The organism is Streptomyces collinus (genome assembly GCF_031348265.1).
In the GTDB taxonomy this organism is placed as follows: Bacteria; Actinomycetota; Actinomycetes; order Streptomycetales; family Streptomycetaceae; genus Streptomyces; species Streptomyces collinus.
The window spans coordinates 6,672,559-6,730,229 of sequence record NZ_CP133771.1 but is presented as its reverse complement, the minus strand read 5'-3'; the positions used below and the strand labels follow the sequence as shown (position 1 = coordinate 6,730,229).

Annotated in this window: 34 protein-coding genes and 1 pseudogene (1 of these 35 running past the window's edge); 11 read left to right on the top strand and 24 right to left on the bottom strand. The window is 73.2% G+C overall.

The window, feature by feature from the left end:
* Together argF and RFN52_RS30585 are read right to left on the bottom strand one after the other, a co-directional pair.
* Nucleotides 1-326, bottom strand: the 5' portion of a protein-coding gene (argF, locus tag RFN52_RS30590; RefSeq protein ID WP_184850955.1) for an ornithine carbamoyltransferase. 682 nt of this gene lie to the left of the window's left edge; only the first 326 of its 1,008 coding nucleotides appear in the window; the start codon lies at nucleotides 324-326; its stop codon lies beyond the left edge, outside the window.
* Between the two features lie 140 nt (nucleotides 327-466).
* A complete protein-coding gene (locus RFN52_RS30585) occupies nucleotides 467-1,693 on the bottom strand; it encodes an arginine deiminase (RefSeq protein ID WP_184850953.1) in 1,227 nt (408 codons plus the stop codon).
* A gap of 122 nt (nucleotides 1,694-1,815) precedes the next feature.
* On the opposite strand from RFN52_RS30585, the gene RFN52_RS30580 reads away from it, so the two are divergent.
* Both RFN52_RS30580 and RFN52_RS30575 read left to right on the top strand, forming a co-directional pair.
* Entirely contained in the window at nucleotides 1,816-2,820 is a 1,005-nt protein-coding gene (locus tag RFN52_RS30580; RefSeq protein WP_184850951.1) for an SPFH domain-containing protein, read from the top strand.
* Nucleotides 2,817-3,707, top strand: coding sequence for an NAD(+)/NADH kinase (locus tag RFN52_RS30575; protein ID WP_184850949.1), 891 nt, complete (start codon nucleotides 2,817-2,819; stop codon nucleotides 3,705-3,707). The genes RFN52_RS30580 and RFN52_RS30575 overlap by 4 nt, the downstream gene beginning before the upstream one ends.
* 50 nt (nucleotides 3,708-3,757) lie before the next feature.
* Here the strand turns inward: RFN52_RS30575 and RFN52_RS30570 are convergent, their stop codons facing one another.
* From RFN52_RS30570 to RFN52_RS30560, 3 genes are all read right to left on the bottom strand, one after another.
* Complete coding sequence (locus RFN52_RS30570; RefSeq protein ID WP_184850947.1) at nucleotides 3,758-6,298, bottom strand: polynucleotide kinase-phosphatase; 2,541 nt, start codon at nucleotides 6,296-6,298, stop codon at nucleotides 3,758-3,760.
* Nucleotides 6,295-7,758, bottom strand: a complete 1,464-nt coding sequence (locus tag RFN52_RS30565) for a 3' terminal RNA ribose 2'-O-methyltransferase Hen1 (protein WP_184854086.1) — start codon at nucleotides 7,756-7,758, stop codon at nucleotides 6,295-6,297. Before RFN52_RS30565 ends, RFN52_RS30570 begins: the two co-directional genes overlap by 4 nt.
* A gap of 155 nt (nucleotides 7,759-7,913) precedes the next feature.
* Nucleotides 7,914-8,837 carry an LLM class F420-dependent oxidoreductase gene (locus RFN52_RS30560; RefSeq protein WP_184850945.1) on the bottom strand — a complete coding sequence of 308 codons (924 nt, stop codon included), beginning with the start codon at nucleotides 8,835-8,837 and terminating at the stop codon, nucleotides 7,914-7,916.
* A gap of 239 nt (nucleotides 8,838-9,076) precedes the next feature.
* Between RFN52_RS30560 and RFN52_RS30555 the strand changes: the two genes are divergently transcribed.
* Nucleotides 9,077-9,250, top strand: a complete 174-nt coding sequence (locus tag RFN52_RS30555; protein ID WP_184850943.1) for a hypothetical protein — start codon at nucleotides 9,077-9,079, stop codon at nucleotides 9,248-9,250.
* Between the two features lie 40 nt (nucleotides 9,251-9,290).
* Here RFN52_RS30555 and RFN52_RS30550 read toward each other — a convergent pair whose 3' ends face one another.
* The 4 genes from RFN52_RS30550 to RFN52_RS30535 form a co-directional block, all read right to left on the bottom strand.
* The gene (locus RFN52_RS30550; protein ID WP_184850941.1) at nucleotides 9,291-9,761 is read right to left on the bottom strand and encodes a DUF6099 family protein; all 471 of its coding nucleotides are present in this window, start codon (nucleotides 9,759-9,761) and stop codon (nucleotides 9,291-9,293) included.
* A gap of 198 nt (nucleotides 9,762-9,959) precedes the next feature.
* Entirely contained in the window at nucleotides 9,960-10,283 is a 324-nt protein-coding gene (locus RFN52_RS30545; protein ID WP_184850939.1) for a nucleotide pyrophosphohydrolase, read from the bottom strand.
* Nucleotides 10,276-11,412, bottom strand: a complete 1,137-nt coding sequence (locus RFN52_RS30540) for an AAA family ATPase (protein ID WP_184850937.1) — start codon at nucleotides 11,410-11,412, stop codon at nucleotides 10,276-10,278. The genes RFN52_RS30545 and RFN52_RS30540 overlap by 8 nt, the downstream gene beginning before the upstream one ends.
* A 96-nt stretch (nucleotides 11,413-11,508) precedes the next feature.
* On the bottom strand, nucleotides 11,509-11,904 hold the full coding sequence (locus RFN52_RS30535; protein ID WP_031134653.1) for a cell division protein SepF: 396 nt from the start codon (nucleotides 11,902-11,904) through the stop codon (nucleotides 11,509-11,511).
* 194 nt (nucleotides 11,905-12,098) lie between these two features.
* Between RFN52_RS30535 and RFN52_RS30530 the strand changes: the two genes are divergently transcribed.
* Nucleotides 12,099-16,124, top strand: a complete 4,026-nt coding sequence (locus RFN52_RS30530) for a bifunctional nitrate reductase/sulfite reductase flavoprotein subunit alpha (RefSeq protein WP_184850934.1) — start codon at nucleotides 12,099-12,101, stop codon at nucleotides 16,122-16,124.
* A 301-nt stretch (nucleotides 16,125-16,425) separates the two neighbouring features.
* Entirely contained in the window at nucleotides 16,426-18,105 is a 1,680-nt protein-coding gene (locus tag RFN52_RS30525) for a hypothetical protein (RefSeq protein ID WP_373308452.1), read from the top strand.
* An 8-nt stretch (nucleotides 18,106-18,113) separates the two neighbouring features.
* On the opposite strand, the gene RFN52_RS30520 is transcribed toward RFN52_RS30525, so the two are convergent.
* The gene (locus RFN52_RS30520) at nucleotides 18,114-18,629 is read right to left on the bottom strand and encodes a YceI family protein (protein WP_184850932.1); all 516 of its coding nucleotides are present in this window, start codon (nucleotides 18,627-18,629) and stop codon (nucleotides 18,114-18,116) included.
* Nucleotides 18,630-18,744: 115 nt separating this feature from the next.
* On the opposite strand from RFN52_RS30520, the gene RFN52_RS30515 reads away from it, so the two are divergent.
* The 5 genes from RFN52_RS30515 to RFN52_RS30495 all read left to right on the top strand — a co-directional run bounded on the left by RFN52_RS30515 (nucleotide 18,745) and on the right by RFN52_RS30495 (nucleotide 22,803).
* The gene (locus RFN52_RS30515) at nucleotides 18,745-19,248 is read left to right on the top strand and encodes a MarR family winged helix-turn-helix transcriptional regulator (RefSeq protein ID WP_184850930.1); all 504 of its coding nucleotides are present in this window, start codon (nucleotides 18,745-18,747) and stop codon (nucleotides 19,246-19,248) included.
* 189 nt (nucleotides 19,249-19,437) lie between these two features.
* Entirely contained in the window at nucleotides 19,438-20,781 is a 1,344-nt protein-coding gene (locus tag RFN52_RS30510; protein WP_184850928.1) for a hemolysin family protein, read from the top strand.
* Entirely contained in the window at nucleotides 20,778-21,800 is a 1,023-nt protein-coding gene (locus tag RFN52_RS30505) for a hemolysin family protein (protein ID WP_184850926.1), read from the top strand. The genes RFN52_RS30510 and RFN52_RS30505 overlap by 4 nt, the downstream gene beginning before the upstream one ends.
* Before the next feature lie 388 nt (nucleotides 21,801-22,188).
* A complete protein-coding gene (locus tag RFN52_RS30500) occupies nucleotides 22,189-22,419 on the top strand; it encodes a hypothetical protein (protein WP_184850924.1) in 231 nt (76 codons plus the stop codon).
* 213 nt (nucleotides 22,420-22,632) lie between these two features.
* The gene (locus RFN52_RS30495; protein ID WP_184850922.1) at nucleotides 22,633-22,803 is read left to right on the top strand and encodes a hypothetical protein; all 171 of its coding nucleotides are present in this window, start codon (nucleotides 22,633-22,635) and stop codon (nucleotides 22,801-22,803) included.
* Here RFN52_RS30495 and RFN52_RS30490 read toward each other — a convergent pair whose 3' ends face one another.
* From RFN52_RS30490 to RFN52_RS30425, 14 genes and pseudogenes are all read right to left on the bottom strand, one after another.
* A complete protein-coding gene (locus RFN52_RS30490; RefSeq protein WP_184850920.1) occupies nucleotides 22,804-23,139 on the bottom strand; it encodes a DUF3140 domain-containing protein in 336 nt (111 codons plus the stop codon).
* Nucleotides 23,140-23,145: 6 nt separating this feature from the next.
* The gene (locus RFN52_RS30485; RefSeq protein ID WP_184850918.1) at nucleotides 23,146-23,376 is read right to left on the bottom strand and encodes a hypervirulence associated TUDOR domain-containing protein; all 231 of its coding nucleotides are present in this window, start codon (nucleotides 23,374-23,376) and stop codon (nucleotides 23,146-23,148) included.
* Nucleotides 23,377-23,431: 55 nt separating this feature from the next.
* Nucleotides 23,432-24,553 (bottom strand): acyltransferase family protein, encoded by a 1,122-nt coding sequence (locus RFN52_RS30480; RefSeq protein ID WP_184850916.1) that lies wholly within the window; start codon nucleotides 24,551-24,553, stop codon nucleotides 23,432-23,434.
* A 194-nt stretch (nucleotides 24,554-24,747) separates the two neighbouring features.
* On the bottom strand, nucleotides 24,748-25,809 hold the full coding sequence (locus RFN52_RS30475; RefSeq protein WP_184850914.1) for a peptidoglycan recognition protein family protein: 1,062 nt from the start codon (nucleotides 25,807-25,809) through the stop codon (nucleotides 24,748-24,750).
* 219 nt (nucleotides 25,810-26,028) lie between these two features.
* The gene (locus RFN52_RS30470) at nucleotides 26,029-26,691 is read right to left on the bottom strand and encodes a class I SAM-dependent methyltransferase (RefSeq protein ID WP_184850912.1); all 663 of its coding nucleotides are present in this window, start codon (nucleotides 26,689-26,691) and stop codon (nucleotides 26,029-26,031) included.
* 109 nt (nucleotides 26,692-26,800) lie between these two features.
* Complete coding sequence (locus RFN52_RS30465) at nucleotides 26,801-27,841, bottom strand: hypothetical protein (protein WP_184850910.1); 1,041 nt, start codon at nucleotides 27,839-27,841, stop codon at nucleotides 26,801-26,803.
* Entirely contained in the window at nucleotides 27,834-28,361 is a 528-nt protein-coding gene (locus tag RFN52_RS30460) for a hypothetical protein (protein ID WP_184850908.1), read from the bottom strand. Before RFN52_RS30460 ends, RFN52_RS30465 begins: the two co-directional genes overlap by 8 nt.
* A 96-nt stretch (nucleotides 28,362-28,457) precedes the next feature.
* A complete protein-coding gene (locus tag RFN52_RS30455) occupies nucleotides 28,458-28,955 on the bottom strand; it encodes a pyridoxamine 5'-phosphate oxidase family protein (protein WP_184850906.1) in 498 nt (165 codons plus the stop codon).
* Between the two features lie 122 nt (nucleotides 28,956-29,077).
* The gene (locus tag RFN52_RS30450; RefSeq protein WP_184850904.1) at nucleotides 29,078-35,590 is read right to left on the bottom strand and encodes a type I polyketide synthase; all 6,513 of its coding nucleotides are present in this window, start codon (nucleotides 35,588-35,590) and stop codon (nucleotides 29,078-29,080) included.
* A 65-nt stretch (nucleotides 35,591-35,655) separates the two neighbouring features.
* A pseudogene (locus RFN52_RS30445) lies at nucleotides 35,656-38,952 on the bottom strand (type I polyketide synthase); the annotation flags it as partial.
* Between the two features lie 98 nt (nucleotides 38,953-39,050).
* Nucleotides 39,051-52,763, bottom strand: a complete 13,713-nt coding sequence (locus RFN52_RS30440; protein ID WP_184850900.1) for a type I polyketide synthase — start codon at nucleotides 52,761-52,763, stop codon at nucleotides 39,051-39,053.
* A 225-nt stretch (nucleotides 52,764-52,988) separates the two neighbouring features.
* Entirely contained in the window at nucleotides 52,989-54,410 is a 1,422-nt protein-coding gene (locus tag RFN52_RS30435; protein ID WP_184850898.1) for a flavin monoamine oxidase family protein, read from the bottom strand.
* A 192-nt stretch (nucleotides 54,411-54,602) separates the two neighbouring features.
* Nucleotides 54,603-55,490, bottom strand: coding sequence for an NAD(P)-dependent oxidoreductase (locus RFN52_RS30430; protein WP_184850896.1), 888 nt, complete (start codon nucleotides 55,488-55,490; stop codon nucleotides 54,603-54,605).
* 86 nt (nucleotides 55,491-55,576) lie between these two features.
* Nucleotides 55,577-56,752: an acyl-CoA dehydrogenase family protein gene (locus RFN52_RS30425; RefSeq protein WP_184850894.1), complete on the bottom strand. Its 1,176-nt coding sequence runs from the start codon at nucleotides 56,750-56,752 to the stop codon at nucleotides 55,577-55,579.
* A 246-nt stretch (nucleotides 56,753-56,998) separates the two neighbouring features.
* Between RFN52_RS30425 and RFN52_RS30420 the strand changes: the two genes are divergently transcribed.
* Nucleotides 56,999-57,586, top strand: coding sequence for a maleylpyruvate isomerase N-terminal domain-containing protein (locus RFN52_RS30420; RefSeq protein WP_184850892.1), 588 nt, complete (start codon nucleotides 56,999-57,001; stop codon nucleotides 57,584-57,586).
* Nucleotides 57,587-57,671: the final 85 nt, after the last annotated feature.

The following is a 57,671-nucleotide window of genomic DNA, read 5'->3' as shown; positions in this document are numbered from 1 at the left end:
TCGATCGCGTCGTACATCCGGCCCAGCACCCGCGCGGTGTCCTTGACCGACTCCTTGTGCCCTATCTGCGAGCCGGAGGGGTCGAGGTACGTGGTCGAGGCGCCCTGGTCGGCGGCCGCGACCTCGAACGCGCAGCGGGTGCGGGTGGAGGTCTTCTCGAAGATCAGCGCGATGTTCCGGCCCCGCAGGTGCTGGGTCTCGGCCCCGGCCTTCTTGGCGGCCTTCAGCTCGGCGGCCAGCTCGACCAGACCGCGGAACTCGTCCTCGGTGAGGTCCAGCTCCTTGAGGAGGTGGCGGCCGGCGAGGGCGGTCGGGACAGTCGCCATGAGGGCGCTCCAGGGATACGGGGACACAGACTTTTGGAATACTATACGAAAGGCGGCATGCCTATACAGGTGTCGGCGGGGAACTCAGGCCCGGGGAACTCACGGCCGGGAACCTCAGGGCCCGGGGAGCCGCCAGGGCCCTACCGCACCGGATCCCGTTCGACCGGGCAGCTCATGCACCGCGGCCCGCCCCTCCCCCGGCCCAGCTCGCTGCCCGGGATCTCTATCACCTCGATGCCCTGCTTGCGCAGATGGGTGTTGGTGGTGGAGTTCCGCTCGTAGGCGACCACGACCCCGGGTTCGACGGCGAGGACGTTGCACCCGTCGTCCCACTGCTCGCGCTCCGCCGCGTGCACGTCCTGGGTGGCGGTCAGCACACGGATCTCGTTCAGGCCGAGGGCGGCCGCGATCGCCCGGTGCATGTGCTCCGGCGGATGGTCGGTGACCTTCAGCTCCTTCTCGCCGACGCCCGGTTCGATGGTGTACGAGCGGAGCATGCCGAGGCCCGCGTACTGGGTGAAGGTGTCGCCGTCGACCATCGTCATCACGGTGTCGAGGTGCATGAAGGCACGCCGCTTGGGCATGTCGAGGGCCACGATCGTCTCGGCGGACCCGGCGGCGAACAGCTTGTGCGCGAGCATCTCCACGGCCTGCGGGGTGGTGCGCTCGCTCATGCCGATGAGGACCGCCCCGTTGCCGATGACCAGCACGTCCCCGCCCTCGATGGTGGAGGGGTAGTCGGCCTGCCCCTTCGACCACTCGTGGAACGTCTCGTCGCAAAACAGCGGGTGGTGCCGGTAGATCGCCTCGAAGTGCACGGTCTCGCGCTGCCGGGCGGGCCAGCGCATGGCGTTGATGGAGACGCCGTCGTAGATCCAGGCGGAGGTGTCGCGGGTGAAGAGGTGGTTGGGCAGCGGGCCCAGCAGGAAGTCGTCCAGCTCCATGACGTGGAAGCGCACGGAGGTCGGCTCCGGGTGCACGTCGAGGAACTCGCGTTTCGTCATGCCGCCGACCAGGACCTCGGCCAGCTCCCGCGCGGGCAGGTTCTCGAAGGCGGCTCTGAGCGGGTCGGTGGCCAGCGGGCCGTACTCCTTCTCGTCGAAGACCCGCTCCAGGACGAGGGATCTGGCCGCCGGGACCTCCAGCGTCTCGGCCAGCAGGTCACCGAAGAGGTGGACGTCGACGCCGCGGTCTCGCAGCACGTCGGCGAACCCGTCGTGCTCGGCGCGGGCCCGGCGCACCCACAGCACGTCGTCGAAGAGCAGCGAGGTCTTGTTGCTGGGGGTGAGCCTCTTGAGCTCGAGATCGGGCCGGTGCAGGATGACGCGGCGCAGCCGCCCGGCCTCGGAGTGGACGTGGTATGCCATGCCTCCATCCTGACCAACGGGGCGCCTCTTGACCCCTCCGCTCGCCCGGCTTTCTATTCTCGTCCCCTTGACGACAATCCCGCCCTCCGATTATCGTCTAGCAGACGAAAAGAGGGGGTTCGATGGCCGACATCACCCGGCGCCTTGGCTGGCGCCATCTGCGCGGGGCGCCCACGGCGCACATCCGGCACCACCGCGGCGGCAAGCTGCTGCACGACGGTCCGGGGCTCAGCTTCTGGTTCCGCGCGCTGACGGCCGCGCTTTCCGAAGTCCCGGTGGACGACCGCGAGTTGGCCATGACCTTCCGTGCCCGTACGTCCGACTTCCAGGACGTGGCGGTGCAGGCGACCGTGACCTACCGGATCGGTGACCCGGCCCTCGCCGCCGCCCGCATGGACTTCTCGATCGACCCGGACACCGGGGTCTGGCGGGGCGCGCCCCTGGAGCAACTGGGCACGCTGCTCACCGAGACGGCCCAGCAGCACGCGCTCGACGTACTGGCCCGCACTCCCCTGTCCTCCGCCCTGGTCGACGGGGTGACGGCGGTGCGCGAGCGGGTCGCGGCGGGCCTGGACGCCGAGCCCCGGCTGCCGGCCACTGGCATCGAGGTGGTCGCCGTCCGCGTGATGGCACTGAGACCCGAACCGGAGGTGGAACGGGCCCTGCGCACCCCGGCCCGCGAACAGATCCAGCAGGAGGCCGACCGGGCGACCTACGAACGGCGGGCCGTCGCCGTGGAGCGCGAGCGGACCATCGCCGAGAACGAACTGGCCAGCCAGATCGAACTCGCCCGCCGCGAGGAGCAGTTGGTCGAGCAGCGGGGCACCAACGCCCGCCGGGAGGCGGAGGAGCACGCGGCCGCGGACGCGGTACGGGCCGAGGCGGAGGCGACACGTTCGGTACGGCTGGCCCGCGCGGAGGCCGAGGGAGTGCGCGCGGTCGGCGACGCGAAGGCGCAGGCCCAGGCCGCCTGGCTGAAGGTGCACGAGGACGTCGAGGTCGCCACGCTGCACGCCCTCACCGGAACCCGGCTCGCGGAGAACCTGCCGAACATCGACAGCCTGACGATCTCCCCGGACGTGCTGACGGGGCTCCTGGCCAAGCTGGGCGCACGGGAGCCGGAGTGAGTCTCGCGCCGCGGGCCGTTCTGGTCCATCGCATCACAGAGTACGAGGAGTTGGTGGCCCACCACGGCACCCACGGCCAGGCCGCCTTCTTCCTCGCCTCCCGGGGCCGGGACATCGGGGAGGTCGCCGAACGCCACGAGCGCACCCGCCGGGCGCTCGCCGAGGTGACCTCCGCGATTCCGCTGACCTGGCGTCAGGCCCGATTGGAGCGGGCCGACCTGGACCGTTTCCTGTTCGCTCCCGAGGACGTGGTGATCGTGGTCGGCCAGGACGGACTGGTGGCGAACGCGGCCAAGTACCTGTCCGGTCAACCGGTGCTGGGCATCGACACCGAGCCCGGCCGCAACCCCGGTGTCCTGGTACGGCACCGCCCGCGGGACACGGCGGAGCTGCTGGCGGTGGCCGGCGCGAGCGTCGACGAGCTGACGATGGTCGAGGCCGTCGCGGACGACACCCAGCGGCTGGTCGCCCTCAACGAGATCTACCTGGGCGCCGCGGGCCACCAGACGGCCAGATACCGCCTAGGCCTGGAGGGCGACGGGGGCGTCGTCGAGGCCCAGGCCTCCTCCGGGGTGCTGGTGGGGACGGGGACCGGGGCCACGGGCTGGCTCCGGTCCGTGTGGCAGGAGCGGGGCGGTGCCCTGCGGCTGCCGGCCCCGACGGAGAACCGCCTGCTCTGGTTCGTCCGCGAGGCCTGGCCCTCCCCGGCCACCGGCACCTCCCTGACCGCCGGCGAACTCCCCGCCCCCGCCCGCCTCCGTCTCACCGTCGAGTCCGAACGGCTGATCGCCTTCGGGGACGGGATGGAGAGCGACGCGGTGGAGCTGACGTGGGGGCAGACGGTGGAGGTGGGAGTCTGCCGGGAGCGGTTGCGGCTGGTGGGGTGAGGGGGTGACCGGTGGGTCACGCCCTCACTCCGCACGTCCGGGCCCAGGGCTCACAGCCTCGGGTCGACCGGCTCCGACTCCAGCGCCAGCACCCCGAACACCGCCTCGTGCACCCGCCACAGCGGCTCGCCCTCGGCCAGCCGGTCCAGGGCCTCCAGGCCCAGCGCGTACTCGCGGATGGCCAGGGAGCGCTTGTGGTTGAGGAACCGCGAGCGCAGGCGGGCGAGGTTCTCCGGGCGGGTGTACTCCGGGCCGTAGATGATCCGGAGGTACTCGCGGCCGCGGCACTTGATGCCGGGCTGCACCAGGCGGCCCTGGCCGTCGCGGACGACCGCACCGACCGGCTTGACGACCATGCCCTCGCCGCCGCGGCCGGTCATCTCCAGCCACCAGTCGACGCCGGCCCGCACCGACTCCGGGTCGGCGGTGTCGACGTAGAGGCGCCGGGTGGTCTGGAGCAGGCCGCTGCCGTCGTGCTCGACGAGCCGGTCGAGCAGGGCGAGCTGCTCGTCGTGCGGCAGGCCGGTGAGGCTGCGTCCCTGGACCGCGAGGATCTGGAACGGTGCCAGGCGCACGCCGTCGAGGCCGTCGGTGGTCCAGCAGTAGCGGCGGTACGCCTCGGTGAACGCGGCCGCGTCGGTGGCGCGTTCGCCGGTACGGGTCAGCAGGCCCGCCACGTCGACACCGCGCGCCGCCGCGCCCTGGAGGGCACTCAAGGCCTCCGGGAGCACCGCGCCGGACGCGGCGCCCACGGCCGCGTACTGCGACCGCAGGAGACCGGACGCCTTCAGCGACCAGGGCATCAACTCGGCGTCCAGCAGCAGCCAGTCCGTCTCCAGCTCGTCCCACAGGCCGGCCTCGCCGGCCGCCGTGCGCACCCGGTCGAGGATCTCCTCGGTGAGCGCGTCGTCGTCGAGGAAGGGACGTCCGGTGCGGGTGTAGAGGGACCCCGTGGCACCGTCCACACCGAAGCGCTTGCGGGCCGCCTCCGCGTCGCGGCACACCAGGGCCACCGCCCGCGAGCCCATGTGCTTCTCCTCGCACACGACCCGGGCGACCCCGTCGTCCTTGTACTGGGCGAAGGCCTCCTCCGGGTGCTCCAGGTAGCCCTCGACGTGACTCGTGGCCGTCGGGGCCATGGTCGGCGGGAGGTACGGCAGCAGCCGCGGGTCCACCGCGAAGCGGCTCATGACCTCCAGGGCGGCCGCCGCGTTCTCCTCGCGGATCGCGACGCGCCCCTGGTGCCGGGTCTCGACGACCCGGCGGCCCCGCACGTCCGCCAGGTCCAGCGGACGGCCGTCCTGCCCGCCGGGCGCCTCGCTGCGCAGCGGCTTCGTCGGCTCGTACCAGACCTGCTCCGCGGGGACGTCGGCCAGTTCGCGCTCCGGCCAGCGCAGCGCGGTGAGCTTGCCGCCGAAGACCGCGCCGGTGTCCAGGCAGATGGTGTTGTTGAGCCAGGTCGCCTCCGGGACCGGGGTGTGGCCGTAGACGACCGCGGCCCGGCCCCGGTAGTCCTCCGCCCACGGGTAGCGCACCGGCAGGCCGAACTCGTCGGTCTCCCCGGTGGTGTCGCCGTACAGGGCGTGGCTGCGGACCCGGCCGGAGGTGCGGCCGTGGTACTTCTCGGGCAGACCGGCGTGGCAGACGACCAGCCGGCCGCCGTCGAGGACGTAGTGGCTGACGAGGCCGTCGAGGAACTCCCGTACCTCGGCGAGGAACTCCTCGCTCTCGCCCGTCATCTGCTCGATGGTCTCGGCGAGGCCGTGGGTGTGCTGGACCTTGCGGCCGCGCAGGTAACGGCCGTACTTGTTCTCGTGGTTGCCGGGCACGCACAGGGCGTTGCCGGACTTCACCATCGCCATGACGCGGCGCAGCACGCCGGGGCTGTCCGGGCCGCGGTCGACCAGGTCGCCGACGAAGACGGCCGTGCGGCCCTCCGGGTGGACGCCGTCGACGTAGCCCAGCTTGCCCAGCAGGGCCTCCAGTTCTGCGGCGCAGCCGTGGATGTCGCCGATGATGTCGAACGGGCCGGTGAGGTGGGTGAGGTCGTTGAAGCGCTTCTCGGTGACGACCGTGGCGTGCTCGACCTCCTCCACGCCGCGCAGGATGTGCACCTTGCGGAAGCCCTCGCGCTCCAGGTGCCGGAGGGAGCGGCGCAGTTCGCGGGTGTGGCGGTGGATGACCCGGCGGGGCATGTCGGCGCGGTCGGTGCGGGCCGCGTTGCGCTCGGCGCACACCTCCTCGGGCACGTCGAGCACGATCGCGATCGGCAGCACGTCGTACTGCTTGGCCAGGTCGATCAGCTGGCGGCGGGCGTCGGACTGCACGCTGGTCGCGTCCACGACCGTGCGGCGGCCGGCGGCCAGGCGCTTGCCCGCGATGTAGTGCAGGACGTCGAAGGCGTCCTTGGTGGCGCCCTGGTCGTTCTCGTCGTCCGAGACGAGGCCGCGGCAGAAGTCGGAGGAGATGACCTCGGTGGGCTTGAAGTGCCTGCGGGCGAAGGTGGACTTGCCGGAGCCGGTGGCCCCGACCAGCACCACCAGGGACAGGTCGGTGACGGGCAGCACGCGCCCCTGCTGTGCGTCGGTCATGCCGCCTTCGCCTCCTTCGGTGCGGTCAGGGTGAATACGGCCATCTGGGTGGGCGGTCCCACCTCGGGGTCGTCGGGGCCGACGGGCTCGAACGCGACGCCGTAGCCGTGCCGTTCGGCCACCGCCTCGGCCCACGCGCGGAACTCCGCGCGGGTCCACTCGAAGCGGTGGTCGCCGTGCCGGACGTGGCCGGCGGGGAGGGACTCCCAGCGCACGTTGTACTCGACGTTCGGGGTGGTCACGAGGACCGTCCTCGGACGCGCCGAGCCGAACACCGCGTACTCCAGGGCGGGCAGCCGGGGCAGGTCGAGGTGTTCGATGACCTCGCTGAGCACGGCGGCGTCGTAGCCCTTGAGCCGGACGTCGGTGTACGCGAGCGAGCCCTGGAAGAGCTGGACGCGCGATGCCTGCCGCTCCCCCATGCGGTCCAGCTTCAGCCGCCGGGAGGCGATGGTGAGCGCGCGCATCGACACGTCGACACCGACGATCTCGGTGAACGCCGGGTCCTTGAGCAGCGTCTGCACCAACTGGCCCTGTCCGCAGCCGAGGTCGAGGACCCGGGCGGCTTTGGACTGCCGGAGAGCCGTGACGATCGCCTCGCGGCGCTGCACGGCCAGCGGGGTCGGCTTCTCCTCGGTCTCGGTCTCCGCCTCGACGGCGTTGTCGATCTCCTCGACCTCGCTGTCGTCGGTCTCGGCGAGCCGCACCAGTTCCAGGCGCTCGGTGGCCTGCCGGGTCAGCGACCAGCGGCGTGACAGGTAGCGGCTGATGATCAGCCGCTGTTCCGGGTGGCCGGGCAGCCAGCCCTCGCCGACGCGCAGCAGCTTGTCGACCTCGTCGGGGGCGACCCAGTAGTGCTTGGCGTCGTCGAGGACGGGGAGCAGGACGTAGAGGTGGCGCAGGGCCTCGGCGAGGGTGAGCGTGTCCGATTCCAGGACCAGGCGCACGTACCGGGAGTCGCCCCAGTCGGGGAACTCCGTGTCCAGCGGCACGGGTTCGACGGTGACGGTCCAGCCGAGCGGCTCGAAGAGCTTGCGCACCAGGTCGGGGCCGCCGCGGGCGGGCAGTGCGGGGACCTCGACGCGCAGCGGCCTGGCCTGGCCCGGCAGCTCCGGCCTGGCGTTGCAGACGCCCTTCATCGCGCTGGAGAAGACGCCGCTCAGCGCCACGGCGAGCAGGGAGGAGGCCGCGTAGGGGCGGTCGTTGACGTACTGCGCGAGTGCCGCGTCCGGGGCGCCGCCGCGGCCCTTGCCCTTGCCGCGCCTGACCAGTGCCACCGCGTCGACCTCCAGCAGCAGCGCCGCCGTGCAGCGCCCGGCTTCGGCCTCGGGGTAGAGGACGTGAGCCGTGCCGTAGGAGGTGGAGAACGCCTGCGCCTTGTCGGGATGCTTGTGCAGCAGGTAGCCGAGGTCGGTGGCGGGGCGTTCGGGAGTGCCGGTGGTGGTGATCGTCAGGAACATGCGGAGGGCCTCTCCGGCTGGGTGGACGTTTTCCGTGCCGTACATGCGGGAGCCCCCAGGAACGGTGATCCTGGGGGCTCGGCAGGACGACGCCCTCAGCTTCGCACACCCGTGCCCACCAGCGCCTTCGTTTATCGAGGGCGGCTCGGCGGGCCCTACGACAGCTGCGACTGCACCTGCGCGGAGATCAGCTCCAGGTGGTCGAGGTCGTCGAGGTCGAGGACCTGGAGGTAGATGCGGCTGGAGCCGGCCTCGGCGTAGCGGCCGATCTTGTCGACGACCTCGGACGGGGAGCCGGCCAGTCCGTTGAGCTTCAGCTCCTCCACCTCGCGGCCGATCGCGGCGGCCCGGCGGGCGACCTCCGCGTCGTCCCGGCCGACGCAGACGACGAGGGCGTTCGAGTACGTCAGCTCGTGGCCGTCGCGGCCCGCTTCCTCGGCTGCTGCGCGGACCCGGCCGAACTGGCGCTCGCTGTCCTCGACGGAGGCGAAGGGCATGTTGAACTCGTCGGCGTATTTGGCGGCCAGCCGCGGGGTGCGGGAGGGGCCGTGGCCGCCGACGAGCACGGGTATCTTCCGCTGCGCCGGCTTGGGCAGGGCGGGAGATTCCGTGAGGTCGTAGTAGGTGCCGTGGAAGTCGAAGGTCTTGCCGGGGTCCGTCGCCCACAGGCCGGTGACGATCTCCAGCTGCTCCTCGAGGCGGGCGAACTTCTCCTTGGGGAAGGGGATGCCGTAGGCCTTGTGCTCCTCCTCGAACCAGCCTGCGCCGAGGCCGAGTTCGACCCGGCCGCCGGACATCTGGTCGACCTGCGCGACCTGGATGGCGAGCACGCCGGGCAGCCGGAAGGTGCCGGCGGTCATCAGGGTGCCGAGCCGGATGCGCTTGGTCTCACGGGCGAGCCCGGCCAGGGTGATCCAGGCGTCGGTCGGGCCGGGCAGGCCGTCCACGGTGCCCATGCGGAGGTAGTGGTCGGAACGGAAAAAGGCGTCGAAGCCGAGGTCCTCGGTGGCCTTGGCGACGGCGAGCAGAGTGTCGTAGGTGGCCCCCTGCTGGGGCTCGGTGAAGATGCGAAGATCCATGCCTTCCATCCTGCACCGCCCCGGCGGACGATCACGAGATCGGTCCCCCGTCCACGCCGGTCCCCGGTCGGGTGAAATCACGTCAATACCGCAGCCGCCGCCCGACCCGGCCAGTGACCGGCCCCGATGGTGATCGTTGGCTCGGTCGGAGCCGGAGCCCCCGGCTTCCGCGCCGGGGGTGGACCGCCGGGGCGTCACCCGTGTCGGCCTCCCCGGGGGCCGGGGCCGAGGAGGCCGTCATGTCCGAAGAGACCGTGCCGCAGCAGGTCGGGAGCGGGCAGCCGAAAGGGCTGTTGCAGCAGATGGAGGAGCTGATGGCGGCGTTGAACGCGGACCTTTCGGCGTTGGACGCGGATCTTCAGGCCGCGGGGGATTCCGAGCGCAGGATCGTCGAGGAGAGGCAGGTGGGTTAGGGACTTTCCCGCCCCGCCTCACCCCGCCTCCCGCCCCGTCTCACCCCGCCTCCCGCTCCGGCAGCGTCTGTTCCCGGTCCGCGAGTCTGCGGAGCATCTCCAGGACGCGGTCGCGGGACTCGTCCGCCGCGTCGATGGCCTCCATGCACTGCCAGTACGCGCCCTCGTCGTCGGCGGAGCTGGCCAGGGCGACGAGGGCGATGCCGACGTCGCCGAGGAGGCCGCCGAGGTACATCAGGGTGTGGCGGGCGTCGCCCAACTCGGTGAGCTGGCCCGCCAGCAGCTCACCGGGGGCCAGTTCCGGCGGGTCCAGGACGCCGCAGCCCCGGCCCGCCAGCTCCGTCAACCCCAGTGCCTCGCCGCGCAGTTCGGGCGGTCCGGCGACCGCGAGGCGGCTGCCAATGGCTTGCGCGAGGGCCTGCGCCTGCCACACCTCGGCCAGGGTCTCCCGCGCGCCGCCGCCCGCCGCCAGGGACCGCCTGCTCGTCACGATGAGCCGCACCGCGTCCATGCGCTGCCCCCGTCTCGTCCGACGCGCTGCGCGCGTCCGTCTGCCCGCACTCCCTTGTTCACTACCCAGAGTGAAGGGGTGTGAGACGAAAAGCCAGAGGAAGGTGGAAAATTGCGGACAACGATTCGGATTCGAGCCGTGATTTGATTACGTAGCGTACAAACGGAGTTCTTCGTTCTGGGCGATGGGACGGTGTCGCTAGATCGGGAACCTCCGCTCGTTCCGGTCGATCTTCGCGTCCAGTGCCGCCAGCGGGTCGATGCCGAGCACCTCGCACAGCTGGAGCAGATACGCGAGCACGTCGGCGACCTCGTCGGTGACGCGGTGCGCGGTGTCCGGGTCGGCCATGACGCGGGCCGACTCCTCGGGCGTCAGCCACTGGAAGATCTCGACCAGTTCGGAGGCCTCGACGCTGAGCGCGGCGGCCAGGTTCTTGGGGGTGTGGTACTGCTGCCAGTTCCGCGCGGCCGCGAAATCGGCCAGGCGCCGTTGCAGTCCGGCCACGTCCAGGGGATCAGTCACGGTCCAGGTGTACCACCGTGGCTCCCTGCGTCCCGGCGGCCCAGGACCCGTCGCTGACCGCACCGACCAGCCGGATGTGCCCCCGCTCGCACATCCGGGCCGCCAGCCGCAGCAGTTCCAGCCGCTGCCGTCCGTCCAGGCCCCGGTCGAAGCCGTCGGCGAGGACCGTGAGCGTCTGGAGCGCGGCGGGCACCTCGCCGGCCGGGTCGACCTCCAGCACGGCCGGTCCGGTGAGCAGAACCAGCGCGAGTGCCACGTAGCGCAGTTCGCCGTCGCCGAGCCGTCGCAGGTCCGTGCGGACGCCGTCGCCCCGGTCGAGCGCGGCGCCGATCGTTCCCGTGGCCTCCTCCGCCCGGGCGAGCACATCCGCCACCGGCCCCGCGCACCCCGCCCGCACCGCAGCGACGAACTGCGCGTGCCGCCGCCCGCACTCGGCGCGGGTCCGCCACAGCACGTCGGCGAGGTTGGCGCAGCCGCCCAGCAGCCGGCCGGAGCCGGCGGTCACGGGGCCGCGCATGCGGGCGGGTTCGGGGTCGACGGCGAAGACGGAGCGCAGGGCGACGACCATCTGCTCGGCTGCCGCCAGCACCCTGCACTGGCCGGGTGTCGTGCCGGCCACGCGCAGCGGCAGCAGGGGGGTGCCGAGCCGGTCGTCCGGGAGCGGGCCGCGGGTCACCGGTGTCGGTCCGGCCGTGTGCCAGGCGGCCTGCACCGCGCGCTTGCCCGGGTCGCGCAGGGCGGTCTCCAGGAGGACCAACCCGTCGGACGTCAACCGCTCGCCCACGACCCGCAGTTCGGGCTCGGCCTGCACGGCCACGTCGAGGCGGACCGGGCCCTCGGGGCCGTCGGCCGTGCAGCCGATGCGGAAACCGCGGCGGCGCTGGGCGTCGGGCCGGGCCCGTTCCGGGACGCAGGCGGTGGGGTCGGGGAACGCCTCGCCGAGCCGGGCGCCGCCCCCGAGCCGGGCGAGGGCTTCGTACGCCCGCAGCGCGCTGGATTTTCCGCTGCCGCTGGGACCGGCGAGGAGGGTGAGGGGCCCGAGCGGGAACGCGGCGCGGCGGTGGGCGGTGAAGGCGGCCAGGCGCAGTTCGGTGACGCGGGGGCGGTCGGGCAGGGCAGGCTGGGTCATGTCCGGACGGTAGGGCTCCGCGGGCAGGACGAACCGTTCCGTCTCCGGGGGCTTCCTACGATCGAGCTACGGTCGCGCCTGCGGTCGTGCCTGCCGTCACACCCCGGGGAGGCCCGCTCCTTCCATCAGCCCGGTCACCTCGGTCCCCGCCGGGGTCAGCAGGAACACGTTGCGGTCCACCCGGTGCATCCCGCTCGCCAGGCCGAAGACGACGCCCGTGCTGAAGTCGAGGACCCGCTTGGCGACCTCCGTCTCCGCGCCGGTGAGGTCGAGGAGGACGGGGACGCCCGCCATCAGCCGCTCGGCGACGTCACGGGCGTCGGCGAAGACGTTCACCCGCAGGACGACGAAACGACGGCGGGTCTCCGTCTCTGCCTCGGGTATGGACCGGTGACCGACGGAGGACGGCCAGGCATCCCGGCCTCGCAGCGGCACGACCTGGGCGAGCCCCTCCCACTGTTCGTCGGTGACATCGTGGCTGTTCACCGGCATGCTCCGTCCTGGCTCGCGCTCGCTGTCTGCATCGGGCAATTCTTGCGCAGAGTCACCCGTTCGGCCCAACAGCGACACGCTCCGCGACCTCATTGCACCTCACAACGGCCAAAAGGCGGCTGTGTGACGGGCGTAACTGCTCGTGATCAAGTGATGTGACACCTGCGTAACGGGATGTTCGTACCGTCGACGGCATGACCACGACCCCCCGGCCGCAGCAGGAGACGCAGCGGGTACGCACCGTCTGCTCGTACTGCGGTGTGGGCTGCGGCCTCGTGCTGGATGTCGGGACGGGTCCGGACGGGCGGCGCACGGTGCTGAAGGCGTCGGGTGACAAGGCTCACCCCGCGAACGCGGGACGGCTGTGCACCAAGGGCGCGACCACCGCCGACATGCTCGCCGCGCCCGGGCGGCTGACCAGCGCGCTCGTGCGGGACGACCGGGGCGAGGAGGCGGTCCCGGCGCCCATGGCCGACGCGATCGCCGAGACCGCCGCGCGGCTGCGGGCGATCGTCGACGAGCACGGGCCGGACGCGGTCGCCTTCTACGTCTCCGGGCAGATGAGCCTGGAGGCGCAGTACCTGGCGAACAAGCTGGCCAAGGGGTTCGTCGGGACGAACCGGATAGAGTCGAACTCGCGGCTGTGCATGGCGAGCGCGGGCACCGGCTACAAGCTGTCGCTGGGTGCGGACGGGCCTCCCGGGTCGTACGACGACTTCGACCGGGCGGACGCCTTCCTCGTCATCGGGTCGAACATGGCCGACTGCCATCCGATCCTGTTCCTGCGGATGATGGAGCGGGTCAAGGCGGGCGCCAAGCTGATCGTCGTCGACCCGAGGCGGACCGCGACCGCCGCGAAGGCCGATCTGTTCCTCCAGGTCAGGCCGGGGACCGACCTGGCACTGCTGAACGGCCTGCTGCATCTGCTGTACGAGGGCGGGCACACCGATCCGGAGTTCGTCGCGGACCACACCGAGGGCTGGGAGGAGCTGCCCGGCTTTCTCGCCGACTACACCCCGGCCTCGGTCGCGGAGATCACCGGGATCGCGGAGGACGATCTGCGCACGGCCGCCCGGCTGATCGGCGAGGCGGGCAAGCGGTGGATGAGCTGCTGGACCATGGGGCTCAACCAGTCCACCCACGGCACCTGGAACACCAACGCCCTGGTCAATCTGCATCTGGCGACGGGAGCGATCTGCCGTCCGGGCGCCGGGCCGTTCTCCCTGACCGGGCAGCCCAACGCCATGGGCGGGCGCGAGATGGGTTACATGGGGCCGGGGCTGCCGGGGCAGCGGTCGGTGCTCGTCGCCGAGGAGCGGGCCTTCACCGAGGAGGTGTGGGAGCTGCCGCCCGGGACGCTGCGCGCCGACGGGGCCGGGCAGGGCACGGTGGAGATGTTCCGGCAGATGGCCGACGGGGAGATCAAGGCCTGCTGGATCATCTGCACCAACCCGGTCGCCTCGGTCGCCAACCGCCGCACCGTCATCGAGGGCCTGGAGGCCGCCGAGTTCGTCGTCACGCAGGACGTGTTCACGGACACCGAGACGAACGCGTACGCCGATGTCGTCCTGCCGGGCGCGATGTGGACCGAGGCCGAGGGCGTCTTCGTCAACAGCGAGCGCAACCTCACGCTGACCCGGCCGGCCGCGGACCCGCCCGGGGAGGCGATGGCCGACTGGCGGATCATCGCGGAGGTGGCGTGCGCGATGGGGTACGAGAAGGGGTTCTCGTACGACAGCGCCGAGCAGGTCTTCGAGGAGATCAAGCGCTTCTGGAACCCGAAGACCGGGTGGGACCTGCGCGGGGTGTCCTACGAGCGGCTGCGCGAGACGCCCGTGCAGTGGCCGGCCGCGCGGGAGGACGGGCCGGAGCGCAATCCGATCCGGTACGTGGACGACGAGGGGCTGCGCTTTCCGACGGCTTCCGGGCGGGCCGCCTTCTTCGCACGGCCGCACCTGCCCGCCGCCGAGATGCCGGACGACGACTATCCGTTCGTGCTCAACACCGGGCGGGTGCAGCACCAGTGGCACACGCTCACCAAGACCGGGAAGGTCGCCAAGCTCACCAAGCTGAACCCGGGGCCGTTCGTGGAGCTCCACCCAGCGGACGCCACGGCGCTCGGGGTCGCCGACGGCGATCTCGTGGAGGTCGCCTCGCGGCGCGGGCGGGCCGTGCTGCCTGCCGTGGTGACGGACCGGGTGCGGCAGGGCTGCTGCTTCGCGCCGTTCCACTGGAACGACCTGTTCGGCGAGTACCTGAGCATCAACGCGGTGACGAGCGACGCGGTGGACCCGCTGTCGTTCCAGCCGGAGTTCAAGGTGTGCGCGGTGTCGCTGGCGAAGGTGGCGTCCCCGGCCCCCGCCCCGGAGGCACCGGCCCTGACGCCCACGGCCGTGACGCCGGGCGGCGCGAACCCCTTCGGCCTCGAACCCTCCCCTCCCCCGGTGCTCTCCGCCCAGGAGCGCCGGTACCTCACCGGCTTCCTCGCCGGACTCGGCTCGGGTGCCCCCGGGGTGCCGGTGCTGCCTCCCGACGCGCCCTTCTCCCCCGAGCACGCGCTGTGGGTGAACGGCGTCCTCGCCGGCATGTACTCGCGGACCGGGGCCGCCGTGCCGCAGGAGCCGTCCGGGCGGGAGGTCGTCGTGCTCTGGGCCTCGCAGACCGGGAACGCGGAGGAGTTCGCCACCGCCACGGCCGAGCGGCTGACCTCGACGGGACACCGCACGACCCTCGTCGGCATGGACGACGCCGATGTCGGGACGCTCGCCCGCACCGCGGATCTGCTCTTCATCACCAGCACCTTCGGGGACGGCGACGCACCCGACAACGGCTCGGGCTTCTGGGACGCGCTCTCCGGCGAGCGGGCCCCTCGGCTGGACGGGGTGCGGTACGCCGTGCTGGCCTTCGGTGACTCCTCCTACGACGACTTCTGCGGGCACGGGCGGCGGCTGGACGCGCGGCTCGACGAGCTGGGCGGGGTGCGGCTGGCCCCGCGCACGGACTGCGAGCCGGACTTCGAGCCGTCCGCCGGGGAGTGGCTCGACCAGGTGCTGTCGGCGCTGGGCGAGAGGACTGCCGCGTCGGCCGGGAAGCCCAGGACGCGGTCCAAGCCCGTCACCACCGCCCGGCTGGTCGGCAACCGGCTGCTCAGCCGGGCGGGTGCGGGCAAGGAGGTCCGGCGGTTCACCTTCGACACGAGCGGGACGGACCTGGCGTACGAGGCCGGGGACGCGCTAGGGGTGCGGCCGGTCAACGCGCCTGCCCTGGTGGAGGAGTGGCTGGCGGTGACCGGAGTGGACGCCGGGTCGGCCGTGGCGGTCGACGGTGTCGGTGAGGTGCCGTTCGGCGAGGCCCTGCACCGGCATCTCGACATCACCAGGATCACCCCCGACCTGCTCCGCTTCGTCGCCGAACGCGCCCGGGACAAGCACGAGTTGCGCAGGCTGCTGCGGCCGGACAACAAGGACGGGCTGGCGCAGTGGAGCTGGGGGCGGCAGGCGGTGGACGTGCTCGCCGAGTACGCGGTGCGGGCGAGCGCCGAGGAGTGGGCCGGGGTGCTGCGCAGGCTCCAGCCGCGGCTGTACTCCATATCGTCCAGTCCGCTGGCCGACCCCCACCGGGTCTCGCTGACGGTGTCCGTGGTGCGGTACGAGAACCTGCACGGCCGGGCGCGCGGCGGGGTCTGCTCGCCGTACCTCGCGGACGCCGGACCGGACACGGAGGTGCCGGTGTTCGTGCAGCGCTCGCCGCACTTCCGGCCCCCGGCCGACGCCTCGACGCCGATGGTCATGATCGGCCCGGGCACCGGCGTGGCGCCCTTCGTCGGGTTCCTCCAGGAGCGGCGGGCGCTCGGCCACCGGGCCCCCAACTGGCTGTTCTTCGGAGAGCAGCACCGGGCGACGGACTTCTACTACGAGGACGAGCTGACGGCGCTGCGCGACGAGGGCGTCCTCACCCGGCTGGACACCGCCTTCTCCCGGGACCAGCGCAACAAGGTGTACGTGCAGGACCGGATGCGCGAGCACGGGCCGGAGCTGTGGCACTGGCTGCGCGACGGGGCCCGTCTCTACGTCTGCGGCGACGCCTCCCGGATGGCGAAGGACGTGGACCGGGCGCTGCGGGACATCGCGATGACGCACGGCGGACTGGGCGAGGCGGAGGCCACCGCGTATCTGAAGCAGCTCGCGGCGGACAAGCGGTACGTGCGGGACGTGTACTGAGCCGACGGGACCACGAGGGCCGCCGAGGGCACTCGCGGAGGACCGCCGAGGGCACTCGCGGAGGACCGCCGAGGGAACTCGCGGAGGACCGCCGAGGGAACTCGCGGGCGACAGCCCCGAGGGAACTCGCCGGGGGGCCGCCGAGTGGACCGCCGGGAGGGCTCGCCCGGGGGCCTTACCGGGATCACACCGGAATCTTCACCTCCCTCCGGGTCCCGCTCACCGGCGGCGATTAGCGTCCTGCGGCGTGTACTCGGCAGAAACGACGCTGGTGGTACCCGGTCCGCGCACCCGGTCGGCGGTGGCGCCGCCGGCTCCCCCGGCCCAGTGGCACCGCGTCCTGACCCTGCTCGCCGACATCGGTCTGCTGATCGGCACCCGGGCGGTGTGGACGTCGGCGGCCGGTCACCGGCCGGCCGTGGCCGCGGTGATCTCGCTGTGCTACGCCTCGATCCTGGCGTGCGGGGTGCTGGCCCTGGTCGTCCGCCGGGCCCGGTCGCTGGCCCGGGTGGACGGTTGCGTGCTGGTGACGGGCGTGACGCTCACCCTGTGCGCGTGGATCATGCTCCACAACGGTTCCGACGAGGCCCTGCTCACCACCCAGGCGGCGCGGGAACTGGCCGCGGGACACCCGGTCTACGGGCAGCCGTGGCCCTGGCTCTTCGGTCACGGCGTCGCCCTCACCCCTACGGTGACCGGCGGCTACGACCTGACGTACGGCTATCCGCCGCTGGCGCCGCTGCTGGCGGTGCCGCTGCTGTGGCTGGGGCACGGCGGCACTCCGGCGACGGCGGTGAGCACGGGCGCGCTGATCGCCGGGACGGTCGCGCTGTGGCGGATGCTGCCGGCGCCGTGGCGGTCGGCGGCGACCCTGGTGTGCCTGGGTTTCGGGATGCTGCCGTCGTACGGGCGGCTCGGCTACCCGGCGATCGTGGCGCTGGCGCTGCTGGTGCCGGTGGTGGTGCGCTGGACCCGGACGGGCGTGGGCGGACGGCTCGGGACTGCGGGTTGGGCGCGGGCCGCGTGTCTGGGGCTGGCGTGCGCCGCGCAGCAACTCCCGTGGTTCCTGGCGCCGTTCCTGCTGGCGGGGATCTACGCGGTGCGGCGCGGTGAGCTGGGCGGGCGGGCGGCGGCGCTGGTGGTGGCACGGTTCGCCGGGGTCGCGGCCGTCGGGTGGCTGCTGGTCAACGCGAATTTCGTGATGAGCGAGCCGGGGCGCTGGCTCACCGGGATCGCCCTGCCGCTCACGCAGGGGGCGGTGCTGCACGGCCAGGGCGTGGTCGGCGTCTCGCTGTACCTGACGGACGGCAGCGACCGGATCGACTGGTACTCCCGCGCGAGCCTGCTGCTGTTCGCCGGGCTGCTCGCGCTGTTCGTGCTGTTCGTCCGGCGGCTGGGACCGGCGGCGACCGTGCTGCCCTGGTGCGCCTTCTATCTGGCGACCCGGTCGCAGGACGGCTATTACCTGCTCATGACGCCGCTGTGGCTGGCGGCGGCGGTGACCGCTCCGGCGTCGTCGTTCGCCGGGGCGTGGCAGCCGCGCCCGGGCCTGTGGCCGGGGCCGCGCCGCCGCGCGGCGCGCATCGCCGCGACGGTCCTGCTGCTGGTGCCGGCGCCGGCCGCCGCGGCCGTGGCGGCGACGGGCACACCGCCCCTGCGGATGCGGGTCACGGCGGCCCGGCACCTCACCGCGGCGACCGTCTCGCGCCTCGCACTCCAGGTCACCAACACCGGTGACGCGGCCCTCAGCCCGCACTTCACCCTGACCACCGGGCAGGGCATGGACCCGTACTGGCGGGTGGTCCGGGGCCCGCGGACCCTGCCCGCGCACGGCACGGCCCGCTACGAACTCCGGCCGCCCGCGGGCCGCTTCACACTGCCCCGGCCGGGCATCCGGATCCGGCTGCGCGCCTTCACGGCGTCGCCGCAGACCCTGTCGAGCACGGATGTGCAGGAGGCCGTGCGCGGCAAGGCGGACTGACGGCGGCGTCAGGCCGTGGCCCGGGTGAAACGGAGGGTGGCGGCGACCGTGGCCCGGCCGCGGATCATGCCCAGCTGGTTCCAGCCCATGCCGAACTGCTCGCGGTCGACGGTGAACTCGGTGTCCAGGGTGAGGCCCCCGGCGTCCCGGTCCGTCACACGGGCGTCCAGGGACAGGGGCCTGCTGATGCCGCGCACGGTGAGCTGCCCGATGACGTGCACCCGGTTCCCGTCGCGGAGCTCGGCGCTGCGGGCCGCGAAGGTGATCTCGGGGTGGTGGCCGGCGTCGAAGAAGTGCTCCGACCTCAGGTGGGTGTCGCGCTTGGCGTGCCCGGTGTCCAGGGAGGCGACGTCGAAGGTCAGGGTGCCGACGGCGGACCCGTCGGGGCGGACCTCGCCGGTGCCGCTGACGGCGCCGAACGTGCCCTTCACGGTGACCAGGCCCCACATGGTCCTGTGCCGGATGCCGACGGTCGAGGCGGTCGCGTCGAGCTGCCACTGTCCGGTTTCCACGGCGACGGTCATGATCGGTCTCCCTGCTTTGTCGTTCAAATTTGGATTACTGACGGGCACGCTAGCTGCTAATCCAAAATTGAACAACCATCTGCTCCAAATTTGGACGACAGGTAGACTCGACCCCATGGCCGACGCCGAGGAGCACCCCACCGACCTGCCGGAATGCCCGTCCCTCGGCGGTGGCGGGCTGCTGCCCCCCGAACTGCGCGCCTGGATGCTGCTGCTGGCCGCGACGGGAGCGGTGGAGCAGCGGCTGCGCGCGGTCGTGAAGGAGAAGCTGGACGTCTCGCACGACGAGTTCCTGGTCCTGTGCCTGCTCGCGGAGCAGCCCGAGGGCGGTCTGCGCATGACACGTGTCGCGGAGCTCCTGGGCCGTCCGAAGACCCGCCTGACCTACCAGATCGCCTGCCTCCAGCACGCCGGGCTCGTCACCCGCAGGTCGGTCTGCGGCGACCGGCGGGGCGTCGAGGTCGCCCTCACGGACAAGGCGCGCGACCTGCTGAAAGAGGCCTCCGCCCCGCTCGCCGAGACGGTCACCGAGTCCCTGGCCCGCTTCATGGGCCCGGACCAGTGCGCGGCGATGCGGGGACTGGTGCCGGATCTCGCCGAGGAGTCCCGCCCGGAATGAGCCGAGCGGCTTGATCTACACGGTCGTAGAATCCGGGAACACCGGCGCGGTGACGCGCGTTGTGCCTGAGACACACGACACCTGAAGGAGCATGTTCTTGTCCGCCAGACCGACGGACCCTCCGGGGCACAGTCCCCGACCATCCCGCCACGGCACCAGTGATCGCGGCACACGGCGGGGTGGTGTTCGATGAGTGCCGCAGAGGCCCTGCTGGGCCTGCTCGCCGTGTTCGTGCTGACCGCCGGCACCGGCTACTTCGTCGCCCAGGAGTTCGCCTACGTCTCCGCCGACCGGCTCACCCTCGCGCGTGAGGCCGAGGCCGGGGACCGCAGGGCGGCCCGCGCCCTCACGGTGCTGGAGCGGCTGTCGTTCATGCTGTCCGGCGCGCAGCTCGGCATCACCGTCACCGGCCTGGTGGTCGGCTTCATCGCAGAACCGTCGGTGTCCGCCCTGCTCAGACCCGCCCTGTCGGGGCTCGGCCTGCCCGACGCGGCCGTCGGCGGCATCGCCGTCGTACTCGCCTTCACGCTGGCCACGGTCGTGCAGATGGTGCTGGGCGAACTCGCTCCGAAGAACCTCGCGATCGCCGTGCCCGAGCGGCTGGCGAAGGCGCTGGCACCCTCCACCCTCGCGTACCTGAAGGTCGTCGGACCCGTCGTACGGGTCTTCGACGGCGCGGCCGACCGGCTGCTGCGCAAGGCCGGGATCGAGCCCGTCGAGGAACTGCACCACGGCGCCACGCTGGAGGAGCTGGGCCATCTGATCGGCGAGTCCCACGAGCAGGGCGAGCTGCCCGAGGACACCGCCGCGCTGCTGGACCACGCGCTGGAGTTCTCCGAGCGCACCCTCGACGAGGTCATGGTGCCGCGCGCGGACGCCGTGTTCGTGCGCAAGGACGCCGGCACCGAGGAGGCGGTCGGCCTGATCGCCCGGCACGGCCACTCCAACTACCCGGTGCTCGGCGACCACCCGGACGACATCGTGGGCGTGCTGGGCGTGCGCGAGCTGATGGGGCTGCCCGCCGCCCGGATGGCCGGCGCGCGGGCCGGAGAGGTGGCCCGGCGGCCACTGCTGCTGCCGGACACCCTCGCGCTGCCCGACGCGGTGACGCGGATGCGTGAGCAGGACGACGAGTTCGCCGTCGTCCTCGACGAGCACGGCGGCGTGGCCGGCATCGTCACCTACGAGGACATCGCCGAGGAGCTGGTCGGGGACATCGCCGACGAGTCCGACAAGGTCACCCTGCTCGCCGTCGCCGACGGCGACGGCTGGCTGGTGGACGCCGGCCGCCGGGTGGACGAGGTGGCCGAGGCGACCGGTGTCCGGCTGCCGGAGGACGACGACTACGACACCGTGGCCGGCCTGGTCGTGGACCGGCTCGGCCGCTTCCCGACGGTCGGTGACCGCGTCACGGTCGGGCTGCCCGGCGGCGGCCGGGCCGTGATCGACGTCCGCACGCTGGACCGGCACGTGGCCGACCGGGTCCGGATCAGCCCGCTGGTGGAGGCCGTGGAAGCCGAGGAGATGGCGTGAGTTTCCCGATGGCGGTCTTCGTGACCGTGCTGCTGCTGATCGGCAGCGGCTTCTTCGTGGCGGCCGAGTTCGCTCTGGTCGCCGCCAAGCGGCACCGCATGGAGAAGGCGGCGGCCGACGGGCGGCGCGGCGCCGGCGCGGCCCTGGCCGGCATGCGCGAGCTGTCGCTGATGCTGGCCGGCGCCCAGCTGGGCATCACCGTGTGCACGCTGGGCCTGGGCTCGGTGTCCAAGCCGGCGATCTCACACGAACTCGACCCGCTGCTGCACACGCTGGGCCTGCCCGGTGCCGTCAGCTACGGCGTCGCCTTCGCCGTGGCGATGGTCGTGGTGGTGTTCCTGCACATGGTGGTCGGCGAGATGGCGCCCAAGTCCTGGGCCATCGCCCACCCGGAGCGTTCGGCGATGCTGCTGTCGCCGCCCTTCCGGGCCGTGGTGCGGACCGTGCGTCCGCTGATCCGCCTGCTCAACTCGGTGAGCAACGCCCTGGTGCGGCTGTGCCGGGTGGCCCCACGCGACGAGCTGGCCTCGGTGCACAACCGGGAGCAGCTGACGCACCTGGTGGAGGAGTCGGAGCGGCTGGGCCTGATCAGCGCGGCCGACTCGGAGCTGCTGACCCGCTCGCTGACCGAGCCGGAGACTCCGGTCGCCGCGCTGCGGATCCCGGCCGCGGAGATCACCTGGGTCGAGGGCGGCGCGGACGTCGAGGCGCTGCTGCGGTTCGCCGCCGAGCACGACCGCACCCGTCTGCTGGTCCGGGAGAACGGCAGCGTCCTCGGCTCGGTGCACGCCCGGGACGCCCTGGTGGCCCGGGCCCGGGGGCGGGCCACGACCGCGCGGGACCTCGCCCGGCCGGTGCCGGAGCTGGCGGAGACCGCCACGGTCGCCGACGCGATCGAGGTGCTGCGCCGCCGCCGGGCCTCCCTGGCCGTGGTGCGCGACGGCTCCGGCCGGCTCACCGGCCTGGTCACCCTGGACGACCTGCTGGCCCGTCTGATGCAGCCGGCCGCGGCGGCCTGACGGGGACGGGACCCGAACCTCCAGCACATCTGCACACCGCGGGCCGGGAGGCGGCGCGCCGCCCGGCCCGCCGGCGCATCCCGGTTCCGGCAGGGGGGCTTGGCGGTGAAGTGCCCGCTTCGGGAACCGGGACGCAACACTCCCGCACCCGGCCGCCGCGACGGACCCTGTGAAGGAGTGGGCGCATCCGGTGACCCCGCGCTCACAGTGGTGAAGGCGACCGCCGGAAGGAACCGCGCACCGCCGGAAGGCGGTTGGCTCTCCTCTGCGGGGAGTGTTTTGATCCTGCGCACGGCGGGAGCAGCCGGGACGGGAGCTGGTCCCCGGATTCCGGCGTCACTCGCGCTCACCGCCACTGCGAGACATTCACGCGAAGGGAAACACCCCCATGAACCTCACCTCTCGGGTCGCCACCGCCGAGCTCTCCGACGCCGACCTGGACACCGTCGCCGGTGGCAACGCGGGCGGCGTCGACGTCTCCGCGGGCCTCGTGGGCGGCCTCTCCGCCGGCCTGGTCGGCCCCCTGGCCGGCGAGGCCTGCGCCGCCCTGCAGGGGACCCTCTCGCCGGAGGGCGCGGCTGCGGGCGGGCACGCGGGCATCCAGACGACGTCGCTCTGACGACCTCCGCGCCGAAAGGGCCCCGGGAAGCGATTCCCGGGGCCCTTTCGGCTGGGTTGCGGCGTCGGCCCGGCACAGATCGCAAACGTGAGGAATTTGCGGAGTACGTGACGGAAATCTGGACTCCACGGGGGTGGGTAACGCGGTGAGGGGCCGTGACGCAGACTTACTCGGACCCCTCAGATCCCGGCTGCAAATCGATTGGAACCCGCTGTGACACTCGACTCGACCCGAACCGAAGAACTGCCGATCTACGCGAGCCTCATACGTGAACGGGGTGACGTCGTCGAGGAGGCCCGTGTCGTGGCCGAAGAGACCCAGCACCAGATGACCCAGGCGCTGAACGGTGTCGCCGTGACCCCGCACGAGACCGGCGCGCACTGATCACCCGTCGAGCGGGTCGTGGCCCCAGTTCATCAGGGAGTACCGCCACCGCGTGTCCCGGACGTCCCCGGAGGGCCGCTGGGCCTGGTGGCGGCGTACGTAGCCGACGACCTTGCGCATGTGCCGGTAGTCGTCGTCCGTGAGGCCGCCCTTGTCGGCCCGCAGGATCGCCACGATCCGGCGGCCGGAGGCGTGCCCGGTGGACTCACCCCCGTCCTGGTGCTGCCCGACGCTCTGTGAAGCGTCGGACTCCAGCCACTTCTCCAGGTCCGCCGGTGTCATGTTCACCAGCTCACGGAAGTCGTTCCAGGTCTCCTCGCGCTCCTCGTCGTCCACGCCGCCTCACTTCTTCTTCTTGAGCGCGGACGGCTTGTGCACCGCGGTCCTGCCGGACTTGTCGCTGCGCACCTCGTACTGCGGGTCGTCCGGTGAGGCGTCGACCGTGCGGCCCGATGCCTCGGTCCGTTCGGTGATCTCCTTCTCGACCTCGCCCTCGGTCCGGCTGCCGTGACTGCTCCAGGTGACCTTGTCGCCCTTCTTCGGCTTCCCGCCCTCGCTGCGGCCCTTCGCCATGCCGGTGCTCCCTCGCGGAGAGGTGTGCTGTCCCTCCAGCGTGCGGGCTGCGCGGTCAGGGCGCAGCCCGGCGGGAACCGGTCCGGGTGGCGACCGTGCCGCGGAAGGCCCACGCCATGCCGGGTTCCGTCACGGGGCGGAAGACCCGCCGTACGGACGGAGTGCACAGGGCGGTGACGGCCACGCCCGCGACCAGGGTGGCGGCGACCACGCCGGCGGGCCCGCGCACCCAGGCCGGCTCGTACCAGCCCCAGTGCTTCGCGGCCTGTGCGACGAAGCCGTGCAGCAGGTAGCCGCACAGGGTGCCGGCGCCCAGCACGGTGAACCACGTCCGGCGCCCGGGCACCCAGGCCAGGAAGCAGCCGACCAGGACGAGCGAGCAGCCGAAGGCGGCCAGGGTCATCACGGGCCCGTACCAGAGGGGGACGCCCAGCTCCGGGGCGCTGTCGGCGTGGAAGAACCAGGCGTAGTCCATCCTCGGGACCGCCCAGTACGCCACCGCCAGGGCGCAGGCGGCCACCGGCACGGCGAGGATCCGCACCGCACGCCGTCGTACCAGCCGGAAGTGCTCCGGGCGCAGCAGCAGACCGAACACGAAGTACGGCAGGAACTGCAGGGTGCGCTGCAGATCGAGGTCGTGGCCGATGGACGGTGCGGTCGTCGCCAGCATCGCGACGGCCAGGGCGAGCGGGAGCGGCCACCGCACCAGCCGCCACAGGGGCGTGGCCAGCCGCCAGACGAACAGCGCCGCCAGGAACCAGGTGAGGTACAGGGGGTCCAGCAGGCTGACCGGGCGGTCGGGGTCCTGGCTGGTCCAGCGAGTGAACAGGGTGTACGCCGTCTCGAACACCACGTACGGGACGACGAGGCCGGTGAGCAGGCGTTTGAGCCGGGCGGAGCTGCCGTCGAAGGTGCGGGAGAAGTAGCCGGAGACGATGATGAACGCCGGCATGTGGAAGGCGTAGACGAGCATGTACAGGGCGGTGACGGCCCTGCTGCCCTGGCGCAGAGGCTCCCAGGCGTGCCCCACGGCCACCAGCACGATCGCGAGGTATTTGGCGTTGTCGAAGAACGCGTCCCGCTGCCGGGCCGGGCGGGGCGCGGCGTCCTGCTCCCTCGTCCCCGTCGCCCGTGTCACCGCGGCCCCGGGACGGGCCGCGGTCACCGTGTCACTCACGGCACCTCCCGCAACGACAGGAGGCGTGGGTGCCTCTGGCGGCGGGGAGTAAAGGAGTGAGGTGCGCGCAGAACATCGCCCGCACCCTAATCACAGGGCCGTGCGTTCGTTCAACTCGTAACGGACGTGGCTCGCTTCGGTTCATGCCCGGGTATACGTGCGGAGGCGGGCGATCGTCTCCCGGACGGCGGTGCTCAGGTCTCCTTCCAGACCAGCGCGGTCAGTACGGCGCTCACGACGGTGACGGGGACGGCGGCCTGGTTCAGCAGCCGCACGCGCATGCTGCGCCCCGGGGCGAGCCGTTTGGTCACGGGGACGACCACGAAGCTGCCGCCGCCGGTCCCGGCGATCTCGTGGATCGGGTGGTCCGCCCGGAGCTCGTCGCCCTCGTACTCCGACATGCGCGCCTGCACGACCGCACCGGTCGGCAGTCCGTCGATGTGGAGGCTGACGGTGCCGCTGAAGCGGGCCGGGCCCCGGGCGAACACGCTGCCGCCGTCGGCGTGTTGGCCGGTCTCGTCGGTCCATTCCGCGGTGAACTCGACCGAGTCCCAGGCGCCGGGTGCGAGCTGGTAGTCCCCGGCGACACCGAGGTTGACGTACTGGGGCATGGGGTCCTCTCCTTCCCACCGGCCCGCCGGGAGGGCCAGGGCGTCGGCGACGTCTCGGCGGAAGCCCGCCATGTCGAATCCGCGCGGGTCGACCTTCCAGTCGCTCCATTCCAGGTGGCCGATGGCGCTCTTGTGGCCCCAGCCGTGCGCGCGGCAGATCGCGGCGGTGGCCTTGACCATCGCGAGGTACTGGGCGGGCGGCCACGGGTCCTTGCCGTCGCCCCTGTTCTCGCACTCCCAGCCGTAGAAGCGGGCGTTGCCGTCGACCGCGCCGGCCGAGCCGTCGTGCTCGTGCGTCGGGGGCGGATACGTGCCGTACGACTCGCCGATGACGGCGTCGAGCACCTCGCGGTCACCGCCTCCGGCGTGGTTGGCCCGGCCGTTTCCGGTGAGATGGACGACGCCGTCCTTGGTGATGCATCCGGTGGCGAGCGGGCCGGGCAGGGCGCTGTGGCCGTGGAAGATCAGCCCGACGACGTCCGTCCCGGAGCCGGTGACGGTGTGGTGGATCATCGCGCCGTGCACCGGGCCCCAAGGGCCCTTGTGGTTGCGGTTGTTGGTGCGCCAGCCGGCGACTTCGCGAACGACGCAGCCCTCGGCCTTCAACGCGGCGACGAGCCGGGCGGCGGTGAGCGGGGTGGCCATGAGTCAGTCCTCCGTTCCGGCGCGTTCGTGCCGGTCTGAAGACGGTCCGATCACATCGGGGGAGCGTGCCTGCTCTCGGAGTTCGCCCGGCGGCGGCGCGGGTTCGGCGGACCGTTTCGTCCGCGGGTTCCCGGTGTGCCGTTCCAGGTCCTCATCATTCTTCCGCCGCTCGCCCCGCCGCTCACCTCGCCGTGGGCCACGTCCGCAAAATCGGCGCGATTACGACGCTGCCGCATCCGGGCGGTCCCGCAGCACGTCGTAGCCGACGAACTCGAACATACGCAGTCCGGGGCGCAGCGGCCGGGGCGGGCCGGCGAACCGGTGCGCCCCGACTCCGTAGCCGGCGTCCGGTTCGGAAAGCCACAGCAGTTCGAAGCCCTCCCTCTCGAACCGACGGCAGATCAGCGGCACCCGGTCGGGTTCGCCGCGGTGCCGGGTCCAGACGACGGTGCCGCCGGTCTCGCACAGCTGGGCGCAGGCGCCGATGGTCCGCTCGATGCCGGAGTCGGTGATGTTGCCGAAGACCCCGCAGACCAGGACGAGCTGCGCTGGGACGAGGTCCTGGTACCGGTCGACGAGCGAGGCGTCACCGGTCACGACCTCGACCCCGTCCAGGTGCGCCGCGCGCGCCGCGTCCGAGGCCGCCTCGGCGTTGCGGGGGTCCAGTTCGACCAGTCTGGCCCGCACGTCGTGGCGCCGGGGGTGTCCGGCGAGGACGTGGAGGAGGTCCCTGCCGTCCCCGGCGCACAGGCTGATCACCTTGAGCGGCCCGGGCGGGGCGTCGTCGAGGGCCCGGCGGATCTGCTGCCGCACGGTCCGCAGCCGTCGTGCCATCCAGGAGTCCGCCGTGTCGTATCCGTCGTGCCAGGCGCTCCAGTCCACGGCCGCACCCTAGGTCCGGCCGGCCGTCGCGGACGACCGGTTTTCGACGGTCGTCCGCGGCTTCGACGGTCGTTCCGCGGCTTCGACGGTCGTCCGCTGGGACTCGGAGTCAGGCGGGGTCCGTCGTGGCGGGTTCCGCGCGGTAGGGGTCCAGGGCGGCGGCGCGTTCGTGGTACGGGATGCGGGAGAGCCGGGACACCATCGTCCACATGGCGCGTTCCGCGGCGAGGGTCTGCGGGAGGGCGAGGCCGAGGGAGGCCGCGAGGGGTTTGCGGCCGGTGTTGACCAGGGCCCGGACGGCGGCCGCCCACTCGTCGGTCGCGGTGACCGCCGACCGGTACCAGACCGGCACGAGCGCGGCGAGTACGACGAGGGTGCTCAGCAGGGCGATGCGGTCCGGCTTGTCGCCGGCCGCCAGGGCGAGCGCCGCCGCCAGGGCGACGACGACATGGCCGGACAGCAGGGCGACGAAGAAGTCGACGCTGGCGCGGGCGAGTTCGCTCTGGCGGCGGATCTGGTCCGGGACGCAGCCGGTGAGTTCGTTCCACAGCAGCTGGGTGTCGAGGCGGTAGCGGTCCCAGCCGTACTCCTCGAAGCGGCGGATGGCATTGCCGAGGCGGGTCGGGGCGATCTGGTCGTCGGCGATCGGGAACCGGGCGAACCGCTCACGCAGCAGCCCGCGCTGGACGGCGGTACGACGCCGGTCCCGCCCGGCGGCCCGGGCGAGGCGCGGGTCGGCGAGCAGCCTGGCGAGTTCCTCCGCGTCCTCGGTCCGCAGCGGCCCCTGCTCGGCCCGGCGGCGCTCCAGGCGCAGCACGGTCAGCCGGTCCGCGAGGAACGCCCTGCTGCCGCGACTGCGCCGGCAGCCCGCCTCGAAGGCCCGGGCCGGCCACAGCAGGTACCCCTCCAGGAGCCGGTAGAGCGCGTTCTGGCAGGCGTTGGCGACCAGGCCGAGCAGCAGTGCGCCGGTCAGCAGGGTGAGGCCGGTGCCGAGTCCGCTCGCGCCGCGCAGCCGTTCGAGCGGGCCGAGGTCACGGAGGCTCGGGGCGACGGTGAGCAGGAAGACGGCCAGGTTCAGCGCGGTGGGCAGGATCCAGCCCACCAGCAGCGTCCAGGCCCCGCCCAGCACGCCCTTGGCGATGTCACCCATCGGCCGGGTCGGGCCATTCGTCGTCGTCGGAACCGGTGCTGGGGCCGGGCGGGGTGTGGCCCGCCGGTGCCCCGTACGCGCCGGGACGCGCGCCACCGAAGGGATTCGGCTGCGTCGACCGCCGCCTGTCGGGTTCCGGAGTGCCCAGGGGCTCCTCCGCCAGGGCGAGCGCCTGGGCGAGTCCGGCGACGGAGGCCAGGAGCGACGGGGCCGGTTCCGCTGCCGCCAGACGGGCGCGGAACCGCGCGGCGAGGCCCGGTGTGACGCGGCCCGTCCGGGAGATCTCCTGCTCGGCCTCCTCGCACTCGTCCCGGAGCGCGGTGATCTCGTCCGTGCTCTGAAGGCGTTCGAGGTCGGCCCGGACTTCCCGGAGCAGGGCGAGGAGTTCGGCTACGCGCCCGTCCGGGGGCGGAGGCGGCACCGGGCCCCACCCAGGGCCGCCTCCGGTCGAGAAGTGGTGGGCCTGCCCACTGGCGTGGCCCGCGGACGTGTTCTCCGTCCGCTCCCCCTCTGCCGCCATCAACTCTCCTCGGTCGCCGCCTCGTTCAGCCGATGCCCTGATCCAACCGCACGCCGTGAGGGCGGGGCAATCGGGCCGGGTATCCGGCGGCCGGGGTCAGGAGCGCGACGGCGGTTCTGCCGCCCAGATGCGGCTGCTCAGGTCCGAGCCGCGCAGGACCTGGACGCGCCAGGGGTCGATGCGCAGCAGGTGGTAGTCGGGGCTGTCGGGGCCGGCGCTCCAATAGAGGTGCGGGTCGTAGCCGACGCCCGGGGGGCTGTTGCGGCGGTACAGCTCCCAGGCGCGCAGCTTGGTGTCCCGGTCGTGCACCCAGGCGGAGACGCTGTCGACGAAGACCGCGTCCTGGCGGGGGTGCCAGTAGGCGTAGGTCGTGTGGGGGTTGTGCGCCAGGTGGGCGGCCTTCACCGGGGTGCGGAAGACGGCCAGCCACCCGACGGGGCGCTCGTCGACGATCTCCCAGACGGGCTGGACGACACGGGCCCGGGGGCGGTTGCGCCGGTCGACGGTGACCATCGTGCAGTAGACGGTCTGCTGGACGTACTCGACGAAGGCGGCCTCGATCTCGGAGAACGAACGCACCTGTGCGGCGCCCATGGGGATACCTCGGATTCGCGGACGGAGGAAGAAGCGGAGAGGGGACGGCACCGGCCGCCCGGCTGCTCACGGGGAGCAGCCGGGCGGCCGGCCGGAGGTATCCGATCGACGGACCTCACGGGTCAGGGGGCGGGCGGGAAGTGCCCTTCCTGGACGAAGAACTCCACGTACTTGGCGAAGAGTTCACGCGTCAGCGGCGGGCAGGCGATGTCCGTGCCGGTGAGCGCCGCCTCGGTCTCGGCCGTGTCGATCGGCGGATAGAAGCCGTCGGTGTCGGACGTCATCATCTCGAACGCGTGCAGCAGCGGCAGCAGGGCGTTGTCCCGGTCGGACCGCACCGCGGCGCTCCACCGCTCCCGGTCCGTCTCGTCGAGCCGGTACCCGAGGTCACGCAGGTACGACACGCAGTCCGCGAGGCTCAGGGAGCTGCGGTTGAACAGGTGGAAGGTGCCGCCGGCCGGTTCGCGCCGCGAGATCCCGACGATGGCGGCGCTGACGTAGTCCACGGGCAGCAGGTGGAAGCGGCCTCCGACACCGGCCGGTGTGGCCTGCGCCTGGAGGAGGCCCTTGAGACTGAGCCAGACGAAGTCGCGGGTCTGGCAGGCCCCGTTGCGGGTGTCGCCGGAGATGACGTCCACGCGGTGCACCGACACCGGCAGGCCTCGGTCCCGGGCGAGGCCGACGAGCTGCTCGGCGACCCACTTGGACTGGAGGTAGCCGCTGGGCAGCGCCTCGGCGGGGCCGGTCGGGTCGGTCACCTTCAGGGGGACGCCCGGCGTGACCGGGCCGTTGAAGACGCCGACGGTGGAGATGTAGTGCACCGGGACCGTGCGGTGACGGGCCGCCAGGCGCAGGATCTCGCGGGTGCCGTGGACGTTGGCCGCGCGCAGTGCCTCGTAGGGGTGGAGCCAGTGCACGGTGGCGCCCGCGTGGTAGACGGCGTCGACGGTGCGGGCGAGGTCGTCGAACTCCTCCTCGCTCAGGCCGAGTCGCTCGTCGGCCAGGTCCCCCGCGCGGACGGTCAGCCGGCTCTCGTCGATCTCGTCCCACACCCGGTACCAGGTGAGGCTGGAGCGCAGCCGCTCGTACGCCGCCGCGTCGTCGGCGCCGCGCACCAGGCAGTGCAGGCGGGCGGTCGTGGTGCGCATCAGGTCGCGCACCAGGAACGCGCCGAGGAAGCCGCTCGCGCCGGTGAGCAGGATGTCCGACGGGTCGGTGACGGTGCGGACGACCTCGCCGGCCGGGCGGATGTCGGCGGGCAGGTCGAGGTCGGCGGCGTAGTCCACGGCCGGGTCCGGCTCGGTGTCGCCCTGGGGTGCGAGGAGTTCGGTGCGCAGGTGGGCCGCCAGGGCCCGGGGCGTCGGGTGGTCGAAGACCAGGGTGGCGGGCAGGCGCAGGCCCGTGATCGCGGCGAGCCGGTTGCGCAGCTCGACGGAGGTGAGGGAGTCGAAACCGCTGCTCTGCAGGGGGCGTTCGGGGTCGACCGTGCCGGAGCGGCCGAGGACCCGGGTGATCTCGGCCGCCACGGCGTCGAGGACGAGCGTGTGCTGTGCGGCCTCGTCGAGTCCGGTGAGCCGGTCGGCCAGGGCGGGCCCCGCGTCGGCCGCGCCGCGCGCCGTGGCGCGCACCGGCACCCGCACCAGCGACCGCAGCAGCACCGGGACCTGCGGCTGGCGGCGCAGCACGGGGATGTCGAGCGGGGTGGCCACGAGGTAGGGGCGGCCGGTGTCCAGGGCCAGGTCGAACAGGGCCGTGCCCAGGTCCTGGGGGACCGTGCGGAAGCCGCTGCGGGCGATCCGCTTCAGGTCCGTCTCGGTCAGTCCGCCCGTCAGCCCGGTCGCCTGCTCCCACAGGCCCCAGGCGATGGAGGTGGCCGGAAGTCCCTTCGCGGCGCGGTGCTGGGCGAGCGCGTCCAGGTGGGCGTTGGCCGCGGCGTAGGTGGACTGGCCGGGGCCACCGACGGCGGCGGCCACGGACGAGAAGAGCACGAACGCCGTCAGGCCGGCGTCCCGGGTCAGCTCGTGCAGCGTCCAGGCCGCGTCCGCCTTGGGCCGGAGCACGGCGTCGAGCCGCCCGGGTGTCTGGGCGGCGATGACGCCGTCGTCGAGGACGCCCGCGGTGTGGACGACGCCGCGCAGCGGGTGCGCGGCCGGCACCGAGGCCAGGACGCCCGCGAGGGCGGTGCGGTCGGCGACGTCCGCGGCGGCCACGGTCACGGTCGCGCCCAGGGCCCGCAGTTCGGCGCACAGGCCGGCGGCGCCCGGGGAGTCGGGGCCGCGCCTGCTGACCAGCAGCAGGTGGCGCACGCCGTGGGCGGTGACCAGGTGGCGGGCGAAGTGGCCGCCGAGCGATCCGGTGCCGCCGGTGATCAGGACGGTGCCGTCGGGATCCCAGACCGTGCGGGCGCCGTCGGCCGCGTGTTCGGGGGCCGGGGTGCGCAGCAGGCGGGGCGCATGGATCCTGGGGGCGCCGCCGGGTGCGGTGGCGCCGCGGATCGCGGCCTGCGGTTCGCCGGCGGCGACCACGGCGGACAGCGCGTCCGGGCCGGGTTCGCCGTCCACGTCCACCAGGACGATGCGCCCCGGCGTCTCCGACTGTGCCGAGCGCAGCAGGCCCCAGGCGGCCGCGGTGGCGGGGTCGGTGACGTCCTCGTCGCCGGAGACCGCCACGGCGCCACGGGTCACGACGACCAGCGGTACGGCGGCCAGGGCCTCCTCGGCGAGCCACTGCCGCGCCCAGGTCAGGGCGCGGCCCACGGTGTCCCTGACGGCGTCCTGCGCGGACTGCCCCGCCGCGGTGGTCAGATCGAGGCGTACGGCCCCGATGCGCTCGCCTTCCACGGCGGCCCTGACGGCGGGCAGGTCCGGGCCCCCGGCGGCGCCGAGGGTGAGCCAGTTCCGGGAGGCGGGGGGCAGGGGCCGGGCGATCCACTCGACGTGGTGGAGGGCGTCGCGGTGCCGGGAGCGTGCGGCCCGCAGCGCCGCGGCGGGCACGGGGCCGACGGTCACGGCGTCGGCCACCGCGACGACCTGTCCGGCCGGGTCGGTCAGGCGCACCGCGTAGGTGTCGTCGGCGCCCGGGAGCGGGGTGAGGCGGACGCGCAGGGTGTCCGCGCCGACGGCGTGCAGACGCAGACCGTGCCAGCTCAGGGCGGTGGACGGCAGGCCGGGCAGTCCGGCGGCGTACAGCGGTTGCAGGGCGGCCTCCAGCAGGGCCGGGTGCAGCCCGAACCCCTCGGCACGCGGGTCGGTGTCGGGGTCCAGGGCCACTTCGGCGAACAGTTCGCCGGAGCGCCGCCACATCCGGGTGAGCCCTCGGTACGCGGGTCCGTAGCGCACCCCGGCGGCGGCGAAGCGGTCGTACAACTCATCTGCGGGGTCCGGGGCTTCGCCGTCGTCCTGGTCGGTGGCCGGGAACGGCTCGGCGTCGGCCGGCGGCCACGGCGTGGCCGGCTCGGTGTCCGCAGGCGGGACGAGCGGTGTGGTGCTGAGCAGTCCGTGGGCGTGGCGCGTCCAGGACGCGTCGGGCTCGTCGGGCCGGGCGTGGACGGTGAGGACGCGACGGCCGGCGGTGTCCGGTTCGCCGACGCGGACCTGGAGGTGCAGGGCTCCCTCGCGGGGCAGCACCAGGGGTGTGTCGACGACGAGTTCGTCCACGGCCGTGCAGCCCGTCTCGTCGCCGGCCCGGACGGCGAGTTCGGCGAGGACCGTGCCGGGCACGACGGTCTCCCCGGCGACGGTGTGTGCAGCGAGGAGCTGGTCCGTGCGGGCCGACAGGCGGGTCGTGAACAGGGCCTCGTCGCGGTCGCCGGGGAACAGCGCGGCGCCGATGAGGGGGTGGTCGGTGCTGTCGAGGCCGAACCCGCCGGCGTCACGGCGGCCGGCCGCGAGCGCGTCGGTCCAGTACCGCTGGTGCTGGAAGGCGTAGGTGGGCAGCGGGACCCGCCGGGCTCCGGTGCCGGCGAAGAACGCCTCCCAGTCGACGGGGACGCCCCGGGCGTGCAGGGTGCCGATGCCGTCGGCCAGGGCGGCCGGTTCCGGCCGGTCGGGCCGCTGGAGGGCCTGGACGGTGACGTCGTCCCGGTCCGCGAGGACGGTCTGGGCGAGGGCGGTCAGGACGCCGCCGGGGCCGACCTCGACGACGGTCCGCACGCCCTGGTCGTACAGGGTGGTGACGGCGTCGGCGTAGCGGACCGCCTCCCGCACCTGGGTCACCCAGTAGTCCGCCGACCGCAGATCCTCACCCTCGGCCAACCGACCCGTCACCGTCGAGACCACCGCCATCCGGGGAGCCTCGTAGCGCACCTCCTTCGCCGCCGAACGGAACTCCTCCACCATCCCGTCCATCAACGGCGAATGAAACGCATGCGACACCTCAAGACGCCGCGTACGCCGACCCGGCAACGCGGCCAACACCCCCGCCACCGCATCATCCGCACCCGAAATCACCACCGCCGACGGCCCGTTCACCGCCGCCACACCCACCGCACCACCACGATCACCGATCGCCGCCACCACCTCGCCCTCCGAGGCCTCCACCGCGACCATCACACCCCCCGCCGGCAACGCCTGCATCAACCCCGCACGCGCCGCCACCAACCGAGCAGCCTCACCCAGCCCCATCACCCCCGCCACATGCGCAGCCACCAACTCCCCCACCGAATGACCCGCCACCACACCAGGCCGCACACCCCACGACTCCACCAACCGGAACAACGCCACCTCAAACGCGAACAACGCCGGCTGCGTCCACCCCGTCTGCGACAACAACGACCCCTCGACCGCGAACATCACCTCCTTCAACGACCCGCCCAACAGCGGATCCAACACCCCGCACACCTCATCCAACGCCCCCGCGAACACCGGAAACGCCCCATACAACTCCCGCCCCATCCCCGCCCGCTGAGCACCCTGACCCGAGAACACCACCGCCAGACCGCCGGGACGGACCGGTGCATCGAAGCCGGTGGGCGTCTCGGCGAGGTGGCGCAGGGCGTCGGACAGGTCGTCGCGGCCGGCTCCGGTCAGGACGGCACGGCGGTCGTGCAGGGTGCGGGTGGTGGCGAGGGAGTAGGCGAGGTCGGTGGCCGTCTGCTCGGGGTGGGCGGCGACGTGCTCGTGGAGCCGCCGGGCCTGGGCGCGCAGGGCGTCCTCGTCCGGTGCGGACAGGAGCCAGGGCACGGCCGGGAGCGTCCGGACCTGCTCGGGGGCGGTGTGCTCCGCCTCGGGGGCCTCTTCCAGGATGACGTGGGCGTTGGTGCCGCTCACGCCGAAGGCGGAGACGGCGGCCCGGCGCGGGGCCGTTTCGCGGGCGGTCCACTCGCGTGCCTCGGTGAGCAGCTCGACCGCGCCGGAGCTCCAGTCGACCATGGGCGTGGGCCGGTCGACGTGCAGGGTCCGGGGCAGCAGCCCGTGCCGCATGGCCTGCACCATCTTGATGACACCGCCGACACCGGCGGCGGCGACGGTGTGGCCGATGTTGGACTTCAGCGAGCCGAGGAACAGGGGTCGTTCGCGGTCCTTGCCGTAGGTCGCCAGCAGGGCCTGTGCCTCGATCGGGTCGCCCAGCCGCGTGCCCGTACCGTGCGCCTCCACCGCGTCCACATCGGCCGGGGCGAGCCGGGCGTTCTGCAGGGCCTGCCGGATGACCCGCTCCTGCGACGGGCCGTTCGGCGCCGTCAGACCGTTCGAGGCGCCGTCCTGGTTCACCGCGCTGCCCCGTACGACCGTCAGCACCCGGTGTCCGTTGCGCACCGCGTCCGACAGCCGCTCCACGACCAGCAGACCCACGCCCTCCGACCAGGAGGTGCCGTCGGCGGCGGCCGCGAACGACTTGATCCGTCCGTCGGGGGCGAGTCCGCCCTGGCGTGAGAAGTCGACGAATCCGCCCGGGGTCGCGGTGATCGTCGCGCCTCCGGCGAGCGCGAGGGTGGACTCGCCGCGGCGGACCGACTCCACCGCGAGGTGGAGGGCGACCAGCGAGGACGAGCAGGCGGTGTCGATGGAGACGGCCGGGCCTTCGAGGCCGAAGGTGTAGGAGATGCGGCCGGACGCCACGCTGCTGAGCTTGCCGGTCATGAGGTGGCCCTCCAGCTCGGCGGGCCCTTCGAGTCCGAGGTAGCTCTGCTCGATCACGCCGGCGAACACGGCGGTGCGGCTCCCGCGCAGCGTGGCGGGGTCGATCCCGGCGTCCTCGAACGCCTCCCACGCGGTCTCCAGGAGGACTCGCTGCTGGGGGTCCATCGCGCGGGCCTCGCGGGGCGAGATGCCGAAGAAGTCCGCGTCGAACAGGGCGGCTCCGTCGAGGAACCCGCCCTCCCGGGTGTACGACGTGCCGGGCTCGTCGCGGTCCGTGCTGTACAGCGCGTCGAGGTCCCAGCCGCGGTCCGCGGGGAACGGGCTGATGGCGTCCCGGCCTTCGGCGGCGAGGCGCCACAGGTCGTCCGGTGACATGACGCCGCCCGGGAAGCGGCAGGCCATGCCCACGATGGCGACCGGTTCGGTGGCGGCCGACTCCAGCGTCTCGATGCGCTCGCGGGCCTTCTGCAGGTCGGCGGTGACCCACTTCAGGTAGTCGACGAGCTTCTGTTCCCTGGTCTGGGCCTGCTCCTGCGCGCGGGACATGTCAGCGGACATGCGGAATCAGTCTCTCCTCGGTACCGGAAGGGTGGTGGTGCGGGGGCGGCGGGCGGCGGACGGCGTCAGTCCGCGGCCCGGCCGAGCTGGCTGTCGATGAAGTCGAAGATCTCGTCCGCGGACGCGTCCGTGAGGTCCGTGGTGTCGGCGTCGGCGGCCGGCGGGGACGGTGTGTCCGCCGGCCCTGCGAGGCGGTCGGCCAGTGCCCGCAGCCGGGAGGACAGCGCCACGCGGGTCTCGTCCGGTTGCGTGCCGTCCGCCGCCAGGGCGTCCACGGACGCCTCCAGCCGCTCCAGTTCCTCGGTCGCGTCGGTCGCGGAACGACCCGGCCCGCGTCCGGGGGCGGAGGCGGCGGCCTGCTCCTGTACGTAGGCCGCGAGTGCGGCCGGTGTCGGATGGTCGAAGACGACGGTGGCGGGAAGGGAGAGACCGGTCTCGGCGCCCAGCCGGTTGCGCAGCTCGACGCCGGTCAGGGAGTCGAAGCCGAGTTCCTGGAAGGGGCGGTGGGGCACGACGGCAGTGCTGTCGGAGTGCTTGAGCACCTTCGCGACCAGCTCCGTGACCAGGGTGAGCAGGTACTGCTCCCGCTGTGCGTCGCCCAGCGGCGCGAGCCGCTCGGCCAGCGGCACGACCCGGGGGGCCGGTGTCTCCTCGGGGATGTCCGGCGTGCCGCGCAGGACGGGGCCGGAGTCATGGGTGCCGGCCTCTACCTCGTCGAGCCAGTACCGCTGGTGCTGGAAGGCGTAGGTGGGCAGCGGGACCCGCCGGGCTCCGGTGCCGGCGAAGAACGCCTCCCAGTCGACGGGGACGCCCCGGGCGTGCAAGGTGCCGAGCGCTTCGGTCAGGGTCTCCGGCTCGGGGCGGCCCGCGCGGGTGGCGACCGTGGCGGTGAGGGCGTCGGGGTCGCGGACGGCCTGGGCGGCGAGGGCGGCGAGGACGCCGCCAGGGCCGAGTTCGAGGAGGGTGGTGACGCCCTCCTTCTCCAGGGTGGTGACGGCGTCGGCGTAGCGGACCGCCTCCCGCACCTGGGTCACCCAGTAGTCCGCCGACCGCAGATCCTCACCCTCGGCCAACCGACCCGTCACCGTCGAGACCACCGCCATCCGGGGAGCCTCGTAGCGCACCTCCTTCGCCGCCGAACGGAACTCCTCCACCATCCCGTCCATCAACGGCGAATGAAACGCATGCGACACCTCAAGACGCCGCGTACGCCGACCCGGCAACGCGGCCAACACCCCCGCCACCGCATCATCCGCACCCGAAATCACCACCGCCGACGGCCCGTTCACCGCCGCCACACCCACCGCACCACCACGATCACCGATCGCCGCCACCACCTCGCCCTCCGAGGCCTCCACCGCGACCATCACACCCCCCGCCGGCAACGCCTGCATCAACCCCGCACGCGCCGCCACCAACCGAGCAGCCTCACCCAGCCCCATCACCCCCGCCACATGCGCAGCCACCAACTCCCCCACCGAATGACCCGCCACCACACCAGGCCGCACACCCCACGACTCCACCAACCGGAACAACGCCACCTCAAACGCGAACAACGCCGGCTGCGTCCACCCCGTCTGCGACAACAACGACCCCTCGACCGCGAACATCACCTCCTTCAACGACCCGCCCAACAGCGGATCCAACACCCCGCACACCTCATCCAACGCCCCCGCGAACACCGGAAACGCCCCATACAACTCCCGCCCCATCCCCGCCCGCTGAGCACCCTGACCCGAGAACACCACCGCCAGAGCACCGCCCGAGGGGGTGACCGGGGTGAGGTGCCGGAGGGAGTCGAGGAGCTGGGCGGGCCCGCTGCCCACGACGGCGGCGCGATGCGGGAGGGCGGCGCGGGTGGTGGCCAGGGAGTAGGCGATGTCCAGGGGGTCGGGGGCACCGGGCGCCGAGGCGAAGGCGTGGAGCCGTTCGGCCTGGGCGGTGAGTGCCTGGGGGGTGCGCGCGGACAGGAGCCACGGCAGGGCGGGCAGGGTGCGCACGGAGGGGGTCTCGGCGGGTGGGGCGGCCGGGGCCTCCTCGATGATCACGTGCGCGTTGGTGCCGCCGAACCCGAAGGAGGAGACACCCGCGCGGCGCGGCGCGTCCTCACGTGCCGGCCACTCACGGGCCTCGGTCAGCAGCTCGACCGCCCCCGTGTCCCACTCCACGAACGGCGACGGCTCGTCCACGTGCAGCGTCCTCGGCAGCACACCGTGCCGCATCGCCTGCACCATCTTGATCACACCACCGACACCGGCGGCAGCCTGCGCATGCCCGATGTTCGACTTCAACGACCCCAGCAGCAACGGCTGTTCACGGTCCTGGCCATAGGTCGCCAGCAGCGCCTGCGCCTCGATCGGATCGCCCAGCCGCGTACCCGTACCGTGCGCCTCCACCGCGTCCACCTCAGAGGCAGACAGACCGGCCGAGGCCAGCGCCTGCCGGATGACCCGCTCCTGCGAGGGGCCGTTGGGCGCGGTCAGGCCGTTCGACGCCCCGTCCTGATTCACCGCGCTGCCCCGTACGACCGCCAGCACCCGGTGCCCGTTGCGCACCGCGTCCGACAGGCGCTCCACGACGAGGACTCCGGCCCCCTCCGCCCACGCCACACCGTCGGCACCGGCCGCGAAGGACTTGCAGCGGCCGTCGGGCGACAGGCCGCGCAGGCGGGAGAACTCCAGGAAGGCCACGGGGGTCGACATCACCGTGACACCGCCGGCCAGGGCGAGTGAGCACTCGCCGCCCCGCAGCGCGTTCACCGCGAGGTGCAGGGCGACCAGCGAGGACGAGCAGGCCGTGTCGACGGAGACCGCCGGGCCCTCGAAGCCGTAGGTGTAGGAGAGCCGGCCGACGGCGATGCTGCCGGCGCTGCCGCTGAACAGGTAGCCCTCGAAGTCCTCCGGCGGCAGGTGAGGGCGTGAGCCGTAGTCGTTGTACATCTGGCCGGTGAACACGCCGGTGTCCGAGCCGCGCAGGGCGGTGGCGTCGATGCCTGCGTGCTCGAACGCCTCCCAGGCCGTCTCCAGCAGCAGCCGCTGCTGGGGGTCGATCGCCATGGCCTCGCGCGGCGACATCCCGAAGAAGGCCGGGTCGAACCGGTCGGCGTCGTAGAGGAATCCGCCTTCGCGGGCGTACGAGGTGCCCGTGCGGTCGGGGTCCGGGTCGTAGAGGCCGTCCACGTCCCAGCCGCGGTTGCCGGGGAAGCCGCCGACGGCGTCGGTGCCGTCGGCCACAAGGCGCCACAGGTCGTCGGGCGAGGCGACGCCGCCGGGGTAGCGGCAGGCCATGCCCACGATCGCGATCGGCTCGCGCCGCCTGTCCTCCAGGTCGCGCAGCTGCCGGCGTGCCTCACGGGCATCGGCGACGGCCTTCTTCAGGTAGTCGCGGAGCTTGTCCTCGCCCGCCATGGTGTGTCAACTCCCGTGTGTCGTGTGGTGATCGGTGCCGAAGTGGCGGTGGTTCAGCTCAGCTCGTCGACGAGGGCGAACAGTTCGTCGTCGGTGGCCGAGTCCAGGTCGTCGTCCGGGTCGTCGTCCCGGTCCTGGGCGGGGGTCCCGGCGGCGTTGTCGGCCGCGTCCAGGAGTTCCCGCAGGCGGGCGGTGATCCGGCCGTGGGCGGAGGCGTCGGTGGCGGCCGCCTCGATGGCGGCTTCCAGCCGTGCCAGTTCCGCGAGGACCGGCTCGTCCGGCGTGGTCTCCTCGACGGTCAGCCGCTCGCCCAGATACGAGGCGAGCGCCCTGGGCGTGGGCTGGTCGAAGACCAGGGTGGTCGGCAGCCGCAGTCCCGTCTCGGCGGCGAGCTGGTTGCGCAGCTCGACGGCGGTCAGGGAATCGAAGCCGAGTTCCTGGACGGGCCGGTCGGCGTCGATCGCCGTGTGGTCGGCGTGGCCGAGCACGGCGGCCACCCGGCCTCGGACGACGTCCACCAAGGCCCGTTCCCGCTCGGTCGCGGGCAGGGCGGCGAGCCTGTCGGCGAGGCCCTGGCCCTCGGGGCGGCCGGCGGGGGCGTCACCCGCTGCCGCGGGGCGGCGGGCGCTGTTCCCGCGGACGAGTCCGGCGAGGAGGGGCGGTACCCGGTCGCCCAGGGCACGGATCGCCCGGGTGTCGAGCCGGGTGACGGCGAGGACGCTCTCGCCGGTTGCCGGGGCCGCGTCGAAGAGGGCCATCGCGTCGTCGGTGGCCAGCGGCAGCAGGCCGGAGCGGGCCAGGCGGCGCAGGTCCGCTTCGGCGAGGTGACCGGTGATGGTGCTGGTCTCCTCCCAGAGGCCCCAGGCGAGGGAGGTCGCGGGCAGCCCGGCCGCCCGGCGATGTGCCGCCAGCGCGTCCAGGAAGGCGTTGCCCGCCGCGTAGTTCGCCTGACCCGCCGTACCGAGAAGCCCCGACACCGACGAGTACAGAACGAACGCCTTCAGATTCATGTCCCGGGTCAGCTCGTGCAGATGCCACGCCGCGTCCACCTTCGGACGCAACACCGAGTGCAGCCGCTCGGGCGTCAGGCCCTCCACCGTCACGTCGTCCAGCACACCCGCCGTGTGCACCACACCCGACAACTCACCTACGTCGGCGAAGAGTTCAGTCAGAGCCGCACGATCCGTCACATCGCATGCCGCGAGCCGCACGGCTGCACCCAGAGCCTCCAGCTCCGCCCGCAGCTCGCCCGCACCAGGCGCCGCCTCACCGCGCCGGCTCACCAGCACCAGCGACCGCACCCCGTGGACCGACACGAGATGCCGGGCCACCACAGCACCCAGGCCTCCGGTACCACCGGTCACCAACACCGGGCCCTCACCCCAGGCAACAGCACCGCCGTCACCCGGCGCCGCCCGCCGCAGCCTCGGCACCACCAGCCCGCCCGACCGCACCGCCACCTGCGCCTCACCCGAAGCGACAGCTGCTGTGAGGGCGGGTGTGTCCGGGGCGTCGAGGTCCAGGAGCTGGACGCGGCCGGGGCTCTCCGTCTGGGCCGTGCGCAGCAGGCCCCACAGCGGGGCGTGGGCCAGGTCGGTGACGTCTTCGTCGACCGCGGTGGCCACGGCGCCCCGGGTGGTGACCACGAGGCGGGCGTGCGCGAAACGGTCGTCCGCGAGCCACTGCTGCACCTGGACGAGCGCCTGCTGTGCTGCCTCCCGCGCGGTGCCCGGCAGCGTGTCCCCGGCGGGCGCGGCGACGTGGGGAGCGAGGACGATCGAGGGAGCGGGTGCGCCCGTGTCGACGGCCCGTGCCAGTTCGCCGAGGTCGGCGTAGGAGCGGACGGTGCCGTCCGGCAGGCCGAGGTCCGGCACGGGTCCGAGGACCGCCCAGGTGGCGAGGTCCGCGGTCGCGTCCGTGCGGACCGGCCGGGTCCAGTCGACCCGGAGCAGGCCGTCGGCGGAGCCGGCGTCCGCGGCGCGCAGCGACTCGGCGGACAGGGGGCGCAGGGTCAGCTCCGCCACCTCGGCGACCGGTGCGCCCGACCCGTCGGCCACCGTGAGGGCGACCGTCGTGGATCCGCCGTTCAGGGCCCCGGGTGCCGCTGCTCCGGCGAGCCGGACCCGCAGCACGGACGCGCCCGCTGCCGTCGCGCTCACTCCGGCCCAGGAGAAGGGCAGCAGGGGGCGGCCCTCGTCGCCGGCGACTCCGGGAAGCAGCGGGTGCAGGGCGGCGTCGAACAGTGCGGGGTGGAGGGTGAACCGGCGTGCCTCGGTGCGCTGGTCCTCGTCGAGGGCGACCTCGGCGCAGAGGTCGTCGCCGGCCGTCCACAGCCGGCGCAGGTTGCGGAAAGCGGGCCCATAGGCGTAGCCCTGCTCGTCGAGGCGCTCGTAGGCGCCGGTGAGGTCGATCTCCCGGGCTCCCGCGGGGGGCCAGACGGTGAGCGTCTCGCCCGTGCCCGTCGGGGCGTCGGTGCCGGTGCTCAGGGTGCCGTAGGCGTGCAGGGTCCAGGTCCCGTCGTGGGCGGGGTCGCCGTGGGGACGGGCGTGGATGCGCACCGGGCGGGTGGCGTCGGTGTCCTCGGCGCCGACGGACACCTGGAGGTGCACGCCGCCGCGTTCGGGCAGTACCAGGGGGGCCGCCAGGGTGAGTTCCCCGACCGTGGCGGCGCCGAGCTGTTCGCCTGCCCGGAGGGCGAGTTCGAGCAGTCCGGTGCCGGGCACGAGCACGGTGCCGGCGACGGTGTGCTCCGTCAGCCAGGGGTGCGTGCCGCGGGCCAGGCGGCCGGTGAGGACGTGTTCGTCACGGTCGGCCAGCTGGACGGCCGCGCCGAGCAGCGGATGGTCCGCCGCGACGAGTCCGAAGCCCGCGGCGTCCGTGACGGTGGTGGGTGCGTCGAGCCAGTGGCGCTGCCGCTGGAAGGCGTAGAGCGGCAGGTCGGTGCCGTGCGCGCCGGGGAACACGGCGTCCCAGCGGATGTCGGAGCCGCGTGCGGCGAGCAGTCCGAGGGCGGCGGCGAACACCTCCGGCTCGGGACGGCCCCTGCGCAGGGCCGGGGTCACGACCCCGGGGGCCTGCTCCAGGGACTCGGCGACCAGGGCGCTCAGCACCCCGTCGGGGCCGAGTTCCAGCCACTCGGTGACCCCCGCCGCCTCCAGGAGGCGTACGCCGTCGAGGAAGCGGACGGCCTCGCGGATGTGGCGCGCCCAGTAGTCGGGCGAGGCGAGGTCCTGTGCCGTGGCCAGTTCGCCGGTGACGTTGGAGACGACGGGGATGCGCGGTTCGTGGAAGGTGAGGTCCGCGGCGATCGCGCGGAACTCGTCCAGGACCTCGTCCATGTGCGGCGAGTGGAAGGCGTGGCTGACGGGGAGGCGTTTGACCCGTGCGCCCTCCTTCTTGAACCGGGCGGTGAGTTCGTCGACGGCGTCGGCGTCGCCGGAGATGACCGTGGCGCGCGGCCCGTTGACGCCGGCGACCGCGACCCGGTCGCCGTAGGGGGCGAGGGCGGCGCGTACCACGTCCTCTCCGGCCTCGACGGCCGCCATGGCGCCGCCCTCCCGTGCGGCCTGCATCAGCCGGCCGCGCTCCGCCACGAGGACGCAGGCGTCGGGCAGGTCGAGGACGCCCGCGAGGTGGGCGGCGGTGACCTCGCCGATCGAGTGGCCGAGCAGGAAGTCCGGGGTGAGGCCGTGGTGTTCTGCGAGGCGGAACAGCGCGGTCTCCAGGGCGAACAGCGCGGTCTGCGTGAACGCCGTCTGGTCGAGCAGGGCGGCGTCCGCGCTGTCCTCGGCGGCGAAGAGCACCGACTTGAGCGGGCGCATGAGTTCGGGGTCCAGGTGGGCGCACACCTCGTCGAGAGCCGCCGCGAACACCGGGGAGGCGTCGTACAGTTCGCGTCCCATACCGAGGCGCTGGGCGCCCTGCCCGGTCAGCAGGAAAGCGGTCTTGCCGCGCTGGGACGGGGAGGTGCGCAGCGCCGCCGGACCGGTCTCGCCACGGCTCAGCGCGGCGAGCCCGTCGAGCAGTTCGGCTCGCCGGCGGGCGACGACCACGGCTCCGCGGCCGTGCCGGGCCCGGCGGGTGCCGAGGGACCAGCCGAGGTCGGTGAGGGACTGCTCGGGATGGCTGCCGAGGTGGTCGTGCAGGCGCTGGGCCTGAGCGCGCAGGGCCTGCTCGTCCCGTGCGGACAGCACGAACGGCACCGGCCCGGACGACACGGGCCCGGACGGCTCCGGCCGCTCGACGGCCGCCTCCTCGGGTGCCACGAACTCCTCGACGACCACATGCGCGTTCGTCCCACTGATACCGAAGGAGGAGACACCCGCCCGCCTCGGCACCCCGTCCCGGGCGGTCCACTCGCGTTCCTCGGTGAGCAGCTCGACCGCACCCGTGTCCCACTCCACGAACGGCGACGGCTCGTCCACGTGCAGCGTCCTCGGCAGCACACCGTGCCGCATCGCCTGCACCATCTTGATCACACCACCGACACCGGCGGCAGCCTGCGCATGCCCGATGTTCGACTTCAACGACCCCAGCAACAACGGCTGTTCACGGTCCTGGCCATAGGTCGCCAGCAGCGCCTGCGCCTCGATCGGATCGCCCAGCCGCGTACCCGTACCGTGCGCCTCCACCGCGTCCACCTCGGCGGCGGACAGGCCGGCCGAGGCCAGTGCCTGGCGGATGACCCGCTCCTGGGACGGGCCGTTGGGCGCGGTCAGGCCGTTCGAGGCGCCGTCCTGGTTCACCGCACTGCCCCGTACGACCGCCAGCACCTGGTGACCGTTGCGCACCGCGTCCGACAGGCGCTCGACGACCAGCAGGCCCACGCCCTCCGACCAGGCGACACCGTCGGCCGCGGCGGCGAAGGACTTGCAGCGGCCGTCGGGTGACAGGCCGCGCTGGCGGGAGAACTCCACGAAGACGTGCGGTCCGGCCATGACGGTCACGCCCCCGGCGAGGGCGAGCGAGCACTCGCCGTTGCGCAGGGCGTTCGCCGCGAGGTGCAGGGCGACGAGCGAGGACGAGCAGGCCGTGTCGACGGTGACGGCCGGGCCCTCGAAGCCGTAGGTGTAGGAGAGCCGGCCCGACACGACGCTGGAGAGGTTGCCCGCGAGCAGGAAGCCCTCGTACTCCTCGGGGCTCGCCGCGAGACGGGAGGCGTAGTCGTCGTACATGGCGCCGGTGAACACGCCGGTGTCGGAGCCGTGCAGGCCGGTGGGGTCGATGCCGGCGTGCTCGAACGCCTCCCAGGCCGTCTCCAGCAGCAGCCGGTGCTGCGGGTCCATGGCGGTGGCCTCACGCGGCGGGATGCCGAAGAAGGCGGGGTCGAACCGGTCGGCGTCGTGCAGGAACCCGCCGTGCCGGACGTAGGAGGTGCCGGTGTGGGCGGGGTCCGGGTCGTAGAGGCCGTCCAGGTCCCAGCCCCGGTTGGCGGGGAACCCGGTGATGGCGTCCCCGCCTTCGGAGACCAGCCGCCAGAGGTCGTCCGGCGAGGCGACGCCGCCCGGGTAGCGGCAGGCCATGCCCACGATCGCGATCGGCTCGTCGTGGGCGGTGGCGAGCCGCGCGGTGCGGGCCGGTGCCGGGGCGGTGGTGTCCGCGATCCGGTTGAGCAGGTGGTCGGCGACCGCGTCGGGTGTGGGGTGGTCGAAGACGACGGTCGCGGACAGCCGCAGCCCGGTGGCGGTGTTCAGGCGGTTGCGCAGCTCGACGCCCGCGAGGGAGTCGAAGCCGCTCTCCTTGAAGGCACGCCTGGGGTCCAGGCGTTGCGGGTCGGTGTGGCCGAGGACTCCGGCCACGATGCCGCGGACGAGGTCGAGGACGGTCTCGCGGCGCCGCTCCTGCGGCAGGGCGGCGATCCGCTCCGCCCAGGTGGTGCCTTCGCCGCCCGCGTCGGCCGCGCGGGCGGCCGTGCGCCGGGAGCGGGGCGCCGGGGCCAGGTCGCGCAGCAGGGGCGAGGTCTCGGCGCGCAGGGCCCGCGGTTCGAAGACGACGGGGACGCGCAGCGCGTCGTCGCCGGCCAGGGCCGCGTCGAAGAGGGCCAGGGCGTGCTCGGGGGTGAGGGTCCTGATGCCCTGGCGGGTCCAGCGGGCCAGATCGGCGTCGCCGAGGGTGCCGCCCATGCCGTGGGTGCCGTCCCAGAGGCCCCAGGCGAGGGAGGTCGCGGGCAGCCCGGCCGCCCGGCGATGTGCCGCCAGCGCGTCCAGGAAGGCGTTGCCCGCCGCGTAGTTCGCCTGCCCGGCGGTGCCCAGCAGACCCGACACCGACGAGTACAGAACGAACGCCTGAAGGCCCATGTCCCGGGTCAGCTCGTGCAGATGCCACGCCGCGTCCACCTTCGGACGCAACACGGAATGCAGCCGCTCGGGCGTCAGACCCTCCACCGTCGCGTCGTCCAGCACACCCGCCGTGTGCACCACACCCGACAACTCACCTACGTCGGCCAGGAGTTCAGCCAGAGCCGCACGATCCGTCACATCACATGCCGCGAGCCGCACGGCTGCACCCAGAGCCTCCAGCTCCGCCCGCAGCTCGCCCGCACCAGGCGCCGCCTCACCGCGCCGGCTCACCAGCACCAGTGAGCGAACCCCGTGGACCGTCACCAGATGCCGGGCCACCACAGCACCCAGACCACCGGTACCGCCCGTCACCAACACCGGGCCCTCACCCCAGGCAACAGCACCGCCGTCACCCGGCGCCGCCCGCCGCAGCCTCGGCACCACCAGCCCGCCCGACCGCACCGCCACCTGCGCCTCACCCGAAGCGAGGGCGGCGGCCAGGAGCCGGTCATCGGTGGAGGTGTCGGCGTCGGCGTCGATCAGGACCACCCGGTCCGGATGCTCGGACTGCACGCTGCGCAGCAGGCCCCACAGGGGCGCCTGGGCCGGCTCGGGGACGAGGTCGCCGGGTGCGGCGGCCACCGCGCCCCGGGTGAGCACCGCGAGGCGCGCGTCGACCAGGCGCTCGTCGGCGAGGAAGTCCTGCACGAGGCGCAGGAACACGTCCGCCGTGTGGTGGGCGCGGGCCGCCACATCGCCATGTCCGTCCGTGGCCGGGGCGCGTACGAGCACCACATCGGCCGTGCCGTCCACCTGCGTGAGGTCGGTCGCCTCCACGACACTCGGCGCTTCGCCCCCGGGCGTCGCGGCCGGCGTCCACTCAACGGCGTACAGGGCGTCGTCGAGCCGTGGTTCGGAGCGGAGCCGGTCCTTGGCGACCGGGCGCAGGGCGAGGGACTCCACGCTCATGACGGGTGCGCCGAGGGTGTCCGCGGCGTGCAGCGCGTAGGTGCCGGACCCGCCGGGCTCGATCCGCACCCGCAGGGTGTCCGCGCCCGCGGCGTGCAGGGACGCGCCGGACCAGGCGAACGGCAGCCGGATGGTGTCCGCGGCGGTGTCGTCCCCGGCCGCGTGCAGCACGACCGGGTGAAGGAGCGCGTCGAAGAGGGCGGGGTGCAGTCCGAACCGGTCGGCGCCGTCCCGGTGGGCGTCGGGCAGGGCGACTTCGGCGTACAGGGCGTCGGTCGCGTGCCACAGGCGTGTCAGGCCCTGGAAGGCGGGGCCGTAGGTGTAGCCGAGCGCGGTGAGGCGCTCGTACGCGTCGTCCAGCGGGACCTCGGCGGCGTCGGCGGGCGGCCACTGGCTCAGGTCGGGTCCGGTCGGCGGTGTGCCGCCGAGGGTGCCGGAGGCGTGTCGCGTCCACAGCTGTCCGGTGTCCGGAGGGCCGTCCGGGCAGGCGTGGATCTCGACGGGCCGGCTGCCGGAGGCGTCCGGTGCGCCGACGGCGACCTGGACCCGTACGGCGCCCTGCCCGGGCAGCTCCAGGGGTGCTTCCAGGGTCAGTTCGTCGATCTGGTCGATGCCCAGGCGGCCCGCCGCCGTCAGGGCCAGTTCCAGGAACGCGGTGGCGGGCACGAGGACCGTCCCGGTGATGGCGTGGTCGGCGAGCCAGGGCTGGTCGGAGACGGCGAGGCGGCCGGTGAGCACCAGAGCGTCGCTTCCCGCCAGTTCCACCGAGGCGTGCAGGAGCGGGTGCCCGGCCGGGTCGAGGCCCAGGCCCCGGGCGTCGAGGGGGCGTTCGGGCGTGAGCCAGTAGCGCTCCCGCTGGAAGGGGTACGTCGGCAGGTCGACGAGTCGGCCGCCGGGGTGGAAGGTCTCGGCGGCCAGCGGCGCGCCGCCCGCCCAGGCCGCGGCGATCCCGGCGAGGAAGGTCTCGCCCTCGGGGCGCCCGGCGCGCAGCAGCGGGACGACGACCGCGTCGGTGTCGGCCAGCGCGGCACGGGTCAGCGGGGCGAGCACGGCGTCGGGGCCGGTCTCGACGAACACGGTGGCGCCGTGCCGGTGCAGGGCCCGGGCTGCGTCGACGAACCGTACGGGCCGGCGGATCTGCCGCACCCAGTAGTCGGGCGAGGTCAGCTCCTGCGGGGCGGCGGGTTCGCCGGTGACCGTGGAGACGACCGGGATGCGCGGCGCGTGGAAGGTGAGGCTCTCGGCGACGGTGCGGAACTCGTCCAGGACGTCGTCCATGTGCGCCGAGTGGAATGCGTGGCTGACCGTCAGGCGGCGGGTGCGCCGGCCCCGGGCGCGCCACAGCGCGGCCAGTTCCTCCGCCGCGTCCTCGTCGCCGGAGACCACCAGGGAGTCGGGGGCGTTGACGGCGGCGAGGTCGAGCCGGCCCGCCGCCTTCTCCAGGTCGGCGGCGATCTCGGCTTCGGTGGCCTCCAGGGCGATCATGGCGCCGCCCGTGCGTGCCGCTTCCATGAGCCGCCCTCGGGCCGCGACCAGCCGGGCAGCGTCGGCGAGGGACAGCACGCCCGCGACGTGGGCGGCGGCGAGTTCGCCGATGGAGTGTCCGGCGAGCAGGTCCGGTGTGGTGCCGTGGTGGGCGAGGAGGCGGAACAGGGCGACCTCGACGGCGAACAGGGCGGGCTGTGTGTAGGCGGTGCGGTGCAGGAGACGGCCGGGCTCGCTGTCGCCGTCGGCGAACATCACCGTGCGCAGAGGCAGTTCGAGGTGTTCGTCGAGGGCGGAGCACACCTCGTCGAGGGCCGCCGCGAACACCGGGGAGGCGGCGTACAGTTCGCGGCCCATGCCGGCGTGCTGGGCGCCCTGCCCGGTGAACAGGAAGGCGGTGCGGCCCGCGCCCGCGGCGCTGCCGGTGACGACCTGGGCGGTCTCCTCGCCGTCGGCCAGGGCGGCGAGACCGGCGAGAAGCGTGTCGGCGTCCGTGGCGGTGACCACGGCGCGCTGCGGCAGGGCGGTGCGGGTGAGGGCGAGGGACGCGCCGAGGTCGGCGGGGTGGGTGCCGCTCGCGGCGACGGCGTCGTGCAGGCGCCGGGCCTGGGCGCGCAGGGCCTGTTCGTCCCTCGCGGACAGCACGAACGGCACCGGCGCGGACGACACGGGCCCGGACGGCTCCGGCCGCTCGACAGCGTCCTGCGCGGCCACGAACTCCTCGACCACCACATGCGCGTTGGTGCCGCTGATCCCGAACGAGGAGACACCCGCGCGACGCGGTACGCCGTCCCGGGCGGTCCACTCACGGGCCTCGGTGAGCAGCTCGACCGCACCCGTGTCCCACTCCACGAACGGCGACGGCTCGTCCACGTGCAGTGTCCTCGGCAGCACTCCGTGCCGCATCGCCTGCACCATCTTGATCACACCACCGACACCGGCCGCGGCCTGCGCATGCCCGATGTTCGACTTCAACGACCCCAGCAACAACGGCTGTTCACGGTCCTGGCCGTACGTCGCCAGCAGGGCCTGCGCCTCGATCGGGTCGCCCAGCCGCGTGCCCGTGCCGTGCGCCTCCACCGCGTCCACCTCGGCCGGAGCGAGCCGGGCGTCGGACAGGGCGTCGCGGATGACGCGCTGCTGGGAGGGGCCGACCGGGGCGGTCAGGCCGTTGCCCGTGCCGTCCTGGTTGACCGCGCTGCCCCGTACGACCGCCAGCACCCGGTGCCCGTTGCGCAGGGCGTCCGACAGCCGCTCGACCACCAGCAGGCCGACACCTTCGGCCCAGGAGGTGCCGTCGGCGGACGCGGCGAAGGACTTGGAGCGCCCGTCGGCGGCCAGGCCTCGCTGGCGGGAGAACTCCACGAACATGCCGGGCGAGGACATGACGGTCGCGCCGCCCGCGATGGCCAGGTTGGTCTCGCCCGTGCGCAGCGAGCGCACCGCCATGTGCAGGGCGACCAGCGAGGACGAGCAGGCCGTGTCGACGGTGACGGCCGGGCCGAGCAGCCCGAGCTGGTAGGCGATGCGGCCGGACATGACGCTCGGCGTGGTGCCCGTGAGGAGGTGCCCTTCGACGGTGTCGGGGGCCTCGTGCATCCGGGGCCCGTAGTCGAGGGTGGTGGCGCCCACGAACACGCCGGTGCGGCTGCCCTTGAGGGCGGCGGCGTCCAGGCCGGCCCGCTCGACGGCCTCCCAGGCGGTTTCCAGGAGGAGGCGCTGCTGTGGGTCCATGGCGAGGGCCTCGCGGGGCGAGATCCCGAAGAACTCGTTGTCGAACAGGGCCGCGTCGTGCAGGAAGCCGCCCTCGCGGACCGTGCTGTGACCGCCGTGTGTGGGGTCGGCGTCGTACAGGTCGGGGTCCCAGCCGCGGTCGCCGGGGAAACCGGTGATGGCGTCCCGGCCGTCGGCGACCAGGTTCCACAGTTCCTCGGGAGAGGTGACGCCGCCCGGGTAGCGGCAGGCCATGCCGACGATGGCGATGGGTTCATGGGCCGTGTCGGGTGTGCCGGCCGGGCGGTCCTCGGGGTGGGCGGCGGGGTCCGTCCCGGCGAGGAGGGTGGTGAGGCGGGAGATGAGGGCGGCCGGGGTGGGGTGGTCGAACAGCAGGCCGCTGGGCAGCGTCAGGCCGGTGGCGGCGGCGAGGGCGTCGCGCAGCTCGACCGTCATCAGGGAGTCGAAGCCGAGGTCCTTGAACGCGGCGTGCGGGTCGACGCGCCCGGCGTCGGTGTGCTCCAGGACGGCGGCGACCCGCTCCAGCACCAGGGCGGTGGCGTCGGGGGCCGGGGTGGCCGGGGGCGTGGTGGCTGCGGCATCGGTCAGGGCCGGTGCGGGTTCCTGCACAGCGAGGGCCGGGGCGGCCGGGCCGTCGATCCAGTGGCGCTCGCGCTGGAAGGCGTAGGTGGGCAGCGGGACGCGGCGGCCCGGGCCGGCGGCGTGCACGGCCGCCCAGTCGACGGACATGCCCCGGACGAACGCGGCGGCGACGCCGGTGAGCAGGGAGCGGACCTCGGGGCGTCCGGCGCGGAGCGTGGCGACGGGGGCGGTGGCCTCGGTGTCACCGGCGCCCGTGGCGGCCAGCGCGGTCAGGACGCCGTCGGGGCCGAGCTCCAGCAGGGTGGCGGCGCTCAGGTTCTCCAGGGTGCGTACGGCGTCGAGGAAGCGGACCGGGCGGCGCACCTGCTCGACCCAGTAGTCCGGCGAGGTCCACTGGCCCGGTTCCACGGCGGTGCCGGTGACCGTGGACACGGCGGGGATCCGCGGCTCGTGGAACGTCAGGTCCTGCACGACGGCGCGGAACGGCTCCAGCATCGGGTCCATCAGCGGCGAGTGGAAGGCGTGGCTGACCGTGAGGCGGCGGGTCCTGCGGCCCTGCGCGGCGAGCTGCTCCGCGACGGCCGTGACGCTCTCGTGCGCGCCTGAGATCACCACCGCGCGCGGCCCGTTGACGGCGGCGACCGCCACCGGCCCGTCCTGCGCGGCGAGCAGGGGCAGCACCTCGTCCTCGGTGGCCTCGACGGCGACCATGGCGCCACCGGCCGGCAGTTCCTGCATCAGGCGGCCCCGGGCGGCGACGAGCCGGGCGGCGTCGTCGAGGGACAGCACCCCGGCGACGTGGGCGGCGGCGATCTCCCCGATGGAGTGCCCGGCCACGTGGCCGGGGGTGACGCCCCAGGAGGTGACGAGGCGGTACAGGGCGACCTCGACGGCGAACAGCGCGGGCTGGGTCCAGGCGGTGTCGTCCAGGCCCTCCCCGGAGTCCACCACCTCGGCGAGGGGCCGGTCGAGCAGCGGGGCGAACGCCCGGCACACCTCGTCGAAGGCGGCCCGGAACGCCGGGAAGGCGTCGCGCAGTTCCCGTCCCATGGCGGCGCGCTGGGCGCCCTGACCGGTGAACAGGAAGGCCGTCGTGCCCGGGCGGACGGCGCCCGTGACGACCTGCGCCGCGGCCCGCCCCTCGGCCAGGGCGGTCAGGCCGGTGGCCATGCCGGCCCGGTCGTCGGCGAGGACGACGGCCCGGTGGTCGAAGACGGTGCGGGTGGTGGCCAGGGAGCGGCCGATGTCCTCGGGGCGGGGCGCGGGGTCGGCGGTCACGGCGGTGCGCAGCCGCCCGGCCTGCGCGGCGAGGGCGGCGGTGCCGCGTCCGGAGACGACCCAGGGCAGCAGGGCCTGGTCGCCCTCGGAAGCCGCTGCCGGTGACGGGGCCGCCGGTCCCTCGCCCAGCACCACGTGGGCGTTGGTGCCGCCCATGCCGAACGAGGAGACACCGGCGATCAGCGGGCGGTGGGGGGCGGGCCAGTCACCGGTCTCGCGCTGCACCTCCAGGCCGAGTTGGGCCAGCGGGATCGCCGGGTTCGGGGTGTCGAAGTTGAGGCTGGCGGGCAGGCGGCGGTGGCGCAGGGCCAGCAGGGTCTTGATCAGGCCGATGATACCGGCCGCGCCCTCCAGATGGCCCACGTTGGTCTTCGCGGATCCGACCCGCAGCGGACCGGCGCCGGAGCGGGCCGTGCCCAGCACCGCGCCCAGGGCGGCGGCCTCGACGGGGTCGCCGACCGGCGTACCGGTGCCGTGCAGTTCGACGTACTGGACGGCGTCGGGGTCGAGGCCGCCGCGTTCGTACGCCTCGCGCAGGACTCGCTCCTGGGTCTCCTGCCCGGGCACGGTCAGGCCGGGGGTGGCGCCGTCGTTGTTGACGGCGCTGGCGTGGATCACGCCGAGGACGTCGTCACCGTCGGCGAGGGCCCGCGACAGCGGCTTGAGGACGACGGCGCCGCCGCCCTCGCCGCGTACGAAGCCGTTGGCGCGGGCGTCGAAGGTGTAGGTGGTGCCGTCGGGAGAGAGGCCGCCGAAGCGCTCCCCGGCGACCGCGGCCTCGGCGAGGATGTTGAGGTTGACGCCGGCGACGATGGCGGCGTCGGACTCCCCGGCGCGCAGCGACTCGCACGCCAGGTGCACGGCAACCAGCGAGGACGACTGGGCCGAGTCGACGGTGAGGCTGGGGCCGCGCAGACCGAGGTGGTACGAGACCCGGTTCGCGATCACGCCGCGGTTGACCCCGGTCATGGTGTGCTGGGTGACGGTCCGAGCGCCGTGCTGGTAGAGCAGGGCGGCGTAGTCGTCGCGCAGGGTGCCGACGAAGACCGCGGTGCGGCTGCCGCGCAGGGTGGCCGGGACGATCCCGGCGTTCTCCAGCGCCTCCCAGGCCAGTTCGAGCACGAGGCGCTGCTGCGGGTCCATGACGCGCGCCTCGCGCGGGGCTATGCCGAAGAAGCCGGCGTCGAAGGTGTCGACGCTTTGCAGGAAGCCGCCGTGGCGCAGGCCGGGTGCGGTTCCGGCGGGTGCCGCCTCGCCCGACGCGGGCCGCAGACGGTCCGCCGGGACGGGAGTGATGGCGGAGGCGCCGGTGCTGAGCAGTTCCCAGAAGGCCTCCGGATTTCCCGCTCCGGGCAGGCGGCAGGAAAGGCCGACGACCGCGATGTCCTCGCTCCGTGTACGGCGCGTACCGATCGATTCGGACTGGTACTGATTCGTCATCGCGCTCGACTGCCCTTTCGGCCGAAATACCGCAAGACTTCTGAGTGGGGGAATGTTCGGCCCGATCGTAGGCAGGGGGGTCTCTCCCTCTCCTCAGTCTCCGTCCTCACTCCGGTAATTCGGCCGGGGCAAAAAGGAGGGGGAAAGAAGAAGGCGCCATGACCGGGCGGTGGACGGGAACCGCACTTCCCGTTCTCCACCGGCCGGTCATGGCGCTGCCGTCGGTCAGCCCGCGAGGGTCGCGGCCTGTTCCGCGGCACGGAAGCCGGACTCCAGGGCGCCTTCGACGAAGGCCCCGTTCCAGCCGCTGGCTATGTCACCGCCCGCGAAGACGATGCGCCCGAACGGCTGCTGGATGTCCGGCAGCTGACGCAGGAGCTGCCCCGGCCTGCGCAGGCCCCAGCCGCCCCGGGCGTAGGGGTCCTTGTGCCATTCCTTCGCCCGGTACTCGGCGACCCTGGCCTCCGGCAGCAGCCCGCGGACCGCGGCGCGCACCGCCTGCGGGTCGGACACGTCGAGGGCGGGCCCGGTGAAGGCCACGAAGATGCGGCCGTCGGGCAGCTGCTTCTGCGGGATGAGCAGCAGGATGGGGGCACCCTCCGGGGCCTGGGCCGAGACCGCCTCGGAGGTGCCCTGCACCCGCAGCCACAGCTTGGTGGCGTGCGGGACGCCGAGGCCCTCGCGGGCGGCGTCGGCGTACACCTTGGGCAGGCCCGGCTCGAAGGTGAGCGTCGACCACATGTTGACGGGCGTGGCGAGCACCACGACCGGCGCCTTGTGCACCCGGCCGCCGCGGACCTCGACGTGGGTGAGGCCGCCGCGCTCACGGATCGCCGTGACCGGCGAGTTGAGGCTGATCGTCGCTCCGGACTCGCGCAGCATCCGCTCCAGGATGGAGATCATGCCGCCCTCGGGCAGCTGGCTCATCACCGACAGGAACTTGTCGTAGGTGCCGCCCGCGAGCTGGTACCACTGGGCGAGGCCGGTGAGGGAGCCGGTCTTGTTGCCGCCGGCGAACACCGAGGTGGCGCCGCTCACCCAGTCGTGATCGACCCCTTTCAGCTGAAGCTGGGCGATACGGTCGGCGAGCGAGAGCCGGTCCACGGACGCCAGGAGGTCCTTGCGGTGCAGCGGCTCGTAGGGCCGCTCGAAGTACTGCTCGGATCCGGCGTAGAAGTCCGCGAACAGGCTGTTGAGCCGGGCGCCGGCCTCCTGCGGGGAGTGGCTGGCGTAGCCGTTCGGGCCGGGCATCACCATGCGGGTGGCGTGCACGTCCTCGGTGGTGGTCAGCGAGTAGCGCTTCAGTTCGCGGGCCACGAGGTCCTGGCCGGGGCCGAACCAGCCGCCGCCGAGTTCGACGTGGTGCCCGGCCAGCGTGCCCGGCTCGATGCGGCCGCCGGTCCTGCCGCGGGCCTCCAGGACCAGAACCCTCATACCGCGGGCGCCCAGCTCCCGGGCGACGGTGCCGCCCGCGTATCCGGCGCCGACGACGATGGCGTCGTAGGGCTTGTCGTCGGCCGCGGCGGGGGACGCCGTCGCGGTGACGGCGCCGGCGGTGAGCGCGGTGGCGCCCGCCGCCTTCAGCAGCGTTCTTCTGGTGACACGTCCGTGGGCACGAGGGGTCGTGCTGTCGCCGATCTCGGTCATGGAACACACCTTTCGCGAAGAGCGGGAATTGCGGGTCGGAAAGCGCACGGAATCGACGGGCGGAAACGAACGGTGAAAAGCGCTTCGAATTCGGGTGCGCCGGTGTGCGGGCACGGGGAAGGGGCCGGTTCCGACGGGGGATTCGGAACCGGCCCCTTCGTCAGGGGGTGAAGCGAATACCGGGCCCGGGGCTCACTGGCTCGGGCGGCGGTACGCCTTCACGACGCTGGCGTAGCTGTTCTTGGCGTGCCCCTGGGCGATGATGCCCTCCATCAGCGCCTCGGAGTACTTGGGCAGTTCGGTGTCGACGCCGAGCGCCTCGGACTCCTCGACGAGGTGCTTGAGCGCGCCCAGGTGGGTCTCCAGGGTGGCGTCGTTGGCCGGGAACTTCTCGTCGCCGGCGTCGATCTGGGCGGCGTAGTCGGCCGTGAACATCTTGATGGCGTCGAGCCACATGTGCGCCCACGGCAGGAACTCCTGCGCCTTGACGCCGCCGGTCTCCACGATGGCCACACCGTGCAGGAAGCTGTTGAGGGCGCCCCACATCAGGCCGAGCAGCGACACGTCGAACAGGGCGGGCTTGCCGTGGTCGGTGCCGAGGTAGGTGGTGCCGCCGCCGAGGAGCTTCAGCACGGGCTCGTGGGCGTCGAAGACGGCCTGGTCACCGGCGTAGAAGAGGACGGAGGTCTCGGCACCGATGCCGGGCGGGGTGATCATGATGGCGCCGTCGAGGTACTTGGCGCCGTGCTTCTCCGCCCACTCGGCGGTCTGCCGGGCCTGCTCGGAGGAGCCGGTGGTCAGGTTGACGACGGTCTTGCCGCGCAGGGCGTCGCCGAGCGAGCCGATGACGTCGTGCACCACGTCGTACGTCGACACGCACACGATTACGAGGTCGCTCGCGGCGACGGCGTCGGCGGGCTTCGCGGCGAGGACCGCGCCGTCCTTGACGAGGCCGTCGGCCTTGTCCGCCGAACGGTTCCACACGGTGGTGGCGTGGCCCGCCTTCAGGAAGGCGGCGGCCAGGGCCTGCCCCATCAGGCCGAGGCCGAGCACCGACACCGAGGTGTGGTTGTCACCCATGAATGTGTTCCTCCAGTACGAAGTGGTGTGCTGTGCGGTCCGGCACGCGGGGCGCGCCGGTGAAAGAGGGAGTCCGGGGCGTCGACTCAGAGGAAGACGGTGCCGGGCTCCAGGCCGACCAGGACGCGGCCCTGGAGTTCGAGGTTGACGTCGGCATTGGCGAGGGCGTGCAGCGAGAAGCCCTGGATGTCGCGGTGGAAGCGCTGCAGGTGGACGTCGCGCCGGATGACGGAGCCGCCGCTGGCGTTGTGGAGGATCTCCACGGCCTCCTTGGCCAGTTGGGCGGCGAAGCCGGTCTGGCCGCGCACGATCGCCTTCTCGGCGTCGGTGGGCTGCTCGCCGGCGTCGGCGCGCTCCTGGAGGAGGGTGAGCCAGCGGGCCGACAGGGCCTCGGCGGCGTCGATCTTGTTGGCGGCCGTGGCGACCTGGATCTGGGTGAGCGGGTGCAGCTTCTGGTCGGTCCAGTCGGTGTAGGTGATGCCGCGTCCGGGGAGCCGCTCCAGGAACAGTTCGTAGGCGCCGCGGGCGATGCCGATGAACACGGCGGCGCACTCGGCCATGACGAAGCTGAGCAGGCCGTAGTTGCGGCCGGTGGCGCCCGTGTTGGAGCGGTCGCCGGTCGCGCTGACCATGACCTCCTCGAAGGACACGGCGTGGTGGGCCGGTACGAAGACGTCCTCGGCGACCGCGGTGGCACTGCCGGTGGCGGCGCCGGCCGAGACGTCCCAGTCGTCGACGATCCTGAGGTCGGACATGGGGACGAGGGCCATGATCTCGCCCTCGGTGCCGTCCGGGTTGCGCACCATCGCGGCGGTGAAGTCCCAGTCGGCGCCCTTGCAGCCGGTGTTGAACTTCCAGGTGCCGTTGAGGCGGTAACCGCCTTCGACGGGGACCGCGACACCGGTCGGGGCGAACGCGCTGGAGATCTTGACGGAGCCGGACGCGAAGACCTCCTCCTGGGCCCGGTCGGGGTAGAGGGTCGCCGTCCAGGTGCTCGTCACCCACACCATCGTCACCCAGGCGGCGGCCGGGCAGCCGCGGCCGATCTCGGTGATGACCCGGGCCTGGTCGGCGAGCGGCAGGTCGAGCCCGCCGAACCGGCGCGGCACGGCCATGCGGAACACCCCGGCCTTCTCCAGGAGTTCGATGCTCTCGTCGAGCAGCCAGCCCCGGTCCTCGGCGGCGCGGCCGTTCTCGCGCAGGGTCGGGACGATGCTGTCCACGGCTTCCAGTACGGCTGCCAGGTCGTCGTTCGTGGCCATTTCCGGCTCCTCGATTGTGATTCCAACTGCCGGTCGAGAGGCGCGAGAACCCAACGCTCCCCGGCAGTTCGAAACCTTACTGAAGGGGTCGGAGAAATGAGTAAGAGCACACCCATCGCCCGGTCATCACCCCCACACCGCCGGAAAGAACAGGGCACTTGACGCGCCATTACCACGCAATTACCGGACAGTGACCGGGAAATGATCGGACGGTGCTCGCAGCGGCCCGTGTGGGAACATCCCAGCATGACTCTTTCATGGCCCGAACTCGTACGGACTGCGGCCGAGGACACCACCTCCGCACTCGAAAAGGGAGCCGATCAGAACTGGCGCGGAAAGGCGGGTGATCTGGACTGGAGCTGTCGGGAAACCCTTTCGCACATCGCGCTCGGGGTCGTGGGGTACGCCGGCCTGCTCATCGCCCGCCCCACCGACCGCTACATCACCCTGTTCTCCTCGATCGACGGTCACGCCCCGGTCCCGGCCGCGCTGGAGGGCATCCGGATCGCCGGCACCCTGCTCGCCGGCACCGTCCGCGACACCCCGCCGGAGGTCCGCGCCTGGCACCCGTACGGGCACTCCGACGCGGCCGGCTTCGCCGCGATGGGCGTGCTCGAACTCGTCGTCCACGGACGGGACATCGCGCAGGCCGTAGGCGTGGAGTACACGCCCTCGGACGCCCTGGCGGCGCCCGTGGTGGAGCGGCTCTTCCCCGACGCGCCCACCGGCCACTCCCCCGCCGACACCCTGCTGTGGTGCACGGGACGCGCCGCGCTGCCCGGGCTGCCCCGCCGCGGCGCCTGGCGCTGGGACGGCCGGGTGCGCCAGGCCTGAGGCCGCCCCCGCACTCTCCCCGCTCCCCGGACCACCTGCCGCCGGGCGACTGCACCCAGTCGCCCGGCGGCACTGTCATGTCGCG

Excerpts from the sequence above, each read along its gene's own strand:
- RFN52_RS30435 (WP_184850898.1), bottom strand. The coding sequence starts at position 54,410 with ATGACCGAGATCGGCGACAGCACGACCCCTCGTGCCCACGGACGTGTC.
- RFN52_RS30475 (WP_184850914.1), bottom strand. The coding sequence starts at position 25,809 with ATGGCCACCCCGCTCACCGCCGCCCGGCTCGTCGCCGCGTTGAAGGCC.
- RFN52_RS30570 (WP_184850947.1), bottom strand. The coding sequence starts at position 6,298 with ATGACCGACGCACAGCAGGGGCGCGTGCTGCCCGTCACCGACCTGTCC.
- RFN52_RS30535 (WP_031134653.1), bottom strand. The coding sequence starts at position 11,904 with ATGCCGGTGAACAGCCACGATGTCACCGACGAACAGTGGGAGGGGCTC.
- RFN52_RS30580 (WP_184850951.1), top strand. The coding sequence starts at position 1,816 with ATGGCCGACATCACCCGGCGCCTTGGCTGGCGCCATCTGCGCGGGGCG.
- RFN52_RS30510 (WP_184850928.1), top strand. The coding sequence starts at position 19,438 with ATGAGTGCCGCAGAGGCCCTGCTGGGCCTGCTCGCCGTGTTCGTGCTG.
- RFN52_RS30430 (WP_184850896.1), bottom strand. The coding sequence starts at position 55,490 with ATGGGTGACAACCACACCTCGGTGTCGGTGCTCGGCCTCGGCCTGATG.
- RFN52_RS30450 (WP_184850904.1), bottom strand. The coding sequence starts at position 35,590 with ATGTCCGCTGACATGTCCCGCGCGCAGGAGCAGGCCCAGACCAGGGAA.
- RFN52_RS30465 (WP_184850910.1), bottom strand. The coding sequence starts at position 27,841 with ATGGGTGACATCGCCAAGGGCGTGCTGGGCGGGGCCTGGACGCTGCTG.
- RFN52_RS30500 (WP_184850924.1), top strand. The coding sequence starts at position 22,189 with ATGAACCTCACCTCTCGGGTCGCCACCGCCGAGCTCTCCGACGCCGAC.
- RFN52_RS30460 (WP_184850908.1), bottom strand. The coding sequence starts at position 28,361 with ATGGCGGCAGAGGGGGAGCGGACGGAGAACACGTCCGCGGGCCACGCC.
- RFN52_RS30555 (WP_184850943.1), top strand. The coding sequence starts at position 9,077 with ATGTCCGAAGAGACCGTGCCGCAGCAGGTCGGGAGCGGGCAGCCGAAA.
- RFN52_RS30520 (WP_184850932.1), bottom strand. The coding sequence starts at position 18,629 with ATGACCGTCGCCGTGGAAACCGGACAGTGGCAGCTCGACGCGACCGCC.
- RFN52_RS30455 (WP_184850906.1), bottom strand. The coding sequence starts at position 28,955 with ATGGGCGCCGCACAGGTGCGTTCGTTCTCCGAGATCGAGGCCGCCTTC.
- RFN52_RS30440 (WP_184850900.1), bottom strand. The coding sequence starts at position 52,763 with ATGACGAATCAGTACCAGTCCGAATCGATCGGTACGCGCCGTACACGG.
- RFN52_RS30550 (WP_184850941.1), bottom strand. The coding sequence starts at position 9,761 with ATGGACGCGGTGCGGCTCATCGTGACGAGCAGGCGGTCCCTGGCGGCG.
- RFN52_RS30420 (WP_184850892.1), top strand. The coding sequence starts at position 56,999 with ATGACTCTTTCATGGCCCGAACTCGTACGGACTGCGGCCGAGGACACC.
- RFN52_RS30425 (WP_184850894.1), bottom strand. The coding sequence starts at position 56,752 with ATGGCCACGAACGACGACCTGGCAGCCGTACTGGAAGCCGTGGACAGC.
- RFN52_RS30560 (WP_184850945.1), bottom strand. The coding sequence starts at position 8,837 with ATGGATCTTCGCATCTTCACCGAGCCCCAGCAGGGGGCCACCTACGAC.
- RFN52_RS30515 (WP_184850930.1), top strand. The coding sequence starts at position 18,745 with ATGGCCGACGCCGAGGAGCACCCCACCGACCTGCCGGAATGCCCGTCC.
- RFN52_RS30485 (WP_184850918.1), bottom strand. The coding sequence starts at position 23,376 with ATGGCGAAGGGCCGCAGCGAGGGCGGGAAGCCGAAGAAGGGCGACAAG.
- RFN52_RS30540 (WP_184850937.1), bottom strand. The coding sequence starts at position 11,412 with ATGACCCAGCCTGCCCTGCCCGACCGCCCCCGCGTCACCGAACTGCGC.
- RFN52_RS30565 (WP_184854086.1), bottom strand. The coding sequence starts at position 7,758 with ATGTTCCTGACGATCACCACCACCGGCACTCCCGAACGCCCCGCCACC.
- RFN52_RS30585 (WP_184850953.1), bottom strand. The coding sequence starts at position 1,693 with ATGGCATACCACGTCCACTCCGAGGCCGGGCGGCTGCGCCGCGTCATC.
- RFN52_RS30530 (WP_184850934.1), top strand. The coding sequence starts at position 12,099 with ATGACCACGACCCCCCGGCCGCAGCAGGAGACGCAGCGGGTACGCACC.